Source organism: Pseudoflavonifractor phocaeensis, assembly GCF_016901735.1.
In the GTDB taxonomy this organism is placed as follows: domain Bacteria; phylum Bacillota; class Clostridia; order Oscillospirales; family Oscillospiraceae; genus Pseudoflavonifractor_A.
In genome coordinates this window covers 1-57,671 of the sequence record NZ_JACLZC010000008.1, presented here as the reverse complement: position 1 = coordinate 57,671, position 57,671 = coordinate 1, and the positions used below count along the sequence as shown (strand labels likewise).

General features: G+C 62.9%; 51 protein-coding genes (1 of these 51 running past the window's edge). 18 read left to right on the top strand and 33 right to left on the bottom strand.

Features of this window, described 5'->3' with window-relative positions; all coding sequences use genetic code 11:
- The 8 genes from H7U37_RS03245 to H7U37_RS03210 all read right to left on the bottom strand — a co-directional run.
- Positions 1-3,030: the 5' portion of a DNA polymerase III subunit alpha gene (locus H7U37_RS03245; RefSeq protein WP_204873559.1), read on the bottom strand. 459 nt of this gene lie to the left of the window's left edge; the window shows 3,030 of its 3,489 coding nt (coding positions 1-3,030); it begins with the start codon at positions 3,028-3,030; its stop codon lies off the left edge, out of view.
- 65 nt (positions 3,031-3,095) lie between these two features.
- A complete protein-coding gene (locus tag H7U37_RS03240) occupies positions 3,096-3,386 on the bottom strand; it encodes an MFS transporter (protein WP_204873558.1) in 291 nt (96 codons plus the stop codon).
- 12 nt (positions 3,387-3,398) lie between these two features.
- Positions 3,399-3,842 carry a hypothetical protein gene (locus H7U37_RS03235; protein ID WP_204873557.1) on the bottom strand — a complete coding sequence of 148 codons (444 nt, stop codon included), beginning with the start codon at positions 3,840-3,842 and terminating at the stop codon, positions 3,399-3,401.
- Positions 3,843-3,874: 32 nt separating this feature from the next.
- Complete coding sequence (whiA, locus tag H7U37_RS03230; protein WP_204873555.1) at positions 3,875-4,771, bottom strand: DNA-binding protein WhiA; 897 nt, start codon at positions 4,769-4,771, stop codon at positions 3,875-3,877.
- Positions 4,772-4,798: 27 nt separating this feature from the next.
- Positions 4,799-5,821 (bottom strand): gluconeogenesis factor YvcK family protein, encoded by a 1,023-nt coding sequence (locus H7U37_RS03225; RefSeq protein WP_204873553.1) that lies wholly within the window; start codon positions 5,819-5,821, stop codon positions 4,799-4,801.
- Between the two features lie 37 nt (positions 5,822-5,858).
- Complete coding sequence (gene rapZ / locus H7U37_RS03220) at positions 5,859-6,719, bottom strand: RNase adapter RapZ (RefSeq protein ID WP_204873551.1); 861 nt, start codon at positions 6,717-6,719, stop codon at positions 5,859-5,861.
- A 22-nt stretch (positions 6,720-6,741) separates the two neighbouring features.
- Positions 6,742-7,659, bottom strand: a complete 918-nt coding sequence (gene murB / locus H7U37_RS03215) for a UDP-N-acetylmuramate dehydrogenase (protein ID WP_204873549.1) — start codon at positions 7,657-7,659, stop codon at positions 6,742-6,744.
- 73 nt (positions 7,660-7,732) lie between these two features.
- The gene (locus H7U37_RS03210) at positions 7,733-8,485 is read right to left on the bottom strand and encodes a glycoside hydrolase family 25 protein (RefSeq protein WP_243414212.1); all 753 of its coding nucleotides are present in this window, start codon (positions 8,483-8,485) and stop codon (positions 7,733-7,735) included.
- Between the two features lie 152 nt (positions 8,486-8,637).
- Between H7U37_RS03210 and H7U37_RS03205 the strand changes: the two genes are divergently transcribed.
- The 4 genes from H7U37_RS03205 to H7U37_RS03190 all read left to right on the top strand — a co-directional run bounded on the left by H7U37_RS03205 (position 8,638) and on the right by H7U37_RS03190 (position 14,532).
- Positions 8,638-9,297 (top strand): chloramphenicol acetyltransferase, encoded by a 660-nt coding sequence (locus H7U37_RS03205; protein ID WP_204873547.1) that lies wholly within the window; start codon positions 8,638-8,640, stop codon positions 9,295-9,297.
- Positions 9,298-9,676: 379 nt separating this feature from the next.
- Positions 9,677-12,619 carry an acyl-CoA dehydratase activase gene (locus tag H7U37_RS03200; protein WP_204873545.1) on the top strand — a complete coding sequence of 981 codons (2,943 nt, stop codon included), beginning with the start codon at positions 9,677-9,679 and terminating at the stop codon, positions 12,617-12,619.
- 42 nt (positions 12,620-12,661) lie between these two features.
- The gene (locus H7U37_RS03195) at positions 12,662-13,969 is read left to right on the top strand and encodes a 2-hydroxyacyl-CoA dehydratase (RefSeq protein ID WP_204873543.1); all 1,308 of its coding nucleotides are present in this window, start codon (positions 12,662-12,664) and stop codon (positions 13,967-13,969) included.
- 2 nt (positions 13,970-13,971) lie between these two features.
- Positions 13,972-14,532, top strand: a complete 561-nt coding sequence (locus tag H7U37_RS03190; protein WP_204873589.1) for a GNAT family N-acetyltransferase — start codon at positions 13,972-13,974, stop codon at positions 14,530-14,532.
- Between the two features lie 60 nt (positions 14,533-14,592).
- Here the strand turns inward: H7U37_RS03190 and mreB are convergent, their stop codons facing one another.
- The 8 genes from mreB to trhA form a co-directional block, all read right to left on the bottom strand.
- Positions 14,593-15,615, bottom strand: a complete 1,023-nt coding sequence (gene mreB, locus H7U37_RS03185; RefSeq protein ID WP_204873541.1) for a rod shape-determining protein — start codon at positions 15,613-15,615, stop codon at positions 14,593-14,595.
- Positions 15,616-15,774: 159 nt separating this feature from the next.
- Positions 15,775-16,431 carry a ComF family protein gene (locus H7U37_RS03180; RefSeq protein ID WP_204873539.1) on the bottom strand — a complete coding sequence of 219 codons (657 nt, stop codon included), beginning with the start codon at positions 16,429-16,431 and terminating at the stop codon, positions 15,775-15,777.
- Complete coding sequence (locus H7U37_RS03175) at positions 16,428-16,607, bottom strand: type II toxin-antitoxin system antitoxin (RefSeq protein ID WP_204873537.1); 180 nt, start codon at positions 16,605-16,607, stop codon at positions 16,428-16,430. Before H7U37_RS03175 ends, H7U37_RS03180 begins: the two co-directional genes overlap by 4 nt.
- A gap of 96 nt (positions 16,608-16,703) precedes the next feature.
- Positions 16,704-18,914 carry an SF1B family DNA helicase RecD2 gene (gene recD2 / locus H7U37_RS03170; RefSeq protein WP_204873535.1) on the bottom strand — a complete coding sequence of 737 codons (2,211 nt, stop codon included), beginning with the start codon at positions 18,912-18,914 and terminating at the stop codon, positions 16,704-16,706.
- 18 nt (positions 18,915-18,932) lie between these two features.
- Entirely contained in the window at positions 18,933-19,268 is a 336-nt protein-coding gene (locus tag H7U37_RS03165) for a hypothetical protein (RefSeq protein ID WP_204873533.1), read from the bottom strand.
- Positions 19,269-19,317: 49 nt separating this feature from the next.
- Positions 19,318-19,806 (bottom strand): COG2426 family protein, encoded by a 489-nt coding sequence (locus tag H7U37_RS03160; RefSeq protein WP_338049762.1) that lies wholly within the window; start codon positions 19,804-19,806, stop codon positions 19,318-19,320.
- A gap of 168 nt (positions 19,807-19,974) precedes the next feature.
- Positions 19,975-21,348, bottom strand: a complete 1,374-nt coding sequence (locus H7U37_RS03155; RefSeq protein ID WP_204873531.1) for a copper amine oxidase N-terminal domain-containing protein — start codon at positions 21,346-21,348, stop codon at positions 19,975-19,977.
- Positions 21,349-21,506: 158 nt separating this feature from the next.
- On the bottom strand, positions 21,507-22,259 hold the full coding sequence (gene trhA / locus H7U37_RS03150) for a PAQR family membrane homeostasis protein TrhA (protein ID WP_204873529.1): 753 nt from the start codon (positions 22,257-22,259) through the stop codon (positions 21,507-21,509).
- A 279-nt stretch (positions 22,260-22,538) separates the two neighbouring features.
- Between trhA and H7U37_RS03145 the strand changes: the two genes are divergently transcribed.
- Entirely contained in the window at positions 22,539-23,795 is a 1,257-nt protein-coding gene (locus tag H7U37_RS03145; RefSeq protein ID WP_204873585.1) for a diaminopimelate decarboxylase, read from the top strand.
- A gap of 105 nt (positions 23,796-23,900) precedes the next feature.
- On the opposite strand, the gene H7U37_RS03140 is transcribed toward H7U37_RS03145, so the two are convergent.
- The 11 genes from H7U37_RS03140 to H7U37_RS03090 all read right to left on the bottom strand — a co-directional run bounded on the left by H7U37_RS03140 (position 23,901) and on the right by H7U37_RS03090 (position 39,569).
- On the bottom strand, positions 23,901-25,178 hold the full coding sequence (locus tag H7U37_RS03140; protein WP_207751935.1) for a glycosyltransferase family 2 protein: 1,278 nt from the start codon (positions 25,176-25,178) through the stop codon (positions 23,901-23,903).
- A gap of 275 nt (positions 25,179-25,453) precedes the next feature.
- On the bottom strand, positions 25,454-26,272 hold the full coding sequence (locus H7U37_RS03135) for an alpha/beta hydrolase (RefSeq protein ID WP_204873527.1): 819 nt from the start codon (positions 26,270-26,272) through the stop codon (positions 25,454-25,456).
- Positions 26,273-26,288: 16 nt separating this feature from the next.
- Entirely contained in the window at positions 26,289-29,486 is a 3,198-nt protein-coding gene (locus H7U37_RS16010; protein ID WP_338049760.1) for a UvrD-helicase domain-containing protein, read from the bottom strand.
- Positions 29,487-29,627: 141 nt separating this feature from the next.
- Positions 29,628-30,203: a GtrA family protein gene (locus H7U37_RS03125; protein ID WP_338049759.1), complete on the bottom strand. Its 576-nt coding sequence runs from the start codon at positions 30,201-30,203 to the stop codon at positions 29,628-29,630.
- 26 nt (positions 30,204-30,229) lie between these two features.
- Positions 30,230-32,659 carry a glycoside hydrolase family 3 C-terminal domain-containing protein gene (locus tag H7U37_RS03120; RefSeq protein WP_338049757.1) on the bottom strand — a complete coding sequence of 810 codons (2,430 nt, stop codon included), beginning with the start codon at positions 32,657-32,659 and terminating at the stop codon, positions 30,230-30,232.
- A 305-nt stretch (positions 32,660-32,964) separates the two neighbouring features.
- A complete protein-coding gene (locus tag H7U37_RS03115) occupies positions 32,965-34,011 on the bottom strand; it encodes a LacI family DNA-binding transcriptional regulator (RefSeq protein WP_338049763.1) in 1,047 nt (348 codons plus the stop codon).
- A 46-nt stretch (positions 34,012-34,057) separates the two neighbouring features.
- Positions 34,058-34,732 carry a 3'-5' exonuclease gene (locus tag H7U37_RS03110; RefSeq protein ID WP_204873525.1) on the bottom strand — a complete coding sequence of 225 codons (675 nt, stop codon included), beginning with the start codon at positions 34,730-34,732 and terminating at the stop codon, positions 34,058-34,060.
- Positions 34,733-34,768: 36 nt separating this feature from the next.
- On the bottom strand, positions 34,769-36,163 hold the full coding sequence (gene asnS / locus H7U37_RS03105) for an asparagine--tRNA ligase (RefSeq protein ID WP_204873524.1): 1,395 nt from the start codon (positions 36,161-36,163) through the stop codon (positions 34,769-34,771).
- Between the two features lie 103 nt (positions 36,164-36,266).
- Complete coding sequence (locus H7U37_RS03100) at positions 36,267-38,120, bottom strand: LTA synthase family protein (RefSeq protein WP_243414211.1); 1,854 nt, start codon at positions 38,118-38,120, stop codon at positions 36,267-36,269.
- A gap of 139 nt (positions 38,121-38,259) precedes the next feature.
- Positions 38,260-39,267: an LCP family protein gene (locus H7U37_RS03095; RefSeq protein ID WP_207751934.1), complete on the bottom strand. Its 1,008-nt coding sequence runs from the start codon at positions 39,265-39,267 to the stop codon at positions 38,260-38,262.
- A 98-nt stretch (positions 39,268-39,365) separates the two neighbouring features.
- Complete coding sequence (locus tag H7U37_RS03090; protein ID WP_204873523.1) at positions 39,366-39,569, bottom strand: hypothetical protein; 204 nt, start codon at positions 39,567-39,569, stop codon at positions 39,366-39,368.
- 145 nt (positions 39,570-39,714) lie between these two features.
- Between H7U37_RS03090 and H7U37_RS03085 the strand changes: the two genes are divergently transcribed.
- From H7U37_RS03085 to H7U37_RS03070, 4 genes are all read left to right on the top strand, one after another.
- Positions 39,715-40,413, top strand: a complete 699-nt coding sequence (locus H7U37_RS03085; protein ID WP_204873521.1) for a Crp/Fnr family transcriptional regulator — start codon at positions 39,715-39,717, stop codon at positions 40,411-40,413.
- A 21-nt stretch (positions 40,414-40,434) separates the two neighbouring features.
- Positions 40,435-41,487, top strand: a complete 1,053-nt coding sequence (locus tag H7U37_RS03080; RefSeq protein WP_204873519.1) for an ABC transporter substrate-binding protein — start codon at positions 40,435-40,437, stop codon at positions 41,485-41,487.
- Between the two features lie 319 nt (positions 41,488-41,806).
- Positions 41,807-42,553 (top strand): ABC transporter permease, encoded by a 747-nt coding sequence (locus H7U37_RS03075; RefSeq protein ID WP_204873517.1) that lies wholly within the window; start codon positions 41,807-41,809, stop codon positions 42,551-42,553.
- The gene (locus H7U37_RS03070; RefSeq protein ID WP_204873515.1) at positions 42,550-43,140 is read left to right on the top strand and encodes an ATP-binding cassette domain-containing protein; all 591 of its coding nucleotides are present in this window, start codon (positions 42,550-42,552) and stop codon (positions 43,138-43,140) included. Before H7U37_RS03075 ends, H7U37_RS03070 begins: the two co-directional genes overlap by 4 nt.
- 64 nt (positions 43,141-43,204) lie before the next feature.
- Here H7U37_RS03070 and H7U37_RS03065 read toward each other — a convergent pair whose 3' ends face one another.
- Together H7U37_RS03065 and H7U37_RS03060 are read right to left on the bottom strand one after the other, a co-directional pair.
- The gene (locus tag H7U37_RS03065) at positions 43,205-44,497 is read right to left on the bottom strand and encodes a sensor histidine kinase (protein ID WP_204873513.1); all 1,293 of its coding nucleotides are present in this window, start codon (positions 44,495-44,497) and stop codon (positions 43,205-43,207) included.
- 13 nt (positions 44,498-44,510) lie between these two features.
- Positions 44,511-45,188, bottom strand: a complete 678-nt coding sequence (locus tag H7U37_RS03060; protein WP_204873511.1) for a response regulator transcription factor — start codon at positions 45,186-45,188, stop codon at positions 44,511-44,513.
- Positions 45,189-45,425: 237 nt separating this feature from the next.
- On the opposite strand from H7U37_RS03060, the gene H7U37_RS03055 reads away from it, so the two are divergent.
- The 3 genes from H7U37_RS03055 (at position 45,426) to H7U37_RS03045 (ending at position 48,648) form a co-directional block, all read left to right on the top strand.
- Positions 45,426-46,511: an MGDG synthase family glycosyltransferase gene (locus H7U37_RS03055; RefSeq protein WP_204873509.1), complete on the top strand. Its 1,086-nt coding sequence runs from the start codon at positions 45,426-45,428 to the stop codon at positions 46,509-46,511.
- Entirely contained in the window at positions 46,511-47,575 is a 1,065-nt protein-coding gene (locus tag H7U37_RS03050; protein WP_204873508.1) for a lysylphosphatidylglycerol synthase transmembrane domain-containing protein, read from the top strand. The genes H7U37_RS03055 and H7U37_RS03050 overlap by 1 nt, the downstream gene beginning before the upstream one ends.
- 116 nt (positions 47,576-47,691) lie before the next feature.
- Positions 47,692-48,648 (top strand): ROK family protein, encoded by a 957-nt coding sequence (locus H7U37_RS03045; protein WP_204873507.1) that lies wholly within the window; start codon positions 47,692-47,694, stop codon positions 48,646-48,648.
- Between the two features lie 262 nt (positions 48,649-48,910).
- On the opposite strand, the gene H7U37_RS03040 is transcribed toward H7U37_RS03045, so the two are convergent.
- From H7U37_RS03040 to H7U37_RS03025, 4 genes are all read right to left on the bottom strand, one after another.
- Entirely contained in the window at positions 48,911-49,204 is a 294-nt protein-coding gene (locus tag H7U37_RS03040) for a hypothetical protein (RefSeq protein WP_204873506.1), read from the bottom strand.
- Between the two features lie 38 nt (positions 49,205-49,242).
- On the bottom strand, positions 49,243-49,923 hold the full coding sequence (locus tag H7U37_RS03035; protein WP_204873505.1) for a response regulator transcription factor: 681 nt from the start codon (positions 49,921-49,923) through the stop codon (positions 49,243-49,245).
- Entirely contained in the window at positions 49,924-51,528 is a 1,605-nt protein-coding gene (locus H7U37_RS03030) for a sensor histidine kinase (RefSeq protein ID WP_204873504.1), read from the bottom strand.
- Between the two features lie 68 nt (positions 51,529-51,596).
- Entirely contained in the window at positions 51,597-52,091 is a 495-nt protein-coding gene (locus H7U37_RS03025) for a DUF2798 domain-containing protein (protein WP_204873503.1), read from the bottom strand.
- A 239-nt stretch (positions 52,092-52,330) separates the two neighbouring features.
- Here H7U37_RS03025 and H7U37_RS03020 point away from each other — a divergent pair, with 239 nt between their 5' ends.
- The 6 genes from H7U37_RS03020 to atpD all read left to right on the top strand — a co-directional run.
- Complete coding sequence (locus tag H7U37_RS03020) at positions 52,331-53,026, top strand: F0F1 ATP synthase subunit A (RefSeq protein ID WP_243413516.1); 696 nt, start codon at positions 52,331-52,333, stop codon at positions 53,024-53,026.
- A 41-nt stretch (positions 53,027-53,067) separates the two neighbouring features.
- On the top strand, positions 53,068-53,286 hold the full coding sequence (gene atpE / locus H7U37_RS03015; protein WP_204873499.1) for an ATP synthase F0 subunit C: 219 nt from the start codon (positions 53,068-53,070) through the stop codon (positions 53,284-53,286).
- 15 nt (positions 53,287-53,301) lie between these two features.
- Positions 53,302-53,790, top strand: a complete 489-nt coding sequence (gene atpF, locus H7U37_RS03010; RefSeq protein ID WP_204873497.1) for a F0F1 ATP synthase subunit B — start codon at positions 53,302-53,304, stop codon at positions 53,788-53,790.
- Entirely contained in the window at positions 53,787-55,832 is a 2,046-nt protein-coding gene (gene atpA, locus H7U37_RS03005) for a F0F1 ATP synthase subunit alpha (protein WP_204873495.1), read from the top strand. The genes atpF and atpA overlap by 4 nt, the downstream gene beginning before the upstream one ends.
- Complete coding sequence (gene atpG, locus H7U37_RS03000; RefSeq protein WP_204873493.1) at positions 55,820-56,698, top strand: ATP synthase F1 subunit gamma; 879 nt, start codon at positions 55,820-55,822, stop codon at positions 56,696-56,698. Before atpA ends, atpG begins: the two co-directional genes overlap by 13 nt.
- A 39-nt stretch (positions 56,699-56,737) precedes the next feature.
- Positions 56,738-57,671 (top strand): F0F1 ATP synthase subunit beta (gene atpD / locus H7U37_RS02995; protein WP_204873491.1); only part of this gene is annotated, 934 nt, incomplete at its 3' end.

Here is a 57,671-nt window from a genome sequence, read left to right as displayed (position 1 = left end):
GGTCTTGGTTTTCATACTGGTGATGATGCCGGCGAGGATCACCTTCTGCCCGTCGGCAAAACGCTGGGGTCCCCCCTCGCCTGAAAAATCCGCCAAAATACCGCCGATGGGCGACGCGCCCACAGACCGGGCGGCGGTCCGGTACTCGTCCATGGGATGGCCCGAGAGGTAGAGGCCGGTGGTCTCCTTCTCCATGTTCATCTTTTCCCGCTGGGAAAATTCGGGGATGTCCTTCAGGCGGAGCTCCGGCGGGGTGTCCTGCCCGCCGCTGGACCCGCCAAAAAGGTCGAACTGTCCCTCCAGATTCTTGCGCCGGTTTTGGGCGATGGCGTCCACCAGACCCTCATAGGCGTCCAGCAGCTGGCTGCGCCGGTGGCCCATACAGTCAAAGGCCCCGCAGCGGATGAGGCTCTCCAGCACCCGCTTGTTGAGGTCGTGGTCAAACATCCGCTGGCAGAAGTCGGGGAAGGAGCGGAAGGGACCGTTTTTCTGCCGCTCGGCCACCACGTCCCCCACAAAGCCCCAGCCGATGCCCTTTACCGCCGCCAGACCGAAGCGGATGGACCCGTCCCGGGCCACCGAGAAGCCGCCCTCCGACTGGTTGATGTCCGGCGGCAGGACGGGAATGTCCCGCTCCCGGCACTCGCCGATGTATTCCGCCACCTTGTCGGTGGAGTCCAGCACCGAGGTGAGGAGGGCCGCCATATACGCCCGGGTATGGTGGTACTTGAACCAGGCCGTCTGATAGGCCACCACCGCGTAGCTCACCGCGTGGGCCTTGTTGAAGGCGTAGTTGGCAAAGTCGTAGATTTCGTCGTACACGTCCTGGCCTACCTGCTCGGGGATGCCCCGGGCGATGCAGCCGGGGATGTTCCGCTCCGGGTCGCCATAGACAAAGGTCTTGCGCTCCTTCTCGATCTGGTCCTTTTTCTTCTTGGAAATGGCCCGGCGCACCATGTCGGCCTGGCCCAGAGAATAGCCGCCCAGGTCCTGGAAAATACGGATCACCTGCTCCTGATAGACGATACACCCATAGGTCACCTCCAGGATGGGCTGGAGCATGGGATGCTTATAGGTGATCTTCTCCGGGTTCTGCTTGCAGGCGATGAACCGGGGGATGGACTCCATGGGGCCCGGGCGGTAGAGGGCGATGATGGCGGTGATGTCCTCGATGTTCTGGGGCTTCAAACCCACACACACGCCGGTCATGCCCGCCGACTCCATCTGGAACACGCCGGAGGTCTTGCCGTCGGAGAGCATCTTGAATACCTCCGGGTCGTCGTCCGGGATGTCCGCCAGGGTGAAGCCGGGCTGCTCTCTGGCCACCAGTTTTACCGCGTCGTCCAGCACCGTCAGGTTGCGCAGGCCCAAAAAGTCCATTTTCAAAAGGCCCAGCTCTTCCAGGGTGGTCATGGTGTACTGGGTGACCACCGACTCGTCGTTCTTGGCCAGGGGCACATAGTCGTAGACCGGCCGGCGGGTGATGACCACCCCGGCGGCGTGGGTGGAGGCGTGGCGGGGCATACCCTCGATGGCCTTGGCGGTGTCGATGAGCCGCCGGACCATGGGGTCATTTTCATAGCTCTCCCGCAGCGTCTTGACCAGGCGCAGGGACTCGTCCAGGGTGATATGGAGATTCTGAGGCCCGCTGGGCACCTGCTTGGCCACCGCGTCCACCTCGGCGTAGGGCACGTTCAGCGCCCGGCCCACGTCCCGGATGGCGCCCCGGGCCGCCATGGTGCCGAAGGTGACGATTTGGGCCACATGGTCCACCCCGTATTTCCGCTGGACGTATTCGATGACCTCCTGCCGGCGGCGGATGCAGAAATCCACGTCGATATCGGGCATGGTAACACGTTCCGGATTCAAAAACCGTTCAAAATACAGATCGTATTTCATGGGGTCGATCTCCGTGATGCGCAGGCAGTAGGCCACCATGGACCCCGCCGCCGATCCGCGGCCCGGACCTACGGGTATCTCCTTCCCTTTGGCGTAGCCGATAAAGTCGGAAACGATGAGGAAGTATTCCACAAACCCCATCTGACGGATGACCCCCATCTCGTACTCCAGCCGCTGGAGATAGCCCTCCGGAGCGTCCGGATAGCGGCGGGCAAAGCCCTCCCGGCAGAGCTGCTCAAAATAGGCGTCGGCGTCGGTGCAGCCCTGGGGCAGCTTGAACTCAGGCAGGTGATAGCGCCCGAATTCAAATTCCACATTGCACCGGTCCGCAATTTTTCCGGCGTTTTCCACCGCCTGTGGATATTGGGGGAAGAGGGCCGCCATTTCTTCCTCGGACTTGAGATAAAATTCCTCGGTCTCAAAGCGCATCCGGTCCGGGTCGTCCACCGTCCGGCCCATCTGGATGCACATAAGGGTATCCTGGGCGGCGGCGTCGGTGCGGGTGAGGTAGTGGGCGTCGTTGGTCACCACCAGGGGGATACCGGTCTCCTCATGGAGCCGGATGAGCCCGTCGGCGGCCCGACGCTGGGCGGGAATGCCGTGGTCCTGGAGCTCCAGGTAGTAATTCCCCTCCCCAAAGATGTCCAGCATCTCCAGGGCGTGGGCCTTGGCGCCCTCATAGTTGTCCCCCAGAATGAGCCTGGGCACCCGTCCGGCCAGACAGGCAGAGAGGGCAATGAGCCCCTTGTGGTGTGCCCGCAGCAGGTCCATATCCACCCGGGGCTTGACATAAAAGCCCTCCACAAAGGACTGGGACACCATATAGGATAAATTCCGATACCCCTCCTCGTTTTCGCACAGGAGGACCAGATGGCTGGAAGCGGCGTCGTACTCGTGGACCCGGTCAAAGCGGGTGCGGGCGGCCAGATAGACCTCGCAGCCGATGATGGGTTTTACCCCTTCCGCCTTGCAGGCCCGGTAAAAATCCACCGCGCCGTACATGACGCCGTGGTCGGTGACCGCGACGGCCTCCTGTCCCAGGGCCTTCACCCGTTTGGCCAGCGCCTTAATCCGGCAGCAGCCGTCCAGCAGGGAATATTCGGTATGTACATGTAAATGGGCAAAGGACATAAAGCACCCCTTGTGTGAGATAAGAGATAAGAGATAAAAGATAAGAGATAGAAAAGGGCGGCGGTTTATCGGACCTGGATCTTCTGGCCGCACTCGGCGCAGTAGATTTCCCGCTTATGCTCAACGACATAACGATAGTTCACGGCGTAAAGGGGCGCCCCGCAGGCCGGACAGTTCAGCTTGGTTCTGCAATACAGGATGCACCCATACACAGGGAACAGGCTGATGAGAAATATCACCAGAGTCCAGGGTTTGTTTATCAAAAACGTTGGAAGGAAAAAGAAAATCAGCCACACCACCAGTACGATACCGGGAATGAGAATCCATTTCCGGTCAATGTATCTGATCTCATCCATAAAATAACCTCCCTAATCCGTGCCGCAGACGGTTTTGAGCAGGTCCAGCAGTCTGGGGCTTCCTTTCCGGATACCGTACCGCAGACAGAAAAACAGGATGGCCAGCGCCAGGAAAAGGAGGCCGGAAACCAGACCCAGCATCCCGTCCCCAGACGCCGCCATCATCAGAAAAAAGGCCGTAAAAAGCGCCAGATAGATGCAAAGGCCGGTGAGCCACGGCCACAGTCCCAGCCGGGCCGTAATTTTGCTGCCCGTCCCCTCCTGCTCCAGCCGGCCGAACAGGGCGCACACCGAGACCTTTCCCCAAGTGGTGGTGGCAACCAGGACAAACTCCCCGTTCTTTTTCCACCGGCAGTAAAAAGCGTTTCCCTTCAGACTCCGTTCCGGCGCGGTGTGGGCGTTCAGCCTGGCCCGCACCGTACCGGGCAGAAAAGGACTATGGAGAAGGACTGTCATGGGTGTTCACCTTCCTTGTACGGTGGAAGCGGTCAGCTGCGGGACAGCTCCACCAGCTTGCGCAGCCGGTGGTTGAGGCAGGATTTCGTCACCGGCGGGTCACAGAGGGCCGCCAGCTGGGTGAGGGTGAGATCCGGGTTTTCCACCCGCAGCGCCGCCGTGGTGCGCAGTTTTTCGGGCAGCTCGGCCAGAATCCCCCGCCGCTCCAGGGCGCGGATGGCCATTACCTGGTCCATGGCGGCGTCCACCGCCTTGTCCAGATTGGCCGCCTCGCAGTTCACCCGCCGGTTGACGCTCCCCACCAGCGCCTTTTCCGCCTTGGCGTTCATCAGTCCCATGGCGGCCAGCGGCGCGCCCATTTGAATCAAAAAGCCCTCTATGGCCTCGCTCTGCTTGAAGTAAGTAATGTAATTGGATTTCCGGGTGGTCTCTTTGGGCGAAAAGCCCGCCTCCTGCAAAAGGGCGGTCATCTCCCGGCTCACGTTATAGTGAGAGGTGGCCAGCTCCAGATGGTAGCGCTTGGCCGGGTCGGTCACCGCGCCGCCGGCCAGAAAGGCCCCCCGGAAAAAGGCCGAGCGGCAGTGCTCCTCCTCCAAAACGGCGAAGTTGATGTGGTGGGCCACGCTCTCCCGGGGGTCGTACCCGAAGGTCTGGAACAGCCGGGACAGCTTCTCCCGGTCCTCCAGCAAAAAGACCCGCTTTCCCCGCTCCCCCTCCGCCGGGCTCCGGTCAAAGCGCACCTTGAACGCCTTCTGAAAGAGCTGGGGCAGCCGGGCGGCAAAGGCCTCCGACTCGGTGACGATGCGCACCCCGCCGGCGGAAAAAGAATTGCAGTAGAGCAGCGCCCCGTAGGCCTCCGCCTGGGCGCAGCACCGCCGGGACAGCTCACCGCGGCACAGCTCCTCTTTGGTCTCCGACGCAAAGGACACAGCGTCCCCTCTCCTTTCCGTTAGTCCTCAAAAAATACGGGTGCTGGCCCGCTCCCGGTAGATGTCCAAAATGGCCTGGGCCAGACGGGCGGCGGAATGACGGGCATAGTCGGAGGTCTCGGAGGACACCGGCCGGGTAATGACCTCCACCCCCATGGCCTCGATCTGCTCTTTGTCCACCACGATGGGCGCCGCGTCCTCCTCCTTGTAGCGCTCCAGCAGCCCCGGGCGTACCGGCGCCGAGTTGCAAAGGCACATCTGGATGAGCCCCGGCCCGGAGTGCCGCAGCAGCGCCTCCACGTGTTCCGAGGCCGTCATGCCCTCCGTCTCGCCGTCCTGGGTCATGATGTTGCAGATGTACATTTTCACCGCCTTAGAAGCGCATACCGCGTCCGAGATGCCCTCCACCAGCAAATTGGGGATCACGCTGGTGTAGAGACTGCCCGGCCCCAGCAAAATGAGGTCCGCCTTGGCGATGGCGTCCAGCGCCGCCGGGAGGGCAGCGGGGCGCTCGGGCAGCAGCCGCACCGAACGGATGCGGCAGTCCTGCTCCTTTTTGAACTGAAAGATTTTTGATTCCCCCACCACCGACGTGCCGTTCTCAAAGGTGGCCTCCAGCTGCACGTCCGCGTTGGTCACCGGCAGCACCCGGCCGGTAATGGCCAGAACCTGGCTCATCCGGGCCACGGCCTGGTCAAAGGAGGGGGAAATGCCATTTAAGGCGGCCAAGATCAGATTGCCGAAGGACTGGCCGGACAGACGGCCGGAGTCGGCGGGAAAGCGGTAGGAGAGCAGCTCCTCCATCACCGGCTCGGCGTTGGCCAGGGCCTCCATGCAGTGGCGGATGTCGCCCGGAGGCGGCATCCCCAGATCCTCCCGCAGGGCGCCGGAGCCGCCGCCGTCGTCGGCCACGGTCACGATGGCGGTGAGATTGCGGGTGTGGTACTTGAGGCCGCGCAGCATGGTGGAAAGACCGGTGCCGCCGCCGATGGCCACGATGCGCACATCGCGGTCCCACCGGAGGTCGGACGGACTGTAAGGCAGGCTCATAAAGGTACCTCCATTGTCAATATTTGGTATCTGACCCTCACGCCCGGGTCATATCCCGGTGGTTTTCGCTGGCGTGATAGCCCTTGCGCCGTACAAATTCGGCCAGGGCCCGGGTGATGGCCACGGACCGGTGCTGACCGCCGGTGCAGCCCACCGCGATGACCAGCATGGTCTTGCCCTCCTGCACGTACTGGGGCAGAAGGAAGCCCAGCAAATTTTCCATATGGGTCATAAATTCCTGGGTCTGCTGGTAGCGGAACACAAAGTCCCGCACCGGCTCGTCCAGGCCGGTCTGATGGCGCAGCTCGGCAATATAAAAGGGGTTGGGCAGAAAGCGCACGTCAAAAACCAGATCCGCCTCAATGGGAATCCCGTACTTGAAGCCAAAGGAGATCACGTTGACGTTCATGGCCTGGTCGTTCTTCCCGTCGCCGAAGAGGCGGAGCATCTCCCCCCTCAGCTTGGCGGTGGAGAGGGCGGTGGTGTCCACGATATATTGGGCTCGCTTGCGGACCGGCGCCATGGCGGTCCGCTCCCGGTTGACCGCCTGGTCCAGGCTCTCCCCGTCCTTCATCAGGGGCGGCATCCGCCGGGTCTCCTTATACCGCTTGATGATGGTCTCGGTGCTGGCCTCCACAAACAGAATCTGATAGGCCACGCCCAGCTCCTCCAGATTTTCCAGCGCCTGGAAAAACCCTTCAAAGCTCTGACCGCCCCGGATGTCGCTCACCAGCGCCACCCGCTGGTAACGCCCCGGACTGGCCATGCACAGCTCGCCGAATTTGGGGATCAGGGGAACAGGCATATTGTCCACCACATAAAATCCCATATCCTCCAAAAAGGAGGCCGCTTTACTCTTGCCCGCGCCGGACAGGCCGGAAACCACCAAAAACTCCATGAAAACCTCTCCTTTTCCTCACTTACACGCCCAGCGTGCGCACCTCCAGCTCCAGGGTCACCCCGGTCTCCCGCAGCACCGTCTCGCGCACCCGCTCCACCAGCGCCAGCACATCGGCGCAGGTGGCGTTCCCCTGGTTGACCACGAAGCCCGCGTGGCGGATGGACACCTGGGCCCCGCCCACGGAAACGCCCTTTAAGCCGCACTCGTCGATGAGGGCGGCGGCGTAGTACCCCTCGGGACGCTTAAAGGTGCTGCCCGCGCTGGGTACGTCCAGGGGCTGCTTGAACCGGCGGCGCTGGCCCAGCGCGTCCATCTGGGCCTGGATGGCCCCGGGATCGCCGGGCTGAAGCTGAAGTTCCGCCGACAAAATGAGCCGCTTTTCATCGGAAAAGGCGCTGTGCCGGTAGGAAAAATCCTGGGCCTCGCCCGCGACCGTCTCCACGCGGCCGTCCCGGTCTAGCACCCGGGTGGAAACCACCACGTCCTTCATCTCGCCGCCGTAGGCCCCGGCGTTCATGGTCACCGCGCCGCCCACGCTGCCCGGGATGCCGTGGGCAAATTCCAGACCGGTGAGGGCGTTCTCCCGGGCAAACACCGCCAGCCGCGAGAGAAGCACGCCGCTTCCCACCCGGATGCCGGTCTCGCCCACCCGCTCCAGGGTGTCCAGTCCGCCCACCGCCTTGACGATGAAGCCGTCGTAACCCTCGTCGGAGACCAGCAGGTTGGAGCCGTTGCCCATAAAAAAGGGTTCTATCCCCAGTTGGGCGGCGCACTCCACCGCGGCAATGGCCTCCTCCTCCGACTTCGGGAGGGCCATCAGACGGGCGGGACCGCCGATGCGGAAGGAGGTATGGCGGAACATGGGTTCCTCTGCCCGCACCTCCAGCGCCGGACAGCGGGCCGACAGCTTCTCCTGCAAGGTTGTATAAAGATTCATAGCGTTTCCTCCTGAAACAAGTTGTATTTTCCCATTGGATTATAACATATTTTTATCTTTATTAGAATCCCCCTCACGGCAGCCCGAAGGCGTCGAACTGCTGCCGGGAACCGCGGTAGACGTTGAAATCGATCCGCTGCTGGTGGCCGTCGTAGCCCTCCAGATGGCCGGCATGGCTGTACTGCCAGAAATCCCAGTCCCACAGCAGAGGGCTGACCATGGGGCTGCTCATCCAGAGGGGGTAGTCGTCATACTTTCCGCCGGACAGATAGAGCTGATAGGAGCGGTAAGTGGCATAGAGGATGGGCTTTACCCCATAGCGTTCCTCCAGCGCCGCCAGAAGGGGGTCCAGAATGGCCTGGGCGCTCTCCCGGTCGGCGGGCTCCTCCAGATAGTCGCCGTAAAATTCAATATCGATCACCGGCGGCAGCGCCCCGTCGGTCACCGGCACGGCGGCAATGAAATTTTCCGCCTGCTGCTCCCCCGGGGTATCGTAGCTGAAAAAATGATAGGCGCCCGGCCGTACCCCGGCCGCCAGCGCTCCCGCCCAGTTCTCGGCAAAGCGTACATCCTGGAGGGAGCTGCCCTCGGTGGCCTTGATGAAGGCAAAATCCACCCCCTGGGCCGCCAGTGCTCCCCAGTCCACTCTGCCCTGATAGGTGGATACGTCCACCCCAAATACCTCCCACTCCTGGGGATGGCTCTCCTCCGGCAGAAGGATGTGGCCCCGCCAGCGCAGCAGCGCCACCGTACCGGCACACACCGCCGCCAATACCGCACAAAGTAAGATCAGCCGCAGCAGCAGCCTGCATATCTTTCTCAACATAGGGACATCTCCGTGTACTTTCCTGATATTCTTATACTATAATGCCCCCGGCTCCCTTTGGCAAGCCCCACCTTGTCCCATGGGACGAGCTGTGATAAACTAGGGAGGAAACCATTCTCTTTTTGCATTTTTTCAGAATTGGAGGGATTTTTATGTGTCCTGACCTCCCGCCCTTCCGTCCCATCGACCTCTCCGCCTGGCCCCGCCGGGACCATTTCGCCTACTACCGGGACACCCTGCCCTGCGGCTATTCCCTCACCTGCGCGCTGGATGTGACCCCTCTGCTGGACTTTGCCCATCAAAACGCTCTGCGCTTTTACGGCTGCCTTCTCTACGCCGTCTCCCGGACCGTCAACGAGATGGACGAGATGAAGCTGATGCTCACACCCCAGGGTATGCCCGGCATCTGGGAGACGGTCCATCCCAATTTTACCGTGTTCCATGAGGACGACCACACCTTCAGCGACCTGTGGTGTGCGTACGACGGGGATTTTTCCACCTTCTACCGGCACTTTACCGCCGCCGTGGAGCGGTACGGCGGCAACCACGGCGTCAAGGCCCGGCCCGGACAGCCGGCCAACTTCTTCTGCGTGAGCTGCGCTCCCTGGCTGGATTTTACCGGCTTTTCCACCTTCTCCGCCGGCGGGACCCCCAACCTCTTCCCCATCGTCACCTGCGGAAGGTACGCCCGGCAGGATGGACGCTATACCATGCCCGCCGCCCTCACCATCTCCCATGCCGCCGCGGATGGTTACCACGCCGGACAGTTCTTCCGGCGCCTTCAGGAAAACTGCCGCGCTTTCCCCCGATAAGCCCACCGGCAGCAGCGCTGCGGGACCCCTCCCGCAGCGCTCTTTCCCGCCGTTTTCACCGAAGCCGTCCGCAGCCGGCTGTTCCGGCCTGTTCTTTTCCAACCCTGTCCCCTTGTTTCCGTGCGGCGTTACCGCGGTCCGCCCTTTTGTCCTTCTGCCTGAAAAACGCTCCAATTTCCCCTGAAAATAAGGCACTTTTTCCTGCTCCATTCCTTCTGAAACGGAAATATCCCCTCATTTTTTGTCTGCCACTTGTAAAAAGCTGAAAAATGTACTATCATGTAGGATACAGCCAAATTTGCTGTTTTCTTTTTTATAATGTATTTGGGCACTGTGCCCGGTCACATCGTTCCATTTCTGGAAAGGGAATCAAACGACTATGAGTTTACGTATCGGCATCGACATCGGCTCCACTACCGTCAAGGTGGTGGTGCTGGACGAGGACAACAAGCTCCTCTTCCGCTCCTACGAGCGGCACTACTCCAAGACCCGGGAACGGGCCTGCGAGACCCTCCACTCCATCGAGGACATGCTAAAGGGCCAAAAGGTCCGGCTGGTCATCACCGGCTCCGCCGGTCTGGGCGTGGCCAAGGCCTCCGACATCGACTTTGTCCAGGAGGTCTATGCCACCGCCGCCGCCGTGCGGGAGTACTACCCCGACACCGACGCCGTCATCGAGCTGGGCGGCGAGGACGCCAAAATCATCTTCTTCGGCGGCGCCCTGGAGGAGCGGATGAACGGCTCCTGTGCCGGCGGTACCGGCGCGTTCATCGACCAGATGGCCACCCTGATGAACGTCAGCGTGGACGATCTGGACGCCCTCTCCCTCAAGCATGAGAAAATTTACCCCATCGCCTCCCGCTGCGGCGTCTTTGCCAAGAGCGACATCCAGCCCATCCTCAACCAGGGCGGGCGGAAGGAGGACGTGGCCGCCTCCATCTTCCAAGCCGTGGTGGACCAGACCGTGGCCGGCCTCACCCAGGGCCGGGAGTTAAAGGGCAAGATCGTCTTTTTGGGCGGCCCCCTTCACTTCCTCCAGGGCCTCCGCCAGCGCTTTGTGGAGACCCTCCACCTGGACGAGGAGCACGCCATCTTCCCCGAGGACGGCGACTGCTTCGCCGGCATCGGCGCGGCCCTCTGCGCCACCGATTATGAGGAGCGCCCCTTTGAGGAGGTCCTCAAGCTGCTGGAGGAGAGCGTGGACGCCCGCACCAGCGTGGACACCATGCCCCCCCTCTTCACCGACCAGAAGGATTACGACGCCTTCCTGGCCCGCCACAACGCCAACCATCCCCCCGAGGTGGATGTGAACACCTACGCCGGGCCCGCCTGGCTGGGCATCGACGCCGGCTCCACCACCACCAAAATGGCCCTCATCACGGCGGACGGCGGCCTGCTCTACACCTATTACCACTCCAACCAGGGCAACCCCGTGGCCATCGTGCTGGAGCAGCTGAAGAAAATCTACGCCCTGTGCGGCGACCGCATCCAGCTCAAGGGCGCCGCCGTCACCGGCTATGGCGAGGACCTCATCAAAAACGCCTTCTCCTGCGACCTGGGTCTGGTGGAGACGGTGGCCCACTACAACGCCGCCGCCCACTTCAACCCCGACGTGGATTTCATCATCGACATCGGCGGCCAGGATATGAAGTGCTTTAAGATTCGCAACGGCGCGGTGGACTCCATCATGCTCAATGAGGCCTGCTCCTCCGGCTGCGGCTCCTTTATCGAGACCTTCGCCAAGGCCCTGGGCTATGACATCGCCTCCTTCTCCAAGCTGGGCCTCTTCTCCCCCCATCCGGTGAATCTGGGCTCCCGCTGCACCGTGTTTATGAACTCCTCCGTCAAGCAGGCCCAGAAGGACGGCGCCAGTGTGGAGGACATTTCCGCCGGTCTCTCCATTTCCATCGTGAAAAACGCCGTCTATAAGGTCATCCGCGCCGCCAACGCCGACGATTTGGGCAAGCATATCGTGGTCCAGGGCGGCACCTTCCTCAACGACGCCGTCCTCCGCGCCTTTGAGCAGGAGCTGGACCGCAACGTCACCCGGCCCACCATCGCCGGCCTGATGGGCGCCTTCGGCGCGGCCCTGGCCGCCCGCAACCTCCATCTGGAAAAGAGCGCCATCCTGGACGCCAAGGCCCTGGAAACCTTCACCCACAGCGCAAAGCCGGTGACCTGCGGCCTGTGCACCAACCACTGCTCCCTCACCGTCAACCAGTTCGACGGCGGCCGGCGCTTTATCTCGGGCAACCGCTGCTCCCGCCCCCTGGGCAAGGAAAAGGTGGAAAACCCCGACCTGATGCGCTATAAATACCAAAAGCTCCGCGCCATGGCCGGCAAAGGGACCGGCACCGGCGCCCGGGGCCGGATCGGCATCCCCTTCGGCCTCAATATGTACGAAAACCTCCCCTATTGGTTCACCTTCTTCACCAAGCTCAACTTTGAGGTGGTCCTCTCCCCCGAGTCCTCCCGCAAGCTGTACATCAAGGGCCAGCATACCATCCCCTCCGATACGGTCTGCTATCCCGCCAAGCTCCTTCACGGCCACGTGGAGGCCCTGGTGGAGGAGGGGGTGGACGCCATCTGGTACCCCTGTATGTCCTACAACAACGACGAGGGCATCGGCGACAACCACTATAACTGTCCTGTGGTGGCCTACTACCCCGAGCTGCTGGCCGCTAACGTCCCCGCCCTGAAGGAAACCAAATTCCTCGACCCCTATGTGGGCCTGTGGCGGCACAAGGACTTTGCCAAGCGCATCTCCAAGCTCATGTCCGCCGAGTTCGGCATCCCGGAAAAGGAGACCAAGGCCGCCGTCAAGGCCGCCTATGAGGCCTATGACGCCTACGTGCAGGACGTGCGGGAGACCGGCCGGCAGTATGTGGAGTACGCCAGAGGGCACAACATGCCGGTGGTGGTCATCTGCGGCCGTCCCTACCACATCGACCCGGAGATCAACCACGGCATCAACGACCTTATCACCTCCTTCGGCTTTGTGCTGGTCACCGAGGACGCCCTCTCCTACCTGGAGGGCTACGCCCCCCGGAAGGTGCTCAACCAGTGGACCTTCCAGAGCCGCATGTACAACGCCGCCCGCTATGTCTGCACCCAGCCCGACATGCAGGTGGTGCAGCTGGTGAGCTTCGGCTGCGGCACCGACGCCATCACCACCGACGAGCTCCGCTCCATCCTGGAAGAGGGCGGCAAGCTCTACACCCAGCTGAAGATCGACGACATCAGCAATCTGGGTGCCGTCACCATCCGCATCCGCTCCCTCATGGCCGCCATGGAGGCCCGCAAGGACGCCGCGGAACACTAAGCCATCCTATTTTTCATTTTTGCCGAAAGGAACTTTGGTTTTATGGCAGAACTTGTTTACGATCAGACCGGCCGGCTTCTCTTCACCAAGGAGATGAAAAAAGAATATACCCTCCTGGTCCCCCAGATGCTGCCCGACCACTTCGCCATGCTGGTGCGCATCATGCAGAACGAGGGGTATAAAGTGGAGATGCTCAACACCACCGGCAAGGCCATCATTGACGCGGGCCAGAAGTACGTCCACAACGACGCCTGCTTCCCCGCCATCCTGGTCATCGGTCAGCTCATCTCCGCCGTGCAGAGCGGCAACTACGACCCCCACAAGGTGGCGCTGGTCATCACCCAGACCGGCGGCGGCTGCCGCGCCTCCAACTACATCCATATGCTCCGCAAGGCCCTGGAAAAGGCCGGTCTGGGCTTTGTGCCCGTCATCTCGGTGAATCTGTCCGGCCTGGAGCATAACCCCGGCTTCAAGCTCACCATCGGCTTTCTGCGCAAGGCCCTTTTCGCCGTCTACTACGGCGACGTTATCATGGCCGCCGCCAACCAGGTCCGGCCCTATGAGATCAACCCGGGCGACACCGACAAGGCCGTGGAGCACTGCCTGGACTTCCTCCTGGAGGACATGGCCCAGGGTAAGGGCATGACCTACAAGAGTATGCAGCGCAACTTCGACCGCATCCTCACCCACCTGAAAACCGTCCCCGTCACCGGCGAGCAGAAGGTCCGCGTGGGCGTGGTGGGCGAAATTTATGTGAAATATTCCCCCCTGGGCAACAACAACCTCAACGACTTCCTCCTGGCCGAGGGGGCCGAGCCGGTGGTACCCGGCCTGGTGGACTTCCTCATCTTCAAGATCTACAACCGGGATGTGGACGTGGACCTCTACGGCGGCAAGTGGATCAAGCAGGCGGTCTGCCGCTTTATGATGGACTACTGCAAAAAGTACCAGCACGCCATGATCGACGCCCTCAAGCGCAACGGCTTCCGGGCCCCCGGCGACTTTGACGACCTCCACCGCCTCATCAAGGGCTACCTGGGGGACGGCAACAAGATGGGCGAGGGCTGGCTCCTCACCGCCGAGATGCTGGAGCTCATCCACTCCGGCACCCCCAACATCGTCTGCACCCAGCCCTTCGGCTGCCTGCCCAACCACATCGTGGGCAAGGGTATGATCCGCCGGCTGAAGGACGACTATCCCAACTCCAACATCGTGGCCATCGACTACGACCCCGGCGCCACCAAAATCAACCAGGAAAACCGCATCAAGCTCATGCTGGCCAACGCCCGCGCTCTGGCCAAGGAGGCCGAAGAGACCCGCTCCGCGCCCCGCGAGACGGTGCAGGCGTGACCATGGAAGGCCTGCGCTTTGTTGACGCCGCCACGGAGGAACAGTTTCGGGCCATGAGCGCCATTCATGCCCGGGGCTGGCGCAAGACCTACCCCGGCCATGTGCCCGACGATTACCTCCGGGACGTGATTACCGAGGACCACTGGGTCCCCTATTTTCGGCAGGACTACGAGACGGGCCGGTGCCACGGCCTGCTGCTCTATCGGGCGGAAACACCGGTGGCCTGCTGCAATTACGGACCCATCCGGAGCGGTCCCAGCCCCCGGCAGAGCGAGGGGCTGGTGATCGACGCCGCCGGTTATGAGGGCTGGGGGGAGCTCATCTCCTTCTACACCGAACCGTCAGAAACCGGCCGGGGCTACGGCTCTCTCCTGATGACCGAGGCCCTGGCCCGGCTGAAGCGGGCCGGATATCCGGGCTGCGCCGTCTTTGTCCTGCGGGAAAACGACGGCGCCCGCCGGTTTTATGCCCGCCACGGCTTTGCCTGGGACGGCACTCACCAGGATATCCCCTTTCCCCATGATATGACCTGTGTGGACCTGCGCTACGTCCGCACACTATAAAAAATGCCCCGGACCGTTTTATGGAAAACGGTCCGGGGCTTCTTTGCCCTTTTGAGGGATTTAGTTCATCTGCTTGCGGCGGGAGAGGTTGATGGTGCCGTCCTGCATCTCGTTGACCCACTCCAGGCTCTTGCCGGTGCCCAGCGCCACGCAGGAGATGGCGTCGTCGGCCACATGGGTCTCGATGCCGGTGTGAGACTCGATGAGCTTGTCAAAGCCCCACAGCAGGGAGCCGCCGCCGGTCATCACGATGCCGTTGGTGGCGATGTCGGCCACCAGCTCGGGGGGCGTACGCTCCAGCACGCCGTGGATGGCCTCCAGAATGCGGGTAGCGGGCTCCTCGAAGGCCTCGATCATCTCGCTGGAGGTGACGGTAAAGACACGGGGCAGGCCGGTCATCAGACAGCGGCCGCGGATCTCCATGCTGGTCTCCTCGGGACGGGGGAACACGCAGCCGATCTTCATCTTCAGCTCCTCGGCGGTGCGGTCGCCGATGAGCACATTATGCTTGCGGCGGATATACTTCACAATGGCCTCGTCAAACTGGTCGCCGGCAATCTTGATGGAAGTGGACTCCACGATGCCGGAGAGAGAGATGACGGCGATGTCGCTGGTGCCGCCGCCGATGTCCACGATCATGTGGCCGTCAGGCTTGGCGATGTCGATGCCGGCGCCGATGGCGGCGGCCACGGGCTCCTCGATGAGGTAGACCCGGCGGGCGCCGGCCTGGATACCGGCGTCGATGACGGCGCGCTCCTCCACCTCGGTGATGCCGGAGGGAACGCAGATGATGATGCGGGGCTTGAAGAGCCGGAAGGAGGTCACCTTGCGGATGAACTCCTTGAGCATCTTCTCGGTCATGTCATAGTCGGAGATGACGCCCTCCCGCAGGGGACGAATGGCCACGATGTTGCCCGGGGTCTTTCCCAGCATCTCGCTGGCCTCGGTGCCCACCTTCAAAAGCTTGCCCGTATCCTTATGGAGGGCCACCACCGACGGCTCCTGGAGGACGATACCCTTCCCGGCCACATAGACCAGGATGGAGGCGGTGCCCAGATCGATTCCGATATCCTTGCTGAACATAGTTACACCTCAACGTAAAAATTCACATTTTCCCTGTATACAAACCCGATTTGGTGAAAGTGCATGGTAAATAGCTCCCTGCAATCTCTTATCATTATAAAGAGAACGCCTCCACATTTCAACCGTGTTTTTTCACAATTTTAGTCCTGTTTACCACCCTTAACGGGCACGCGCCAGCGTAGCGCCCACCACTTCCAGCGCACCCGCCGCCAGCAGGGTGCGGGCGCATTCCGAAAGGGTGGAGCCGGTGGTCACCACGTCGTCGATGAGGAGCACCCGGCGGCCCTCCACCAGCTCCGGGTCCACCGCCGCGTAGGCGTTTTTCACATTGGCCGCTCTGGCCGCGTCGGCCACCAGACCGGACTGGGCGTCCACATGGCGCACCTTCCGCAGGGTCTCCACCGCCACGTCGCCCAGCTCCAGCGCCGTGGCCGTAGCCAGCAGAAAGGCCTGATCGTAGCCCCGCTCCTTCCGGCGCTTGTCCGACAGGGGCACCCAGGAGATCACGTCATACCGGCCCGTCAGGTGGGTGCGCACCGCCCCCGCCACCAGCTTGCCGTAGGCGCCCGAATAGCCCCGCCGGCCGCCGAATTTGTACCGCCGGATGGAGTCGCGGACCGGGCCCTCATACCGCAGGGGGGAGACCACCTGGGAACAGTCGCCCGCCGTCCGCACGGCCTTCTCGCCGGCCAGCCACGGCAGATGGCCCGCGCAGTGGACGCACACCTCCCGCTCGCCGGGTCGGAGAGGCTTTGCGCAGAAAACACATTTTGGGGGAAAGAAAAGGTCCAGCAGGACCCGCACCGGCCCGCTCATAACAGCTCCTCCTCATGGATGGCGCCATGCTCCTGTTCAAACTCCCGCACACACTTCTGGATGAGATAGTAAACCTGTCCATTCAAGGTACGGCCCTCATACTCGGCGATGTAGTGGAGCTTCCGGTGTACTTGGGGACTGATCCGAAGACCCAGATGCTTGATCTCTCTGTTCATCCTATCATGCCCTTCATCGCGTGCAATCGCACGCATTTTATGTATATCCTATGGAATCTTTTTTCCGCTTGGGGAGAAAAGCGTGCAATCGCACGCTTAAAATTCCTGTCCCAGCCGCCAGCGCAGCCCGGAATAGCGCCGCTGCTGCCGGTCGTTGGCCGTCATCCGCGCCACCACCTGGTCCTCCCCCACCAGGATGAGCAGCTCCCGGGCACGGGTGATGGCGGTATAGAGCACCCCCCGGGTGAGCAGCATGGGGGGGCCGTCGCACACCGACAGAATCACCGCCCGGTATTCGCTGCCCTGGGACTTGTGCACTGTGATGGCGTAGGCCGGCTCCAGCTCCAGGAGCATATCGGGGCTATACTCCACCAGACGGCCGTCAAAGTCCACGGTGATGACCTCGTTCCGGTTGTCGATGGAGGTAATCCGGCCAATATCCCCATTAAAAATCCCCATGCCTACGGCGGAACCGTCCTTTTCCTGCCACATCACGTCGTAGTTGTTGCGCACCTGCATGACCCGGTCGCCCTCCCGGAAGATATACTCCCCGAAGCGGCGCTCCGCCCGGTCCGCCGAGGGGGGATTCACCGCCGCCTGGAGGGCCCGGTTCAGCGCGGCGGTGCCGGCGGTGCCCCGCCGGGTGGGCGAGAGGACCTGGATCTGGTCGGGCGGGATGCCCAGATTGCGGGGCAGACGCCGTTCCACCAGCTCCACGATGGTCTCCGCCGTGCGGACGCTGTCCCGCCGCCGGAGAAAGAAGAAGTCGCTGCTGGTATTGTCCAGCGGCGGACAGATCCCCCGGTTGACGCTGTGGGCGTTGCGCACGATGGCGCTCTGGGCCGCCTGACGGAAGATCTCGGTCAGGCGCACCATGGGCAGCACCCCGCTGCGGATCAGATCGGCAAAGAGGCTCCCCGGTCCCACCGACGGCAGCTGATCCGGGTCGCCCACCAGCACCAGCCGGCAGTCCAGCCGCAGGGCCGAGAGAAGGGCCCGCATCAGGGGCACGTCCACCATGGAGGTCTCGTCCACGATGACCGCGTCCACTTTTAAGGGGTCCTGCTCGTCGTGGGCAAAGACCAGCCTGCCGGTATGGGGGTCGAACTGGGTCTCCAGCAGGCGGTGAATGGTGGCCCCCTCCACGCCGCACAGCTCGCCCAGACGCTTGGCAGCCCGGCCGGTGGGCGCCGCCAGGGCGGTCTCCAGCCCCAAAACGTCGAAAAGCGCCAGCACCCCTCTGAGAGAGGTGGTCTTGCCGGTGCCCGGTCCGCCGGTGAGGAGCATCACCTGCCGCCGGGCGGCCAGGGCCACCGCCTCCCGCTGCTGGGGCGCGTAGACGATGCCCTGGGCGTTCTGGATGCCTTCTATGATGTCGTCCAGGCCGTCGGGCGGCAGCAGCTCCCGGCGGCTCATCTCCCCCAGCACGTCGGCCACATAGGTCTCCGCCTCCTGGAGCTCCGCCAGATAGCAGGCGTCCTCCCCCGCTACCCGCTCCTCCACCACTTCTCCCCGCTCCGTCAGGGCGTCCAGACCGTCGGACAGGCGCTCCGGCTCCACCCCCAGCAGCTGGGCCGTGGCGGGCAGAAGCTTGCGGCGGGGCAAAAAGGTGTGGCCGTTGTTCAGGTTGTGCTGGAGCTCAAAGAGCAGGCCCGCCTCGATGCGCTGGGGGTCCTCCCCGTCCAGTCCCGCCGCCAGCGCCAGGGTATCGGCGGTGGAAAAATCCACGCCAAACTCCGGGTCCACCAGGAGATAGGGATTTTCCCTTAACGTCTCCAGGGCCCGGTCGCCGTAGCGGCGGTAAAGGGGGATGGCCAGCTTGAGCTCTACCCCGTTTTCCCCCAAAAATTCCAGCAGCCGGCGCATCCCCATCTGGAGGCGGAATGCCTCCCCCATGGCCAGGGCTTTTTTCCGGGTGATGCCCCGGATGCGCGTCAGCCGCTCCGGCTCCTCCTCCAGCACATGGAGGGCGTCGGCGCCGAATTCCTCCACCATCCGCCGGGCGGTGGCCGCTCCAATGCCCTTCACCGCCCCGGAGGCCAGGTATTCATAGACCGCCTTCTCGCCGGCGGGCATCCGGCGCTCCACCACCTCGGCCTTGAACTGCTCCCCGTAGGAGGCGTGGCGCATCCACTGGCCGGTGACCGCGATTTCCTCGCCCGGGGCGATGCCGGGCATACAGCCCACCACCGTGAGGCCGCCTTCTCCCGCGTCCACCCGCAGCACTGTATAGCCGTTTTCCTCGTTTTGATAGATCACGGCCTCTACCGTACCCTCGATGCGGTTTTGTCCTTCCCCCTGCTCCAAGCCATTCCCTTCCTTTTCTCAGACTCCGTTCCGCAGCCGCTCGCCCAGCTCGCCCAGCGGGCATACCTCCACGCCGTACCGGCGTTCCAGACCCGCGGCGATCTCCCGGCCCCGCAGATCCAGGCCCATGTCCGCGATGTAAATGCGGGGCCGTACGCCCCCCAGCCCCTCCAGCCACAGCAGCGCCTTGACCTGCTGCTCCAGCATACCGCCGCCGCCCTTTCCGGGCAAAACCGCGTAAACCGCGCCCGTCCACGGGCCGGGCAGCAGCAGCCGTCCAAAGCACAGCCACGCCAGCGCCAGCAGTCCGGCCGCCGCCAGCAGCGCCAGCGCCGCCTGGGCAATGGTCTCCATATGCCCTCACCTCCGGACCATCCTATGCCGACCGGGCAAAAACGGTCCCTTACAGGATGGTCACCTGGACCACATAGGTCAAAAAGGTGACCACGCAGCCGGCAATGGCCACCCCGCTGAACAGGGCGGGCACCGCCTTGCGCAAAGGCATATCCAAAAAGGCCGCCACCAGCGCGCCGGTCCATCCGCCGGTGCCGGGCAGCGGGATGGCCACGAAAATGGTCAGGCCCAAATATTTATAGCGGGTCACCTTCGCCCCCTTCAGGTGGGCCTTTTTCTCCATCTTATCCACCAGGGAATTGAGCTTAGGCAGACGGCGGCGCATCCACAGAAAAATGCGCCGGATATAGACCACGATAAAGGGCAGCGGGATCACGTTGCCCAAAATACTGGCCAGCATGGCCGTGCCCGGCGACAGCCCCAGCGCCACGCCGAAGGGGATGGCGCCGCGCAGCTCGATGATGGGCACCATGGCCACCAGCATGGTAAAAACAAACTCGCCGCCCTGATTGGCGGTGAGCCACTCCAAAAGTTCCAAAATGGTTTCTCTCCTTCACGATGCAATGTCCACATATGGCAGAGATTATTGTATCATATTCTCCCGCCATATCCTATTAAAATATTTCTTAAAATTGGGGCTTTTTCCGTGCAAAAAGCCGCCGGAGGCGGTTTCCTCCGGCGGCTGGGGCAAAAGCGCGGACTGAGATCAGAGATCCGCCGACATGGCCTGGGCCATCAGCGCCTCCAGGGATACCTCCTGGGCGCCGGCGGGCAGGCCGGTCTCCGGGGCCTTGGTGGTGGCGGATACGGACATGGCAAAGTCCATCTTCATCTCCATCCCGGTGGTGGGCTCGGACATGGTCATGGTCATGTCCACCTTGGTGGTGGAGGCGGTGATGTCATACGTCACGGCAGTCCCCGCCGCGGACATGGTCATGTCCATGGAGATGTCCCGAAGCTTGTCTCCGTCCATGCGGATCACGGTTTTGGTTTCCATGGCCATCCCCATCTGGGCGCCCTCGTAGACGGCGGTATAGGTGTCCCCCGAACGGGTGAACGCCGCATCCTGGAAGAGGCACGCATACATCCGCACCGTGGACGCCAGGCTCTGAGCCACGGCGGCGTTGTCCAGGGTGCCGGTGAGCATCTGGTCCAGCAGATCCTCCATGGTGACGGTCTGGGCGGCGGTCAGGCCGGTGAGGCCCAGGCCGCTCAGGTCCAGGCTATACCAGGTGTTTTCCGTCACTCCCTGCTCGGCCAGGAACTCGGCCAGGATGGGCACATTAAAATAGCAGCTGCCCTGATCCAAATCCATCCGCATGGCAAAGGAGGCGTCCTTCAGGATATCCTCCATATAATCCCGGACGGCGTCGGCCTGGGCCTCGGTGACGCCCAGGTCCTCGGCGGTCATCTCCTGGGCCAGGGCGGAGAGATCCATGGACATGGCCAGATCCATGGCGGTCTGGCTGGCCACGCCGGAGACTTCGCCGGTCATGTCGTAGGTCCCGTCCGCGCCCATGTTCATGCTGATGCGAAAGTCACCGTCCAGAGCCTGATTGCCTTGGGGCTTTTCCTGGCCGGCGATGGCGGCGTTCATGATCTCAAAGGTGGCGTCGCCGATGAGTCCCTCCGGGTCCAGAATGAGGACAGTCTGGGCCGCCTGATCCCAGCCCACGTTGCAGCCGAAGGCCTCGGCGGCAAAACGGATGGGGACATAAGTACGGTTGTTCTTCACATAGGGAGCCACGTCCATGGAGACGGTGCGGGTGGAGGTCCCCTCCTGCACGGTGACGGCGGTGCTGCCCAGCTGCATGGTAATCGTGGTGTCGCCCCGGACGGCGGTAACGGTGGTGTCATGCCAATCCACCGTGGCGCCCATGGCCTCAAAGACCGCCCGGAAGGGCAGGAAGGTCCGCTGATCCTTGACCTCCGGCACCGCGTCGATAAAGGTCACATTGGACCCGTCCAGCTGCACGGCGATGCCGGCGGTCTCACCGGCCGCCAGAGCGGGGGCGGACAGGGACAGGCTCAGCACCAGGGCCGTTCCCACGGCCAGCAGGCGTTTCCATCCAAACTTCATACCGATTCCTCCTTGTTTCTTCGCCGCGCACGGAGCACGGCTGGTTGTCCACCATGTTAACACGGCAACGTAAAAAATACAATGGAGCCAAGCTACTTTTAAGAAATTTTTTATGAGAAAGGGCGGACCGCCCCAGACGGTCCGCCCTTCACCGGCCATCAAAGCACGGCGATTACGTTGTACATCAGGAAAAAGTGGCAGATGCTGCCCAAAACGATAAACACATGGAAAATCTCGTGGCAGCCGAAGCGGGGATTGTTCCGGCCCGGCCACTTGACCGCGTAGAGCACGCCGCCGATGGAGTAGAGCACGCCGCCGGCCAGCAGCCAGAGAAAGCCCTCCAGGGGCAGCACCTGCAAAAGGGGATAAATGGCCAGCACCGACAGCCAGCCCATGAAGAGGGCCAGACCGGCGGTGACCCACCGGGGGGCGTTGATCCACAGCAGGGCCGCCGCCAGGCCCAGAACGGTCAGCGCCCAGATGACGGCGATGATCCCCCAGCCCCAGGCGCCAAAGGTGCGCAGCGGCACCATGCAGATGGGGGTATAGGACCCGGCAATCAGGAGGAAAATAGAACAGTGGTCGTATTTCCGCAGCGCCACCCGGCCCTTTACGCTGGTGTTGACGCAGTGATAGAGGGTACTGGCCGTATAAAGTCCGATCATGGACAGACCGTAAATCAAAAAGGACGCCCAGTGCCACACATCCAGCCCCAGCAGGGCGCTGCGCACCAGAAGCGCCGCCGTACCCACCACCGCCAGCGCGGCTCCTACCCCGTGGGTAATGGCCGACCAGGGCCGCAGTCCGTCATAGGGGTCCCGGCCCTTCTCCTCGGGCCGGCGCCGGCGGGTCCCTTCCCCCGCCAAATGGCGATACCAGAAAGTACCGCGCAATGCCTGTTCATGATTCATATGACTCACCAGATTCTTTCAGATTATAGGATTGTATGCCTTTCCTGTGGTGACAGTATAACACCAACCTTATAATCTAGTCAAGATAAATTTATAATATAATATTAAAAATTAGATTACAGGATACAGTCCACTTCCCCCTCAGTATCTCTCCTCCCTTCCTTCTTTATGCCCCAGGCCGTCAAACGGTGATTGACAAAATTCTGTCCGGCTTATATGATAAGAACGTCAAAAAATGTCGGCTCCGCCGGCCTATCCTCAAGAAATCAGGTGATTCCCATGAAAACGCCCTTTGTCACCCTGGAGCAGCTCCAGGCCATTACCGCCCAATATCCCACCCCCTTCCACCTCTATGACGAGAAGGGAATCCGGGAAAACGCCCGGCGCCTCAGGGCCGCCTTTGCCTGGAACCCCGGCTTCAAGGAATACTTTGCCGTCAAGGCCACCCCCAACCCCGCCATTTTGAAGATCCTCCGGGAGGAGGGCTGCGGCACCGACTGCTCCTCCCTCACCGAGCTGATGATGAGCGACCGCTGCGGCTTCCAGGGCAGTGAGATCATGTTCTCCTCCAACGACACCCCCGCCGAGGAATTCGTCCTGGCCGACCGGCTGGGCGCCACCATCAACCTGGACGACTTCACCCACATCGACTTTCTGCAGGAGACCATCGGCCACATTCCCCAGAAAATCTCCTGCCGCTACAATCCCGGCGGCACCTTCTCCATCGGCGCTTCCAAGGAGGGCTTCCAGGTCATGGACAACCCCGGCGAGGCCAAGTACGGCTTTACCCGCGCCCAGCTCACCGAGGGCTTCCGCAAGCTCAAGGCCATGGGCGCCAAGTGCTTCGGCATCCACGCCTTCCTGGCCTCCAACACCCTGTCCAACGAGTACTATCCCACCCTGGCCGGCATCCTCTTCCAGACCGCCGTGGAGCTCAAGGAAGAGACCGGCTGTGAGATCACCTTTATCAACCTGTCCGGCGGTGTGGGCGTGCCCTACAAGCCCGACCAGCCCGCCAACGACATCGCCGCCATCGGCGAGGGGGTGCGCCGCAAGTTCGAGGAGATTTTGGTCCCCGCCGGCATGGGCAATGTGGCCATCTTCACCGAGCTGGGCCGCTTCATGCTGGCCCCCTACGGCTGTCTGGTGACCAGAGCCACCCACGAAAAGCACACCTATAAGGAGTATATCGGGGTGGACGCCTGCGCCGCCAATCTGATGCGCCCCGCCATGTACGGCGCGTATCACCACATCACCGTCATGGGCAAGGAAAACGCCCCCTGCGACCACAAGTACGACGTCACCGGCTCCCTGTGCGAAAATAACGACAAGTTCGCCATCGACCGGATGCTTCCCAAAATCGACAAGGGCGACTTGCTGGTCATCCACGACACCGGCGCCCACGGCTTCTCCATGGGCTACAACTATAACGGCCGGCTCCGCTCGGCGGAGGTCCTCCTCCAGTCCGACGGCTCCACCCGCCTCATCCGCCGGGCCGAGACGCCGGACGATTACTTCGCCACCCTCATCTGGTAATTGGCAATCCGTTCCGTAAGAACGGCCGGGCGACCCCTGTGACCGCCCGCATGACTGTGAAAAGCTCCGCCTCCCGTTTCAGCCGCGGGAGGCGGAGCTTTTTCATTACGTACCGGATTTCAGACCCTTGCTGGCCACACCGTGGTAGATGGGCTTCCACTCCACCTTGCGCACCAGCGCGGAGAGGGAGATGGGCACATAGGTCAGCATGAAGATGGGGAAGGTGAAGAGATAGAGCACCTTGTGTCTGGCGGGGATCTGGATCTGCTTCCACTCGGTGATGAGGGTGGCCGCGCCGAACACAAAGAGGCCCAGATAGAAGTTCACCACCGCCATGACCAGGAAATTCACCGTCTCGTCGATGATGAGGGCGGCGATGTAGGGGGGCTCGCTGAGGCAGGCCACCAGGATGATGGCGTTGAACACAATGCCCAGCAGGGTGAGCAGCATACCGGGGGCCACCGTCATGAGCATGTCGTAGCAGGCAAAGCCCTTGCGGCCGCCCTTGAAGCAGCCCTTCACCAGACCGGCGGTGTACTTGGCGTCCACCTGGTAGAACCCCTTGGACCAGCGCAGCCGCTGATCCCAGGACTGGCGGAAGGTGGTAGGCTGCTCGTCGTAGATGACCGCCTTGTCGCAGTAGCCGATGGTCTTGCCCTCCAGGGCGCAGTTGACGGAGAACTCGATGTCCTCGGTGAGCAGGTGATAGGGCCAGCCGCCCTTCTCCCGGATCACGTCGCCGGAGATGAGGAAGCCGGTGCCGGACACGGCGCAGCTGCCGCCCACCTGCATCCGGGCGAAGTTGAGGAAACGGGCTTCCCGCAAAAACCACAGGCCGTAGCCGGCGGAGATCCAGTTCTCGCCAAAGTTCTTGGAGTTGCGGTAGCAGGTGATGGCCGCGTATTTGCCCGAATCAAAGGTCCGGTTCATCTCGGCCACAAAGTTGGGGTCCACATGGTTATCCGCGTCAAAGATGAAATAGCCCTCATAGTCGTCCCGTCCCTCGGCGTGGAGGCGGCGGAAGAGGTAGTCCATGGCGTAGCCCTTGCCCACCTGGACCTTGTTGAACCGCTCGTAGACGAAGGCGCCGGCGGCCCGGGACACGGCGGCGGTGTTGTCGGTGCAGTTGTCGGCCACCACATAGATGTCCAGCAGCTCCGACGGGTAGCGCTGTTCTTTCAGACTGCGGATCAGTCCGCCGATGACGTTGGCCTCATTGCGGGCCGAGATGACCACCGCGAAGCGGTGCTGGGTGCTGGCGATGGTGTGGTCGGGCCGGTTGCGGCGGATGAACCCGATGAACAGGTAGACCAGCTGATAGGCGTAGGCCGCCGTCAGCACCACCGCAATGGTCAGATTGAAATATTCGATGAAACGAAGCATATACACTCCTCGATTCCAACATACGGGACCTTACGGCCCGTATCCTAGCTTGTGTGTCTGCCGCATGGGGCACCCCCATGCTCGGAATGTAATGATACCATCTTCCGAAAATATTACAAGTGTTTTACTCAACAATTAATGAAATGTTAATCAAATCTTTTTAATTCATTTACACCAAAACAATGAAAGGGAGTATCTTAACAAAAACAGGCGGTTTTCTCTGAAACCAAACCGAATCAGAAAAAACCGCCTGTTTTTGAATTGTTAAGAAATTGTTACATACCCGCTGGACGCCGCCACAGGTCCTCCAGCCATTCCCCGGCCAGGTCCATCCAGCCGGCGCACCGGGGCTGTAAGCCGCGGCCATCCGCGCTCACGGTCAGCGGACCGGCGGTGCCCAGGCCGTGCTGGCCCACGGCGTAAAGATGGAGCTCCACCGATACCCCCGCCTTCCGCAGCGCCAGAGCCAGCAGCAGGCTGTTTTCCGGCGGGACGCTGGTGTCCTCCCCGCCGTGCCACAAAAAGGTGGGCGGAAAGGCGGACGTGATCCGCTGCTCCAGGGAAAATTCCCCCCGCCGGGCCGCATACGCCTCCCCCAGCAGGTTGCGGAAACTCTCGTCGTTGCGCAGCGGTCCGGCGGTCACCACCGGATAGCTGAGGATCAGGGCGTTGGGCCGCCGATCCTCCGCCCCCCGCCCCAGAAGCCGGGTGAGCCATTCCTCCTGCCAGAAGGCCCCCAGGCAGGCCGCCAGATGTCCGCCGGCCGAGGAGCCCTGCACCACGATCCGCGCCGGGTCCACGTACCACTCCGCCGCCCGGTCCCGCAGGAGGATCACCGCCCGGGCCAGCTCCAGCAGGGCGGCGGGAAAGCGGGCCGGCGCCACCGAGTAGCGCAGCACCGCCGCATGGCAGCCCATGGCCAGGAATTTGACCGCCATACCCTCCCCCTCCCGGTCGGAGGTCATGCGGTAGGCGCCGCCCGGACACAGCAGCACCACGGGCCGCAGCCGTCCGTCGTAGAGCTCCGTGGAATTGTCCCACAGGTAGAGGGTCAGGGACGCCTTTTCCCCCATTGTAATGGTCTCACAGCGCATAAAAATGCCTCCTATGTCAGAACAGGCTCATCTGGCCCGACTGCGGCGCCTTTCTCCGGGGCGGACGGGCCGCCTGACGCGCGATCCCCTCCGGCAGCTCCGCCAAAAAGGGAGAGGGCTCCCCGGAGGTGAGGAGGAGCAGCTCCTCCTTGGCACGGGTCATGCCCACGTAAAAAAGACGGCGCTCCTCCGCCCGGTCGGCGGGGCGGCGGTCCGATTCCAGGGGCAGCAGACCCTGCCGCAGGCCCGCCAGAAAGACCACCGGAAATTCCAGCCCCTTGGCGGCGTGCAGGGTGAGCAGCGTCACCGCCCCAGAGGCGTAGTCATGTCCCGCCCGGCGGCGCAGGTCGCCTTCGCCGCCCAGGGTCAGCCCCAGCAGAAAAGAGGGCATATCCCGGTAAAAAACCGCCATGTTGTGCAGCTCCTCCAGCTTTTCCGAGCCGGCACAGCCCGCGCTCTGTCCCCACTCCTCCAAAAGCTTCCAGGGCTTTTCCCGCTCCACCCGGGGGGCAAAGCGGTGGGACAGCTCCAGCCAGCGGCGCAGCTTCCCCACCTGGGCGTAGCTGTCCGCCACCGCCTGGACCCGCCGCAAAACCTCGCCGCCCGCCCGGCTCCAGGTGTCGGACACCGGGCGTATCAGATCCGCCGGGCACTCCCACACCAGGGACAGACAGCCCTCCAGGGCCAGCGTGTCCTCCGGCTCCAGCAGCAGCCGGAAAAAGCACAGCACGCCCCGTACGATGGGGTCGGAAAGGGCGTCGTCCTTGCCCACCACCAGGCAGGGGATGTCCTCCCGGCGGAGGCATTGCTCGATGTGCCGTCCCTGCCGGCGGGTGCGGCAGCACACCGCGATGTCGGAAAAGCCCCGTACCCGCTCCCGCGTCCCCGCCCGCTGGGCCGAGAGCATGTCGCCCCCTCCCACCATGTCCATGATCTCCTTGGCGATGAAAATTCCCTCGTCCCGCTCACTCTCTGCTGTGAGCAGCCGCACCGCCGGACCCGAGGGACGGGTGGCGGCGAGCTGCCGGGGGGTACCGCCGTTGTGGGCGATCACCGCCAGGGCGGCGGACAAAATTTCCGGCGTGGAGCGGTAGTTCTCCCGCAGAAGAATCTCCTCCATGCCGGGAAAGTCGGCCCGGAGCTTGTCAAAGCAGTTTTCCGCGCCGCGAAAACCGTAGATGGACTGGTCCGGGTCGCCGATGACGAAGAGGGACGCTCCGCCCCGGCTCCATGCCCGCACCAGCCGGTATTGCAGGTCGTTGCAGTCCTGGAACTCGTCCACCAGCAGGTGGCGGAACCGGCGCTGGGCCGGTCCCCGCATGGCCTCGGCCAGGGCCAGCGCCTGGAGCAGCAGATCGTCAAAGTCCATGAGGCCCGCCTCATGGAGCTGGCGGATATAGAAGGCGCAGGCCCCCTCCATGCCCTCCGGCTCCTCGCCGGCGGGCAGGCCGTTTTTCCGGCGGGATACCCCCTCCAGCAGGTCCGCCGGGCTGCATTTGACCCCCAAGGCCCGGATGGTCCGTCCGGCCAGCTCCAGGCACTCGTAGGTCCCGCCCAGGCGGGACCGCTCCCCCGCCTCCTCCAGCAGGGTGAGACACACCGCGTGGAAGGTGCCGATGGTCACCTCCCCCGCCTTCCGCTTGCCCAGACGGGCTTCCAGCCGCTCCCGCAGCTCCCCCGCCGCCCGGTTGGTAAAGGTCACCGCCGTAATCTCTCCCGCTTTGCTTCGTCCCGACCGGATCAGCGCCTCCACCCGGCCGGCCAGGGTCCCCGTCTTGCCGCTGCCCGGTCCGGCGATGACCGCCACCACCCGGCTCGCGCTGTCCATGGCCCGCTGCTGGTCCTCATTGGGCCGGAACTCCTGGGTCGGGACGGCGGCGGGCGTCTCCCTGGGCGCCGTCCGGCGGGCGGCGGAGCGCTTCTTTTTCACCGGCACCGGTTCCACCCCGAAGAGACTGGCCTGTCCCGTCAGCGCCTCCCGCTCCGACGGGGTCAGAAGGGTCATGGCGCCGTACGCCCCGTCATAGCCCGGCTGCCACTCCACCCGTCCGGCCCGAAGGCGGCGCACCCCCTCGGCCACGCAGGGACCCGCCACGGCGGCGATGTCCGCCTCCGGCACGTCCCGCAAAATGTGGAATTCCGACCCCAGCTGCCGCAGCAGGTCCTCATACCGGCGCTGATTGTCCTTGTGCTCCGGCTTTCCACCCAGAGAGGCGGCGATGACCTCCGGCAGAGGCGCCAGGCGCTCAAACACCGGAGCGTCCGGCTTTTGGTAGCCCTCCGGCCGGTCGGCCAGCTGCTCCACCCGGTGGAGCACGCCGGTGGTCAGCTTTTTGGCGCATACCGGACATATGCCCCCCAGCCCCTCCGCCTGGGCGGGCGACAGACACTGGTGGCAGTTCCGGTGGCCGTCATAGTGGTACTTCCCCTCCTCCGGGAAAAATTCCACCGTGCCCGTTAACCCCTCCCCCGTGGTCAGCGCCCGGGCCAAATCCGGATACGTGAGGGGGACGTCCAGCAGATCGGCCTCTCGCCCCAGCTTCTGGGGGGAGTGGGCGTCGGAGTGGGAGACCAGCTGGTAGCCGTCCAGGGCGGAAAGCCGCCAGTTCATGGGCGGATCGGAGGAGAGGCCCGTCTCCAGGGCGTGGATATGCTTGGTCAGATCGCCGAAGCACTCCTCCATGGTATCAAAGCCGGAAAAGGCCCCAAACAGAGAAAAATGGGGCGTCCAGATATGGGCCGGAATAAAGACCGCGTCGGGCGCCGCCTCCAGGGTGATCTCCAGCAGGTCCCGGCAGTCCAGCCCCAGAATGGGCCGTCCGTCGGAGCGGATGTTGCCGATGGCCTCCAGACGGCGGGAGAGCACCTCCGCCGCCTCCAATGAGGGGAGCAAAATGAGGGAGTGGACCTTCCGCACCCTGCCTCCCTTTTTGTAGATGGAGCTGATCTCTCCCGTCACCACAAAGCGGGGGGCTTCTCCCGCCGGACGGCAGCCGTCCGGCCGGACCAGGTCGGGCCGCAGGGTATAAAGCCCCTCCTCCGCCGGGACCAGGGCTTCGGCCAGCTCCGCCCGCCAGGCCGGATGGGTAAAGTCCCCCGTCCCCACCAGGTCGATCCCCTTCCGCCGGGCCCAGAAATCCAGCGCGTCGGGCACGCAGTCCCGGCTGGTGGCCCGGGAATATCTGGAATGAATGTGTAAATCGGCAATGCGCACAGGGCACGCCCCCCTCTCTCCGCTCTTTTTATCATTTAATTACATGATAAAACGATTTCACTCCCCGCGCAAGCATTTCCCGGCAAAAAAGCGGTACCGCCGGAAAAATCCGCCGATACCGCTTTTCACTCATGTGTCCGTTTACTTTTTGGCCTCTCCCTCGGGGAAGATCTTCTTGTTGACGAAGAAGAACACGATCATGGACACGCCGCCGTTGAGGACCGCCGTGCCGATGTTGTAGATATAGTCGGGTACCAGCAGGCCGGCCACCGCCACCCAGATGCAGTTGATGGAGTTGACGATGCAGGTGATGAAAAAGAAGGCTACGCAGTACCAGGCGATCTGGGGACCCAGCTTGCCCTTGCTGCGGAACACGAAGTTGCGCTGGATGGGGAAATTGATGACCTCGCCGATGATCATGGCCACCATGTAGGCGCAGAAATAGCCCAGTCCGCCGTGGGCCTGGTCATAGCCCAGGATGTTCCACTCAAAGGTCTCGCCGAACATGGTCAGCGGGATGCCCGGCCAGCCGAAGGACGCGTCCCCCAGCCAGGCAAAGGCGGCGGGCAGAAATTGCAGGATACAATATTTCATAACGGTGATCAGGTTGCTGACGATGACGAACAGACCGCCCTCCCGCACCCATTTGGACGCTTTCGGGTATTTCTTCTCAAACCGGGACCATGCCCCCATAACGCCGGTATTCTGATTGCTCATGATGTGACCTCCCACTCCGATTTTCCTTACTTGCCGGCGTTGGCCAGCGCTTCACGGTATGCTTTCATCCGCTTGTTCATCCGGCTCCGGGCGCCCAGCAGATGGCCCACGCCTTTGAAGAAATGGCCGTTGAAGATCTCCAGCAGGGCGTCGGCCATGGCCATATCGAACGCGCCGCCCATCATCTTTGCCACACCGCGGAAGGGCATGTTATAGATGAACAGGATGTTCAGATCCGGCTTGCCCGCCTCCTCGGCCTTTTTCTTCTTGCCGCTCAGAATCCGGTAGACCAGACGGCCCACCCAGCTCTTGGCGTAGCAGAGCTGGGCAAAGGTGTCGTTTCGGTCCAGCAGGCGGGTCCGGTCCCACTTGGTCTGGGGGATGGGCCGGCCCAGCAGGGCGGCAAACTCCGCGTCAGGCACGTCGGACACCTTGCCGCTCTCGTAGCTGGGGAGCTTGAGGCCCTCGTAGGGATTGGGCGCGCCGGTACCCGCCACCTCCACGCTGCCGGTAAGGCGGATATCCGCCGCCGAAGCGCCCACCAGGATGTCATATGTACCGCCTTCCACCTCAAACCGGTCGGTCTTGACGTTGAAGTAGCGGAACGCCTTGTCGTCCAGGGGGATGGTGACCGTCTGGGACTGGCCGGCCTCCAGATAAATCTTGGTAAAGCCCTTGAGCTCCTTGACCGGGTGGAACACCTGGCCGTGGCTGGAGACGTAGACCTGGGCAATCTCGGCGCCGGCCCGCTCGCCGGTGTTGGTGATGCGGAAACGGACCTGGGTGGGGCTCACCTCCAGCTGGTCGTAGGCAAAGGTGGTGTAGGAGAGGCCGAAGCCGAAGGGGAAGCGCACCGGCACGCCGGCGGTGTCATAGTACCGGTAGCCGATGAAGGGGCCCTCCCGGTATTCGGTGGTCCGCTCGGCGCCGGGGAAGTTGCGGTAAGCGGGGGTGTCCTCGTAGCGGATGGGGTAGGTCTCGGCCAGCTTGCCGGAGGGATTCACCTTGCCGGTGAGCAGGTCCACCACCGCGCCGGCGCCCGCCTGGCCGCTGAGGTAGCCGTGGAGCAGGGCCTTGCAGTCCTCCAGCCAGGGCATCTCCACCGGCGCGCCGCCGCTGAATACCACCACCACGTTGGAATTGACCTGGGCCACGGCGTGGAGGAGCTTGACCTGGTTGTCGTTCAGGCGCATCTGGGCCCGGTCCATGCCCTCCGACTCGGCAATCTCGTCCAGGCCCAGATAGAGGACCGCCACCTGGGCCTTCTTGGCCAGGGCCACCGCCTCGTCCAGCTTGGCCTGGTCCTCTCCGCCATGGCGGAGGAAGCCGGCGGCATAACCCACCACCTGAAGGCCGCTCTCCTGCATGGCGTCCATGGCACTGTCCAGCTTGGTGGTGTTGACCATGGAGGAGCCGGCGCCCTGGTAGCGGGGCGTCTGGGCAAAGTCGCCGATGACGGCCACGGCGGTCCCCGCCTTCAGGGGCAGGATGTTGTCCTCGTTGCGCAGCAGCACGGCGGAGGAGAGGGCCGCCTTCCGGGCCATGGCGTGGTGGTCCTCCACGTCAAACGCGGTGGCGGTGTCCTCGGGGATGACGGTGTCCATCAGCACGGTGAGGTATTCGTCCACCCGCCGGTCCAGCAGGGCCTCGTCCAGCTTGCCGGAGCGGACGGCGTCGATGAGCTCCAGATCGCTGGTGCCGCCGGTGGAGGGCATTTCCAGATGGTTGCCCGCCGCCACGCTCAGGGCGTGGTCGTTGGAGCCGCCCCAGTCGGTGACCACAAAGCCGTCAAAGCCCCACTCGTCCACCAGGATCTCCTGGAGCAGCTTGGCGTTTTCGCTGGCATAGACCCCGTTGATCCTGTTATAGGAGGACATGATGCACTTGGGCTTGGACTCCTTCACGGCAATCTCAAAGCCGGTGAGGTAAATTTCCCGCAGGGTGCGCTCGTCCACCACCGAGTCGCTGGCCATGCGCAGGTGCTCCTGGTTGTTGGCGGCGAAGTGCTTGGGGCAGGCGCTGATGCCCTTGCTCTGGATGCCCCGGATGTAGGAGGCGGCCATCTTGCCCGCCAGATAGGGGTCCTCGCTGAAATACTCAAAATTCCGGCCGCACAGGGGGGAGCGCTTCATGTTCAGGCCGGGCCCCAGCAGCACGTTCACCCGCTGGGCCAGGCACTCTTCGCCCAGATAGCGGCCGATCTCTTCCCCCAGCGCGGGGTCCCAGCTGTTGGCCACCGACGCGGCGGTGGGGAAGCAGGTGGCGGGCAGGCTGGCGTTCAGGCCCAGATGGTCGGCGGCCCCCGCCTGCTTGCGCACCCCGTGCGGTCCGTCGGAGAGGAACATGGGGGGCACATTCAGCCGTTTGACCCCCTTGGTGGTAAAATTGCCCTCGCCAGAGAGGAGAGAGCATTTTTCTTCCAGTGTCATCTTTTTGATCAGCGCTTCATGCTTCACGGTAAATTCTCCTTTTCCTCATTCCGGTCTCTTCCGGGAAAAAATGCCGCCTGCCGGCGGCTCTGTGTTGCTTTCCCGTACTCGTGCTCGGGCACGTTTCTTTGAGAACTTATGATACTGTTTTCCCCCTCCTGTGTCAATTGTATCTTACCATTTTTACTAAGGTTTTCCGTTTTGCATAAGAACGGCACAGACTTTTTGTATAAAAAAACGTCTCCCATTTCAAAAATGGGCAAAAAAGCACCGGAACGGGTCTTTACCCGTCCCGGCGCGGCGGCGCGGCCGCCTGTGGACCGGAAACACCGTCACATATTTTGGGCAATGCGGATGCTCAGGTCGGTATAAAATCGGTCCTTGCGGGGCAGCTCGTCAAAGAGGAGATAGTCTGACAGAATCTGAATGGGCAAAGCCCCCTGCACCTCCGGCTGCTGGGTCATGGTGGCCGAGATGACGCCCTCCCGCAGCATCTCCCGCTGGACCGGCACCAGGTCGCTGGTAATGATGGAGAGGGGCCGTCCCGCCCCCTCGTATACCGAACGGCAGATGGAGAAGTCGCCCAAATTCACGATGTACACCGCGTTGATCTCCGGATGGCGGCGCACCGTCTCCACCGCCTGGGTGCAGTCCTCGTTCTGGAACACCACGGCCTCCTCCTGGAACAGGCGCAGCTCCGGATAGCGGACCAGCTCCTGCCGAAAGCCCTGGCTCCGGGCCAGATAGGGGGGGCTCTCCAGGTCATGGTGGGTGAGAAAGAGCACCGTGCCCTTCCGGTCGGTACACAGGGCCGTCAGCCCCGCCGCCACCCGGCCGGCCTGGATATAGTCGCAGCCCACATAGCAAAGCCGCTTGGCCGCATAGTCGGCGTTATAAAAGACCATGGGTGTGCCCCGCTCCTCCATACGGGAAATAAAGCTCTGGACCGGCGGCACCGTCATGGGCAGAAGGGCCACCCCGTCCGGCCTGTCCGCCTCCAGGCGGGCCAGCACCTCTGTGATGGCTCCCTCGCTCATCTCCTGAAAGAGATAGAAATTCACCGTGATGCCAAAGGGCTCCAGAGAGGCGGCTTTTTCCCGGGCCGCCCGGAGCACATCCTGAAAGTAGACCGTATCCGGGGTATCGCAGCACACAAAGGCGATGCGCAGATCCCGCTTTCGGGCGGCCAGCAGCTGGCCGGCAATGTTCGGCTGATAGCCCACCTCCTCGGCGATGCGGCGCACCCGGGCGGCGGTTTCCGGATTGACTCCGGCCCGGTTGTTGAGCACCCGGTCCACTGTGCCCCGGGACACCCCCGCAAGCTGGGCAATCTGCCGTATGGTAAGCATAATTGGACACCTCCTTTTTCTTAGACCCATCCGATGGGAAAGCAAAGGCCGCCCATAACGGGCAGCCCTGCATTTTTTATTCCTGTTGTCTGGCCAAAAAAGCCTTCAGTTGATCGGCGCAGGCGTCGCCCAGGGAAAAGCCGCCCTGCCGTTTGGGGTGCATCAGGTCCATGACCACCTTGGCCTGCTCCGCCAGCCGCCCCGCCTTGACCAGCTGGAGCAGAGACGCGGAGTTCTCCGCGTCGTACACCGCCCGGTGGGCCGCGCCGGCAAACTGGTATTCCGCCGCCCCCAGCGCGTTTTGCAGCGACAGGGGATTGGCCCGGGACAGGCCGATCAGCCGGGTGTAGACCGCCTGAAAATCCAGCCACCGCTGGTTGAGCTGCCAGGGCAGCTCGTATTCCTTCAGCCAGCTCTCGTCATAGAGCTGGTATTGGTCGGTGCGGCTCCAGGAGTAGATCCGCCCCCGCCCCTCCCCGATCCAGGCGCCGAAGGCCTCCATGGCCGGACCGAAGGGCTGGGCGTTTTTCACCTTGTCCTGGGTGATGCCGGTGATCTCGGTGATGCGGGGGGTAATGGTGTTGTATTCCGGGCGCACATAGCAGGAAAACCGGTCCACCAGGGTGTAGTCCCGGTCCAGCTTCACCGCGCCGATCTCCACGATCTCCGCTCTGGCGATGGCCCGCGCCTCTTTGTACTGCCGGGGGATGGGATTCATCTCGAAATCCAGGAAAATATGGGTGTCGTACATGGTATCGCTTCCTTACTGCCCGGCGGCGGGGCTTTCTTAAAATTCCGCGTTGCCCACCGTACGGGGATGGAGCTCCACGTCCCGGATGTTGTTGATGCCCGTCAGATACATCACCATCCGCTCGAAGCCCAGGCCGTAGCCGGCGTGACGGCAGGAGCCGTAGCGCCGCAGGTCCAGATACCACCAGTAATCCTTGGGGTCCATCCCCAGCTCCTGGATGCGGCCCTCCAGCAGCTCCAGCCGCTCCTCGCGCTGGGAGCCGCCGATCAGCTCGCCGATGCCGGGTACCAGGCAGTCGGCGGCCGCCACCGTCTTGCCGTCGTCGTTGAGGCGCATATAGAACGCCTTGATCTCCTTGGGATAGTCGGTGACGAACACGGGGCGCTTGTACACCTGCTCGGTGAGGTAGCGCTCATGCTCGGTCTGAAGGTCGCAGCCCCAGTAGACCTTGAAGTCGAACTTGTCGTTGTTCTCCTCCAGGATCTGAATGGCCTCGGTGTAGCTCACCCGGGCGAAGTCGGAGGAGGCCACATGCTCCAGCCGCTCCTTGAGGCCCTTGTCCACAAAGGAGTTGAAGAAATTCATCTCGTCGGGGCACTTGTCCATGACATAGCGGATGACGTATTTGATCATGGCCTCGGCGTTGTCCATGTAGTCGCTCAGGTCGGCAAAGGCCATTTCCGGCTCAATCATCCAGAACTCGGCGGCGTGGCGCTGGGTGTTGGAGTTTTCGGCCCGGAAGGTGGGACCGAAGGTGTACACATTGCCGAAGGCCATGGCGAAGTTTTCACAGTTCAGCTGGCCGGAGACGGTGAGATTGGCCTTCTTGCCGAAAAAGTCCTTGCTGTAATCCACGGCGCCGTCGGCGGTCTTGGGGACGTTTTCCAGGTCCAGCGTGGTCACCTGGAACATCTCGCCGGCGCCCTCGCAGTCGCTGGCGGTGATGATGGGGGTGTGGACATAGACAAAGCCCTGGTCCTGGAAGAAGCAGTGGATGGCGTGGGCGGTGACGGAGCGCACCCGGAAGGCCGCGGAAAACAGGTTGGTTCTGGGGCGCAGGTGCTGAATGGTACGCAAAAATTCCACGCTGTGGCGCTTTTTCTGGAGGGGATAGTCGGGGGTGGAGGGACCCTCCACGGCGACGGAGGCGGCCCGCAGCTCCAGCGGCTGCTTGGCCCCGGGGGTGAGGATCACCGTACCGGTGATGACAAAGGCGGTACCCACGCTGCTCTTGGCGATCTCCTTGAAGTTCTCCACCTCGTTGTCGGCAAAGACGATCTGAAGATTACGGAAGCAGGAGCCGTCGTTGAGCTCGATAAATCCGAAGGTCTTCATATCCCGGATGGTACGGGCCCAGCCGCAGACCGTCACGGTCTGGCCGCCAAAAGCCCCCTGGTCGGCAAAGATCTGCGCCACAGTGGTTCGTTTCATGGTGGTTCAACTCCATCTCTTTAGTAAATATAAGGCAAAATCTAGTATATCATCTTTTTTGTACTTTGCAAGAGCGGCGCCCATTTTCCTCCGCTTTTTACGCCTAGGACAGGGTATAAAAATCCTCCGCCCAGCTCCGGGCGTCAAAGACCTGGTTATACACCAGCATATCATACTCCGAGTATCCCGCCAGGGCCTCCTGGGACAGGGCCTCCGGGTCGTCCGTCCAGACGCCCGCGGCGTCCCGGAGCCCCACCGCGTTGATCACCGGCAGCGCCGTCTCCAGCCGGCGCAGAAACTTCTGATACCCGGTCTGGGGCAGGTTGGCCGTCTCGGTCAGCAGGGCGGACAGATAGTTGATGGACAGCTCCATCCCCTCCGCCTCGGGAATATCATAGTTTGCCCAGATGAAAAAGGGGGTCATCTGCTTTTTTTGCAGTTCCTCCATGGCGGGCGCATTGCCCAGCACCACCTGATAAAAGGAGGTCTCCACCTGAGGCTGGTGGTCGCCAAAGACGCAGATCATGGTGGGCTCCTCCACGGAGGAAAAGTAATCAATCAGATATGCCAGCGCCTGATCGGTCTCATGGACCAGGTTGAGATACTGGTCCACGCCGTCTCCCGTGTAGCGGCTGTCGTCCGGCTGGGTGAGGGTGATCTCCCGCTCCAGGTTGGTCCACGCCTGATTGTAGCCGCTGTGGTTCTGCATGGTCACATTGAACACAAAGAGCCGTTCCCCCGCCTCCTTGGCCTCGTAGCGCCGGATCAGGTTTTCAAAATCGGTCTGGTCGGAGATGTACTCCCGGATGCGGTAAATCTGTGTAAAATCCTGCTGGAAATGGGTCTCGTCAAAGCCGAAGTAGGAATAGACCGCCGGGCGGTTCCATCCGGAGGAGTAATAGGGGTGCATGGCCACGCAGGTATAGCCCAGGTCCTTCATCTGACCCACCAGACTGGGGGTCTCGCCGTTGACGTACATCTGATAGGGCACCGTACCGGTGGGCAAAAGGGCGGTGGTGTTGCCGGTGAGAAACTCATATTCGGAGTTGGCGGTGGTGCCCCCAAAGACGGAGGAATAGACATAGCCCTTCACCGTATTTTCGGTGAGGCTGTGGAGGAAGGGCAGGGGGTCCTGGCTGGTCTCCACCCCGGGCAGCACCGAAAAGTCGGAGAAGGCCTCGTCCATGATGACGATGAGGTTGACCGGCGTGGTCTCCTCTCCCGACAGCACCGCCGGGTCGGAGGGATACTCCGCCATAAGGGCGGTCACCGTCTCCTGGCCGTAGTCCTCCGGCGGGCTCACCTGGCTGTATCGGAGACAGAGGGTAAAGTTGAGGGCCAGGCCGTTGCCCTGGGTCGCCCAGAGGGAGGGCTTGATGCCCGCGTTGGGCACCGCGTTGGTGGCGAAAAAGAGGAGCAGAAAGGCCGCCGAAAGGGACAGCCCCGGCACGCCGATCCGCCAGATCCCCTTGCGCCGGCCCTTGCGGGCGGGCAGCAGAAAAAGGGCCGCCAGCACCAGCAAAACCACCAGTCCCGTGCGGATCTGCACCTCGTCCAGGGTATAGCTGTAATTGCCCGCCACATTGGCCGCGGTTTTCAGGGTCAGCAGGTCCGCCGGAAAGATGATCCGCCCCCGAAAGCGCACCACATAGCGGTTGACCATGCCGATGAGCCAGGCCGACGCCAGCGAGAGCCGCGCCGCCATCAGCGGCCGTCCGGTGATCAGATACCAGAGCAGCAGCCCCATATAATACCAGGGCAAATTCAGCAGGATCTGAAGGCCGGAAAAGGTCCTCCAGGGCTGGTTATAGTTGAGCAGCTCCACCAGCGTAAAGGAGAGCAGCGGCATGAGGGCAAAGCTCGTCCATACCAGCACTTCGGTCAAACGTCCGGTGAGGGGCAGCTTCCGCCAAAGCAGCCGCGTCATGGAGGACGGTCGTTTTGTTTGGGTCGCCATAAGCATCTCTCTTTCTGCTGCAAGTGGTATTACTATAACACAAATTTCCCGTCTATAAAACACTTTTTTGCGGCAATCGCAAAAAATCGACGGACAGCTCCATCCGTGGAGGCTGTCCGCCGTTCTCTGCGGGAAGGCTTCAGCTCTGGGTAATGTTGGTCATCTCCATGGTGACGGGGGTGGTGTAGGGGTTGATCATCTCGTTGACGATCTCCAGGACCTCCTCGGGGTAGAGCTCATAGCAGTACGTATAGCCCTTGTAGGTGACCGTCCCGTCGCCGGGCAGCGTGGCGGTGGACAGCCCGCTGGACAGGTCAAATCCTGTGACCGGCTCCACAAACCAGAGGAAATTGCCTAAGGTCAAATCGGTATCCACATATTCGTAAAAAATCGCCGCGTATTCCCCCAGCTTCTGGGGGTTGGACAGCACCTTTTTGGCGATGGCCGAAAGCACTGCCTGCTGGGTCTGGGTGCGCTCCACGTCAGTATAGGCCACCTGCTCCTCCCAGGCGTTGTTGTGCCGGAAGCGGCAGACCTCCATGGCGGCCTGGCCGTCCAGATGGGTCATGCCGGCGGAAAAATGGATGTGCAGGTCCTGCATGGGGTCGTCATAGGACATATCCACGGGGACCTCAAAGTCAATCCCGTCCACCGCGTTCACCAGGGCCTTGAAGCCCTCGATATCCACCGTGATGTAGTGGTCGATGGGAATGCCCAGCAGATCGGAGACCGCCGCCATCATGGCCTCCGGCCCGCCGTGGTAGACCGAATTGATTTTATAGGGCTTTTCCGCCATCAGGGTGTCCCGGGGAATGGAGACCAGCCCGGCCTTCTGGTTGACGGTGTCATACATGCCCACCATAATGGTGTCGGCGTTGCCGCTGGCCTGGTCGCTGGCGGCCAGCAAAAAGGTCCAGGTCTTGTCCTTGCGGATGCGTCCGTTGATGTCGGCCACCTGCTCGCTGGCGCCGTTGGCCACGGGCAGCTCCGTACCGTTCTGGGCGGTGGTGGGCTGCTCACTGATGAAATGATACGCCACATAAAGGGTCACGATCACTGCCGATACCGCCACCAACAGGCGGTAGAGCAAACGGAACAGTCGCTTGAGCGGGGAACGCTTGGCGCTGCGGAGGATTCTTTTCGCCATGTTAAGGCCATACACCTTCCTTTTCTTTGGTCAAAAACGGGTCTGTGGGTTTCTTGAATAGTATACCGAATCCCAGCCCGTTCGGCAAGAGCCAAAATTCATTCCCGCCGCCGCTCCCGGGCCAAAAGCGCGGCGGTCAATCCGTTCATCGCCCCCAGAAGCTCCAGCAGGATCTGATTCTGCCGCAGCAGCGCCTCCAGCACCCGGCAGTCCTCCGCCGGGCGGGGCTGAGTGCGGGGCGGCGTGTGACGTTTCATGGGCTCCCCGTCGGGCGGACGGGGACAGATGGGACCAGCCTGCATAAAAAAGCCTCCTCTCACCGGTCATACCCCATCCTATGCCCCTACCTCCCTTCGCTCCACTGACACCCCCTTGACATTTCCGCCCCGGACGTGTAAAGTGTTGTCTGTCTCAAATGAGACAGATCAAGAGAAGGGAGCGACGGCCTTGGAGACGGCACATCTGACCCAGGCGGAGTGGGAGACGCTGCATCACGTTTTCCTGCTCCAAAATCTGTCCCGGCCGGCGCTGGAGGCCTTTTTGGCCGATCCCCGGTGTACCCGGCTGCGCTGCCCCCGGGGCACGGTGGTCTACTCCCCCACCGTCTACGCCCGCAGTCTGGGGGTGATCCTGGCCGGTCAGCTGGAGGTGCGCAAGGGACAGCTCATCGTCAACACCCTCCGGCCCGGCGAGCTCTTCGGCGCGGCGGCCCTCTTCCACACCAGCGGCAACTATGCCACCACCCTCACCGCCTGCACCCATGCGTCGGTGCTGCTCTTTCCCCAGGCCCTGGTGGAGGACCTGTTTGCCCAGGTACCGGAGGCAGCCATGGCCTATATCCGCTATCTGTCCGGCCGGGTCCGCTTTTTGAGCGACAAGCTGGACCAGCTGCTGGCCGGCGGCGCCGAAGAGCGGCTGGCCCGTTACCTGATGGACCGGCGGCAGGGCGCGGTGGTGACGCTGGACTGCTCCCTCACCGGCCTGGCGGCCCGGCTGAATGTGAGCCGCGCCTCCCTGTACCGGGCGTTCGATACCCTGGAAGCGGCGGGCGCGGTCAGCCGCCGGGGCCGAACGGTAGAGATCCTGGCGGAAGCCAGGCTGCACGCCCTCCAGGCGCACACACAGCCGGCTCCCGTTTCAGAATAAATGGAAAGGATTGATCTTTGTATGAATCGCACCCGTATGTCCGCCCTGCTCCTGGCGCTGGCCCTGCTGACCGGTCTGCTGGCCGGCTGCGCCCCTCAGAACGCCGATCCCACGTCCACCCCCTCCGCCGCGCCGGTGATTGAGAGCGCCCAGCCCTCCGCGGAACCCACCGTCTCCGCCGACCGGCCCGCCGTCAACCTGGCCATGCTCAGCGGTCCCACCGGTATGGGCGCCGCCAAGCTGATGGCGGACAACACCGACGGCCTTACCCTGAACGACTACACCGTCACCGTGGCCGCCCAGCCCACCGACCTCACCGGCAAGCTGACCAGCGGCGAGCTGGACATCGCCGCCCTCCCCACCAATGTGGCCGCCACCCTCTATAATAAGACCAACGGCGCCATCCAGATGCTGGCCCTCAACACCCTGGGCGTGCTCTACATCCTGGAAAACGGCGACAGCATCCAGTCCATCGCCGATCTGGCCGGCAAGACGGTCTATGCCACCGGCCAGGGCGCCAACCCCGAGTATGTGCTCAATTACCTGCTCCGCGCCAACGGTCTGGAGCCCGGCGTTGACGTGACCATCGAGTGGAAGGCCACCGGTGAGGAGGTCTCCGCCCTGATGCTCTCCGGCGACGCCGACGTGGCCATGCTGCCTGTGCCCGCCGCCACCTCGGTGCTCATGCAGAGCAGCGACATCCGCGCCGCCATCGACCTCAACGACGCCTGGACCCAGACGGGCGCGGAAGGCACCATGACCATGGGCTGCGTGGTGGTGCGCACCGAATTTGCCCAGGAAAATCCCCAGGCGGTGGAAAACTTCCTGGAGGAATACGCCGACTCCATCGCCTATGTCCGGGATAACCCCGATGAGGCCGCCGCCCTGGTGGTGGAGGCCGGCATCGTGCCCAAGGAGCCCATCGCCAAGGCCGCCATCCCCCAGGCCAATCTGGTCTGCATCACCGGTTCGGATATGCTCAGCATCCAGGAGTACTATCAGGTCCTGTGGGACGCTGATCCCTCCTCCATCGGCGGCAGCATCCCCGACGACGCCTTCTACTACATGCCCTAACTTACTTTCTTTCGCCCTACTTTCTTTCGAGAAAGAAAGTAGGCAAAGAAAGCTTTCATAAAGCGCTCGTCCGGTAAGTTTGCAAAACCGGACGGCAAAGAAAGCTTTCATAAAGCGCTCGTCCGGTAAGTTTCGCAAAAAACGTCTTATTTCTGTATGTAGGTGGCAACTGCGGGGGAACGGGTACCTGTCATCACCCGGCCTCGGCGCACCTGGGGGATTGACAAGGGGGGTATCCCCCCTTGTCCCCTTTTGGTCCAGGCCCTTTTCGGGAAAAGGGCCTGGCGCCCCGCGCGCAGCGGCTCGATCAGGAGGAATTATGAGGGATAAAACAATACGGGTCCTGGCGGCGCTGCTCTTTTGGCTGGCGGTATGGGCCTTTGCCGCCTGGCGGGTCAATGCCGAGTTCCTGCTGCCCGGACCGCGCAAGGTGGCGGAAACGCTGGCCGCTCTGGGCGCCACCGCCTCCTTCTGGCAGACCATTCTGGCTTCCCTGCTGCGTATTTTTGCCGGGATGCTGTTGGGTACCCTTCTGGGCGCCCTGCTGGCGGTGCTCACCACCGCCTGGGACTGGGCCGACGCCATTCTGACCCCGGCCATCCGGGTGATTCGCGCCATTCCGGTGGCCTCCTTCAGCCTGCTGGTCCTTTTGTGGGTCTACACTAACCGGGTGCCGGTGGCGGTCTCCGCCCTGATGGTCCTTCCGGTGGTGTGGGGCAACGTGTCCCAGGGCATCCGGCAGACGGACCCGCTGCTGCTGGAAGCCGCCAAGGTCTACCGCTTCGGCCGCTGGAAAACGGTAAAGCTGGTCTATATTCCCTCGGTGCTCCCCTACTTTGCCAGCGGCTGTCATACCGCCCTGGGCCTTGCCTGGAAGGCCGGTGTGGCCGCTGAGGTGCTGTGCATTCCAAAGCAGGCCATCGGCACCCAGGTCTACTACTCCAAATATTATCTGGAAACGCCGGAGCTCTTTGCCTGGACTCTGGTGGTGCTGGCCCTCAGCTTTCTCATGGAACGGGGTCTGGCGGCCCTGCTCCTCCGGCTGAAGGGTGGTGACAAAGGGTGATTTCCGTCCAAAATATTACCGTTCGTTTTGGCGAAAAGGAGGTCCTGCACCACTTTTCCCTCCAGCTTCCCGAGCGCGGCATCGTAGGCCTGTCCGGCCCCTCCGGATGCGGCAAGACCACGCTGCTGCGGGTCCTGGCCGGCTTGCAGCGCCCCGACGAGGGGACGGCTGTCCTTCCCGGCCCGGTGACCATGCTCTTCCAGGAGGACCGGCTGCTGCCCTGGCGCACGGCGGAGGAGCATTTGACCGACGTTCTTCCCCGCGGCAGACGGCAGGAGGCGGCCCATTGGCTGGCGCTGGTGGAGCTGACCGGCGAGGAGCACGCCCGTCCGGCCCAGCTCTCCGGCGGGATGCGCCGCCGTCTGGCCCTGGCCCGGGCGCTGGCCTGCGGCGGCGGCCTTTTCCTGCTGGACGAGCCTTTCACCGGCGTGGACCGGGACAGAGCAAAGCGCATCCTGACCCGGATGAGGGAACTGTCCGTCCCCATTCTCCTCTCCGGCCACGAGCCGGAACTTCTGGCCCTGTGCCAAAGCGTGGTCTGGCTGGACGGCCCGCCCCTGCGTCTCGTCCCGCCGCCCGCTCCATAAGGTCTGTACGCTATAAAAGACGGCTATGAAGCTTTTACGCCTCATAGCCGTCTTTTTTGTGCCGTCAGCAGAACAGATCCACCCAGTCTTTTTTCCTCTCCGTAGGTAAAACCGCGGTGAACACGGTCCCCTGGACGGCGTCGCTTTCGGCGGTGATCCGCCCTCTGTGGCTCTGCACGATGGCCTTTGCGATGGCCAGTCCCAGACCATATCCGCCCTGCTCCCGGGAGCGGGCGCTGTCCGCCCGGTAGAAGCGCTCAAAAATATGGGGCAGGTGCTCCGGTGGGATGGGATTGCCGCTGTTGCGCACCGACAGCGCCAGCCGGTCCTGGCTCTTGCGCAGCGTGACGCACACCTTTCCGCCCTTTCCGGCGTATTTGACCGCGTTGTCCAGCAAAATGAGTACCAGCCGCTTGAGCTGGCTCTCATCCCCGTCCAGACTCAACTCCGGCTCGATGTCGCTCTCCAGCGCCACCCCGGCCTCAAAGGCCACCGGCTCAAAGGGCAGCACGCAGCCGGTCACCAGCTCGCTCATGGACAGCCGGGTCATGGGCCCGTTTTGCCGGGCGGCGTCGTTTTTGGCCAGAAACAGCATATCCTCCACCAGCCCCCGCATCCGCGTGCCCTCTTCCTGGATAAAGGTGATCCATTTTTTCTGGTTGGCCATCGTGTCGTCCGGATGGGCCATCAGCAGCCCCGCGTTGGCCAGAATCACCGTAATGGGGGTCTTGAGCTCGTGAGAGGCGTCGGCCACAAACTGCCGCTGCTGCTCCCAGGCCTGACTCACCGGCCGGAGGGCCAGGGTGGAGAGGAAAAAACTCACCAGGAAAAAGCACAGCAGGGCTACGATCCCCACCGGCAGCGCCACCAGGATCAGCCCCAACGTGGTGGACCACTCCCAGCCCCGATCCAAAAAGGCCATGGATTTGCTCCCGTCCTGCCGCGTCCGCACCAGATAGCGCAGATGGAGGCTCTCCAGCGTGCCGCTGCTCTGTCCGTCGGCCAGCGCCGCCGAAACCGCCTGCTCCATCAGCTCCTCCGAGACGCTGACGCTGTCCAGACTGTGGCAGGACAGTATCTCTCCCGTCTCGTCCACCTCCACGGCAAAGACGGAGAGCATGGCCAGCTGCCGCTTTTCCAGGACGTCCTCCTGCTGCTCCCGGACGGGCGGGACGTCCAGCTCAAACCGGGCGGGGTCTCCCTCCTCCCATTCCATCGCCGCGCGCATGGTGGAGAGGCTCTCCTTCTCCAGCCATTTGGCGTTGTACCAAAGCAGGCCGCTGAACACCCCCAGCAGCACCAGACTCACCAGGAGCATATTGGTCAGGATAAACTTGTATCGCAGCTTGCGCAGCATGGCCGCTCCCCCCTCAGCTCAGCGGGAACTCCAGATGATAGCCCACCTTGCGCACCGTGCCGATGGTCACCCTGGAATTGAGAAAGCTCAGCTTTTTACGCAGAAAGGAGATGTAGACCTCCACGTTGTTGTCCTCGGCGTCGGACTCCATCCCCCACACCTTGGTGATGATGTCCTCCTTGGGAATGACGGCCTTTGGGGCCGACATGAGCAGGCGGAGCACGTCGAACTCCTTAAAGCCCAGGCGGACCGACCGGCCCGCGCAGGAGAGGCACCGGGTGGAGAGATTGAGGGTCAGATCGGACACCGTCAGGCACTGGGCCAGCACCTCCCCCTGGCGGCGGGTCAGGGCCCGCACTCTGGCCAGCAGCTCGCCGGAATCAAAGGGCTTGGTCATGTAATCGTCCGCCCCGCAGTCCAGCCCGCTGATCTTGTCCTCGATCTCGTCCCGGGCGGTGAGCATCAAAATGGGGGTGGAGATATGGGCCTCCCGCAGCCGCTTTGCCACCTCCAGGCCGTCCAGCTTGGGCAGCATCACATCCAGCAGCACCAGATCGTACTGTCCCGACAGGGCATAGTCCAACCCGTCCGCGCCGTTGTTGACGATCTCGGTCTGATAGCGCTGCTCCTCCATAATCTGGGCCAACGTCTCGGCCAGTCTTTTTTCGTCCTCTATAATCAGAATGTGCATAATCGTTCCTCCAAATTTACCGTCCGGGCGTGACGCCGTCCGGACGCTTTTTTCCCGCTATGCCGCTATGGTAACATCTCAACCTAAATTCTTCCTAAAAACCCGCCTCCTCTTCTCCAGGCCCGGGGTATGGGGAAATTTTACCGCAATTTAAGAAAGTCTTTAATTTTGTGCCAGTATATCCAAAAGATTTTTCTGTTATAGTAGAGGCATCCAGAGAACAAGGAGGGAGCGTTTATGACTATCCTCATCCTGACCGGCCGCTTCGGCGCGGGCCATTGCTCCGCCGCGCGGGCGCTGCGCCAGCAGCTTCTGGCCGCTTATCCCGCCATGCGGGTCCAGGTGGTGGATTTCTTCTCCTACGCCATGCCCGGCTCCAGTTCAGAGGCCATGTACCATGCCTTTCGCATGCTTGTGACCTACGGCGCGGGGATTTTTAATACTTATTACCGCATGTCCGACCTGCTGGCCGACGACCATCCCGCCCCGCTGGAGCGCCCCATGCGGGAGGCCATGTCCGCCCTGCTGCGGGAATTCCATCCCGACGCGGTGGTGGCCACCCATCCCCTCTGCGCCCGGCTGACCGCCCATTGCCGCCGTCAGGGCGGCGCCTCCGTCCCCCTCATTACCTGCGTCACCGACTTCTCCCAGCACGCCGAATGGATCTATCCGGAAACCGACGCCTATCTGGTGGGCAGCCCGGAGCTGCGCCGCCAGCTGGCCGGCCGTGGGGTGGACCCGGCGCGTATTTTCGTCACCGGCATCCCGGTCCGGCCCGAGTTCAAGCAGCTGGTCCGCCGGCCCGTCTCCGGTTCCCGGCAGCTGCTGGTGATGGGAGGAGGCCTGGGTCTGGTCCCCTGGGGAGAGGGATTTTACAAAAAGCTGGCCGCCCAGTCTGACATCCATGTGACCGTCCTCACCGGCGGCAATCAGCGGCTGCTGGAGCACCTGTCCGGCCGCTACCCCAACATTACGGCGGTGGGATACACCGAGCGGGTCTTTGACTACATGGCCCAGGCCGAGCTGCTCCTCTCCAAGCCGGGGGGCATCACCGTCTTTGAGAGCATCTCCGCCGAGCTGCCCATGCTGCTCTGGACGCCCACACTGGCCCAGGAGCGGGAAAACGCCCGGTTCCTCATTCAGGCCGGATTGGCACGGATGGCGGGGAGCTCTGACGGACAGTGTGTGGAGAGCGTGTGCCAGCTGATCCGCGACACCGTGTCTCTGGAGCGCATATCCCGCCGGATGCGCCGCCGGAAAGCCCAGCTGGAGGAGGAGAGCTTTGTGCATCTGGTCTCCTCCCTGGGCAGGCAGGTGAGCTGATGGGCCGCCGGGGACGCCGCTGGGGCGTCGTGCTTCTCCTGGTGCTCATGGGGCTTACCGCCTGGGCCCTCTTTCATGAGCAGTCCCCCGCCGGGATCTGGAAGGCCCTGCGGGGGGTGGATGGCTGGTACATCGCCGGCGCCTTCGGTCTCATGACCCTTTTCGTGGCCATGGAGGCCCTGGGCTCCCGCATCATCCTGGCCCGTCTGGGCCATGCCGTCCCCTACCGCCGCTGTCTGGGCTATTCCTTCACCGGCTTTTATGTCAGCTCGGTGACCCCTTCGGCGGCAGGCGGACAGCCCGCGCAGGTCTATGAAATGTCCCGGGACGGAATACCGCCCTCCCATGGGACCCTGGATATGCTCCTCCTCTCCCTCAGCTATCAGATCGCCACGCTGCTCTACGGCCTTTTGTCCTGGCTGCTCCTCCCCACAATCCGCCTGCGCATGGGCGGCGTACTGGGGGCGCTCCTGGTCTACGGCGGCGGCGTGCTGACGGCGCTGACGGCGGGGATGCTCTGCTGCCTCTTCTGGCCGGCGGTGGCCCGCCGGGTACTGGGGTGGGTCTCCGCCCTCCTCCGCCGGCTGGGTCTGGGCGACAAGCTCCACACAGAGGCCCTTTTGGAGGAATACGCCGCCGGGGCCCGCTGCCTGCGTACCGCGCCCCTGCTCTTCCCCGTTCTCCTCCTTCTGGCCCTGGTCCAGCTGACCGCTCTGTATGCCGTGCCCTATCTGGTCTACCGGTCCTTTGGCTGCTCCGGTCTCCCGCTGGCCCTTTTCCTGGGCACCCAGGCCCTGCTGACCGTGGCGGTCTCCGCTCTCCCCCTCCCCGGCGCGGTGGGACCCGCCGAGGGAGGCTTCGTCTCCGCCTTCTCCCCCCTGTTCGGCCAGGCCCTGGTCATGCCCGCCATGCTGGTCAGCCGAACGGTGAGCTTTTATGGCTTCCTCCTGGTCAGCGGCGGCGTTTTCCTGGCCCGCTGCCTGGTCCGCCGTCTCTGCCCGGCGGTAAAAAACGGAAAATTCCCCGGCAAACACAATAAGGACCTTTTGCATTTTACCATATGATATGGTATAATGCCTTTATCAGTTATTCTGTTTTTCAGGAGGCTGTGTTGATTTTTCTGATTCAGGCCCGCCCCCTGACCCACGGTGCGCGGGTCTGTCGAGAGTGAGGGCATAGTATGTATTATTTGGGCATTGATTTGGGCGGCACCAACATTGCCGCCGCCGCCGTGGATGAGGACGGCGTGATTCTGGGCCGTTCCAGCATTCCCACTCCCCGGGATGGCGAGGCGCTGGTGGCCGCCGCCATGGCGCAGGCCGCCACCCAGGCCGCCGAAAATGCCGGCCTGGCCCTGCGGGACGCCGCTTCCATCGGCATCGGCTCCCCCGGCACCATCGACCCCGTGTCCGGCGTGGTCCGCTTTTGGAGCAATCTGAACTTCCAGGACGTGCCTCTCTCCGATCTGGTGCGGCGCAATATGCCGATGGAGCTGCCTATCTATCTGGAAAATGACGCAAACGCCGCCGCTCTGGGCGAATACGCCAGCGGCGCCGGCAAGGGCAGTGTCTCCATGGTGGCCATCACCCTGGGCACCGGCATCGGCGGCGGCGCCGTCTTTAACGGCAAGCTCTACACCGGCTTCAACTACGCCGGCATGGAGGTTGGCCACTTCGTCATTGAAAAGGGCGGGCGTCCCTGCACCTGCGGCCGCCAGGGCTGCTTCGAGACCTATTGCTCCGCCACCGCCCTCATTCGCCGCACCCGTGAAATCATGTCCCAGTACCCCGACTCCCTCCTCTGGCAGCTGGCCGAGGGCGACCTCGCCAAGGTCAACGGCCGCGTCCCCTTCGACGCCGCCCAGCAGGGTGATCAGGCCGCCAACCTGGTGGTGGATGAGTTCATCGAGTACCTGGGCAACGGCGTGGCCAGCCTGGTCAACGTCCTCCAGCCGGAGGTGTTCTGCATCGGCGGCGGCCTGTCCAACCAGGGCGAAAATCTGCTGGGTCCGGTGCGCCACATCCTCAACCGGGAGGACTACGCCCGCAACAGCGCCCACCGCACCCGCCTGGTCCGGGCCGAGCTGGGCAACGACGCCGGCATCATCGGCGCCGCCCTCCTTCCCCGCTTCCGTTAACCTCCTTTCTTTCGCCCTCCTTTCTTTCGAGAAAGAAAGGAGGCAAAGAAAGCTTTTGCCCCTGGACCAACGGTCCAGGGGCTTCTTCTTTCTTCGCCGGATACAGAGCGTAGGGACGCCGTATATGGCGTCCTCAATCTGTCGAAGAAGTGAACCGCAGTGCAGGAAACGTCAACGTGCCTGCATGGAAGCGGGCGACCACAAGGGTCGCCCCTACGAGGTAGAAAAGGATACCATTCCCTCGCCGCGGGCGGTGCCGCCCCTAGGGGGAACATACCTTGTCTTCCTCGGGCCACGTTTGGCACGCCCCCTCCTCCGGTCCGGGCAGCTCCTTCGGCAGGGGAACGACCGCCAGAGAGGCCAAGAACAACACCCCCGCCGTGAGGGCGACGCCGCTCAGCCGGTTTTCCTCCACAAAGGTGCCGTACCGTTCCCAGACCTGCGGCATGGCCGCCGCGCACAGCCGCCGGCCGCCGTACCAGAGCACCCCCGCCGCCGCCGCGCACAGCACCAGCCGCTCGGTGGCCGCTTTGCGGGTCCCCTCAGAGATCTCCACACGCATCACCTCTCCACAGTATATGCCGGAACCGGGGATCATGTGTCTCCTTTGGGCAGAGAATAGAGCCGGCTGGGCCGGCCGCCGGTGTCGTAATCCACCGTGCTGACCACCTCGCCGCATTCGGTCAGATAATTGACATAGCGCCGCGCCGTGACGGCCGACAGCCCCGTCCGAGCGGCCACGGCCTCGCTGCTTAAGCTGGTCTCCGCTTCCCGCAGGCAGGCCCGCACCAGCTCCAGGGTCCTTTTCAGATAGCCCTTGGGCAGTACCCCGGCGGTCTGGGGATTGGACAGCAGCCGGTCCACTTCCGACTGACTCATCGACCCGCCTGCCGCCGCCATGGCCTCCCTGTGGGCGCAGAATTTGTCCAGCGCCTGCTGGAACCGCTCCAGCGTGAAGGGCTTGACCAGATAATCATTCACCCCCAGATGGAGCAGCGCGTCCACCGTCCCCGTATCGCTGGCGGCGGTAATCATGATGACCTCGATGGGGATGGCCCGGCCGCGCAGCTCCCGCAGCAGCTCCAGCCCGGAAAAGCGGGGCATGTATACGTCCAGCAGCGCCAGGTCCGCCTGGTGGTTCTCCAGCCAGTAAAGGGCAGACCGCCCGTCCCCAAAGCGATCCACCACCTGAAACCGGGGATCTTTTTCCACATAAACCCGGTTGAGCTGCGCCACCATGGGGTCGTCCTCCACAATGATGGTACGATACTGCATTCAACCCTCCTCCTTCTCCGCCTTCCTGCGGAAGGTGACAAAAAAGCTGGTCCCCATGCCCGGCTCCGACTCCACGCGGATTTGGCCGCGGTAGGCCTCCACCACCTCCCGGACCAGCGCCAGACCGGTCCCCCGGTCCTTGCCCTTGGTGGAGACCCCCGGCTGGAACATCTGGCTTTTCAAGTCGGGCGCGATGCCGGGTCCGTTGTCCTCCACGCACACCAGCAGGCTGTCGTCCTCCTCCAAAATGGCCACGGTGATCTCCTTTTCCTCCCGGGGCGACTGGTTGAGACAGTCCGCCGCGTTTTCGATCAGGTTGCCCAGCAGGGTGATACAGGCCTCCGGCGGCAGGCTTCCTCCGGCCGTCAGGCTGCTCCCTCCGTCCAGGGTAAACCGGATGCCCAGCTCGGCGCAGTGGCTGGCCTTGCCCACCAGCAGCGCCGCCACCGACGGGTCCCGGATGCAGCGGGTGATCCGGCCCACCGCCTCCTGCTGGATGCGGGTGGTATCCATAATGTACTGCTGGGCTTTTTGAGTCTCCCCCAGCTGGAGCAGTCCCAGAATCACATGGAGCTTGTTCATAAATTCGTGGGTATAGGCCCGCAGGGCGTCCACCATGTGGCGCACCCCCGTCAGATCCTCCGCCAGGCGGGTCACCTCGGTCCGGTTGCGGAAAATCCCCACCGCGCCCGCGATCTCCTTTCCCTCCCGGATGGGCACCCGGTCCGAAAGGACGCGTACATGCTTCAGGGATTCCAGGCTCACATTATATTCCGGCCGGCCAGTCTGCAAAATGCGGTCCATGGTGGAGCAGGGATAGACCTCCCGCAGCAGCTTTCCCACCGCCTGTTCCCGGCCGATGGACAGCATCCGGGCGGCGGCGGCGTTGAGGTAGATCACCCGGCTGTCCCGGTCGATGGCCAGAATCCCCTCCTCCAGCGCCTCCAGAATGTCCTGCCGCTGGAGAAACAGCCGGGCAAAGGCATCCGGCTCATGGCCCAGCAGGGCCTTTTTGATCCGTTTGGACCGCTGTACCGCCAGGCCGCCGGCCACCACCGCCGCCGCCGCCGCCACGCACAGAAATTGCAGCACCGTGCGCACCACCAGCTGCGCCACACTCCGGCGGTACATACCGGCAAATACCACCCCAATCAGCGTGCCATCCTCCTCCCGCACGGCGGCATACGCCCCCCGCTCGGTATCCGCCACCAGTCCGCCGGAGCGGATGCACACCTCTTCTCCCTCCCGGAGAACGGAGACGGCCTCTTCCGGGAGCTGCGCGCCCACCAGCGCGGCGTCGGGCGCATAGCGCACCGTCCCGCCGGCATCCGCCGCCGCCACCAGGTCCACCGACTCCACATCCTCCACCATCTCCACCAGCAGGGCGTTGAGCAAAGCCCCCTGCTCCTCGGAGCGCATCGCGCCCCGCACCACCGGCGTCCGGCTCAGAAGCATGGAGAGATCCGTCAGATTCTCCTCCATATGCCGGTATTCCTCCATCAGGGTGAGGCCCAGCGTCGCCCCCGTGGAGAGCAGAATGGCCACCAGTACCACCCGCATACTCAGACCCACCATCTGGTGACGGATGGAGGTGCGTTCTTCCATAAAAAATCCCTCCTTTTCCCACGGATACCTAAAGCAAGTATAAGTATAGGAGAAAGGAGGGGCCTTTGTCAAACGGCGGGCTGTGGAAGAACCGTACCCACGGGGAACGCCTTCCGGAAGAGGAACCGGACCAGCGGACCGGCCACGATCAGCTGAAAGGGCAGGGCCATAATGAAATTCCGGGGAATGTTGACCAGCCACTGCATCAGCAGACCGTCCCACGCGCCGGTGTGGACGCAGCCCTCCGCCGCGCCGTAGAGGGACATGATGACCACCATGCCCACCACCATGCAGGAGGAAATGGCCAGAATCTTATGGAGCGCCGGGCTCTCCGGCTTCACCAGGAACCGGAAGGCCACCCCCTTGGCCAGCTTGGACACCACGAACCAGTCGCAGCACATGGCGAATACATAGGCGATGGGGAAGCCCAGCCACCCCTCCTCTACGCTGACCAGCGACAGTCCGCCCATCTGGATGGACACGTTGTAAATACTCATCCAAAGCACCATACAAAAACACATCATAACGGTATAAATCAAACTTTCCCGCTGATTGGTCGGCATATTGCAACCTCCTTTTCTTATTCGCGTGTCATTATAGCAGGCTCCCTCCCCCCTTCGTAAGCGGAAATTTCACGCCTGCGGAAATTTTGTAAAAATCTCTGATTCCCCTTTCCCCGTTCCTCCGCTTCTCCCGTGAATGTGCCGAGGTTTTGCCGGCGGCGTTTTTTTTACTTTCGAAAGGATTCTCAAACCGGCGGCGGGGCGTTAAGATAAAACCGCTTATGGGAGGTGAAGTAAATTTGGAAGAATTCAAAGAAATGCTAATCTCTGAATTGGGAACGGAACAGGCCTTTACCATCCCCATATGCGGCGGTATCCCGGTCTATGAGTCGGTGGTGGTAAGCTGGATCATCATGGCGGTGCTGATCCTGGCCGTGCTGCTCCTCACCCACGACCTGAAGGTGCTCAACCCAGGCAAGCTCCAATGCGCCCTGGAATACGCGGTCAGCTTTCTCAACGACTTTACCCGCGACTCCATCGGCCCCCACTGGAAACCCTTCGCGCCCTATCTGGGCACGGTGGCCGTCTACATCGCCTGCGCCAACATCATCGGTATCTTCGGTCTCACACCGCCGACCAAGGATCTGAGCGTCACCACCGCCCTGGCTCTGATGAGCCTATGCGTGATCTACGGCGCGCAATTCCGCTACCGGGGCTTTCTGGGCGGCTGGAAACAGTTCGCAAAGCCCATGCCCCTGCTGCTCCCCATCAACCTGATGGAGATCGTCATCCGGCCCCTGGCCCTGTGTATGCGTCTGTTCGGCAACGTCCTGGGCGCCTTCATTATTATGGAGATGCTCAAATACCTGGTCCCGGTCATTCTGCCCGCCATTTTCAGCCTGTATTTCGATCTCTTCGACGGTCTCATCCAGACCGTGGTCTTTGTCTTTCTTACCGCGCTCTTTACCGGCGAGGGTATCCGGGACGAGGACTGATCCCTTTCCTTTATTGTGCTATTTTCTAGGAGGAATTTACTATGAACATTGGAATCATCGCCGCTGGCATCGCAGTTCTCACCGGTCTTGGCGCCGGTGTCGGCATCGGCTTCGCCACCGGAAAGGCCACCGAGGCCATCGCCCGTCAGCCGGAGGCCGCCGGCAAAATCAACAGCGCGCTGCTGCTGGGCTGCGCCCTGGCGGAAGGTACCGCCATCTTCGGCTTTATCACCGCGCTGCTGGTCATCTTCGTCGGTTAAAAGGGGGCGTCCCTCATGCTGGAATTCCATCTGAGCACCATCGTGTTCACCATCATCAATTTATTGGTGCTGTTTTTCTTCTTCCGTAAATTCCTCTTTGGCCGGGTGAACGCCGTGCTGGAGGAGCGGGCCAGACTGGTCCAGCAGGAGCTGGACGAGGCAAAGGCCAGCAACGATCAGGCCAAGCGGCTCCAGCAGTCCTGCCAGGAAAAGCTGGACCACGCCCATGAGGAGGCCGGCCGTATTCTGGCCCAGGCCCAGGCCCAAGGCAAGAAGGAGTACGAGGCCCTGTTGGCCGCCGCCCAGGAGGACGCCCACAAGGTGCAGCGGGACGCCCAGAACAAGCTGGCCGCCGAGCGGGAGACCATGCTCCGCGACGCCCGGCAGGAAATGGCCCAGCTGGCCCTGCTGGCCGCCTCTCAGGTGGCCCGTCAGCGGCTGGACAGCGAAAGCGACCGGGCCGTGGTACAGGACTTTTTGAAAGAGGCAGGTGAAGGGGTATGAAGGAAGAAATTCAGCGCTATGCCGCCGCCCTCTTCTCCCTGTCGGAGGGCGAGACCCAGGGCGTGGAGCAGGCCTGCTCCGCCCTGCTGGCCGACCATGAACTGTGGCAGACCCTCACCAGCCCCGCCGTCTCCCAGGCCCAAAAGGAGGAGCTGATCCGCAGCGCCCCCGTTCTGGAAGGCCGCCAGCCCCTCCAGGCCTTCCTGATTCTCCTGCTCCAGGAGGGAAAGATCTCCCAGTTCCCCAAGATCTGCGCCTCCATTCGGGAACTGGTCCTGGCCGCGCAGGGCGGCGCGGTGTGCGTGATGACCTGCGCCCGGGAGCCGGACGAGCAAATGCTGGCCGACGTGCGCCAGGCGGTTTGCAAAATGCGCCATCTGGACAAGGTGGTGCTGGATATTCAAATTGATCCGTCCATTCTGGGCGGTTTTATTCTGGATGTGGACGGGGTCACCTATGACCGCAGCGTCAAGGGCCGGCTGGAACGCCTGGCCCAGGGCCTGGACCGGAGCCCCGAGCACATCGGCGACAGCGTGGACGACCTGGTGGAAGAGCTGAAAGAGCAGATCCTGGGCTTCGACAGCCACTCCGAAACCAGCGAAACGGGCCGCATCCTGGAAATGGGCGACGGTATCGCCACCGTATCCGGTCTGGACCGGGCGGTGTACGGCGAGCTGGTGGAATTTGAGACCGGCGTTTCGGGCATGGTCATGGACCTGTCCCGGGATCACGTGGGCGTGGTGCTGCTGGGCGCCGAGGACGGCCTGGGCGAGGGCAGCGTGGTGAGACGCACCGGACGTCCCGCCGACGTGCCGGTGGGCGACGGGCTCATCGGCCGGGTGGTGGACGCGCTGGGCCATCCCATCGACGGCCTGGGCTCCATCCAGTATACCGAGCGCCGCCCCATCGAGCGGGAGGCCAGCGGCGTGGTCACCCGCGAACCGGTGACCCAGCCTCTGCAGACCGGTATCCTGGCCATCGACGCCATGGTCCCCATCGGACGGGGCCAGCGTGAGCTTATCATCGGCGACCGGCAGACCGGCAAAACCTCCATCGCGCTGGACACCATCCTCAATCAGAAGGGGCAGAACGTAATCTGCATCTATGTGGCCATCGGCCAAAAGGCCTCCACCGTGGCCCGCATCCGGGACACCCTGGTCAAGCACGGCGCCATGGATTACTCCATTGTGGTCTCCTCCACCGCCAGCGACCCGGCTCCCCTCCAGTATGTGGCCCCCTACGCCGGCGCCGCTATGGGCGAATACTTTATGAGCCAGGGCAGGGACGTGCTCATCGTCTACGACGACCTCTCCAAGCACGCCGTGGCCTACCGGGCCATTTCCCTCCTCCTCAAGCGCTCTCCCGGCCGCGAGGCCTACCCCGGCGACGTCTTTTACCTCCACTCCCGCCTGCTGGAGCGGGCCTGCCGCCTGACCAGGGAATACGGCGGCGGCTCCATGACCGCTCTGCCCATCATCGAGACCCAGGCCGGCGACGTGTCGGCCTACATCCCCACCAACGTCATCTCCATCACCGACGGCCAGATCTACCTGGAGAGCGACCTCTTCAACGCCGGCCAGCGGCCCGCCGTCAACGTGGGCCTCTCCGTTTCCCGTGTGGGCGGCTCCGCCCAGACCCGGGCGGTGAAAAAGACCGCCGGCACCCTGCGCATCGACCTGGCCCGCTTCCGGGAGCTGGAGGTGTTTACCCAGTTCTCCTCCGACCTGGACAAAGCCACCCAGCAGGCCCTGGGGCATGGCAAGCGGCTTTTGGAGCTGCTCAAGCAGCCCCTCTACCAGCCCTTTACCGTGGCGCGCCAGGCGGTGCTCCTCTATGCCGCCACCAACGGCCTTCTGGACGACGTGCCCCTGGAGCAGATCCGGCCCTTCGCCGGCGGACTGTGCCACGCCATGGAGGCCGAGCACGGCGATGTGATGGAGGAGATCCAATCCACAGGCAACCTGTCCGGCATGGCGGTGGAGACCATCCGCGCCTGCCTGGACGAGTATAAAAAGCGGGTGAGCGCCACATGGCAGGCATAAAAGAGATCCGCACCCACATCAAGAGCGTGGAGCAGACCTTAAAGATCACCAACGCCATGTATCTGATCTCCTCCTCCAGCCTGCGCAAGGCCCGCAAGCAGCTCAACGATGTGGAGCCCTATTTCCACAAGATCGAGACCACCATCGCCGATATCCTCCACCATTCCCCCGACATCCACCACCCCTTCTTCGACCCCCGCCGGACCATTCCCCCGGAGGAGCGGAAGCTCGGCTATGTGGTCATCACCGGCGACAAGGGCATGGCCGGCGCTTACAACCACAACGTCCTCAAGCTGGCCGAGGAGCACATGGCCGGCCGGACCAACACCAGCCTTTTCGTGGTGGGCCAGGCGGGCCGCAGCCACTTCCAGGAGCTGGGGATACGGGTGGACGGCGAATTCCTCTACACCGCCCAGGACCCCACCATGCCCCGGGCCCGGGACATCGCGGAATTTCTCATCCAGCTCTTTCTGGACAAAAAACTGGATGAGATCCATGTGGTCTTTACCCAGATGGTCAACCCCATCACCCTCCAGCCCACCATTTTGCAGCTTCTCCCCCTGAGCCGGGACATCTTCCCCTGGGAGGAGCAGCCCAGCAGCTATCAGGGCAGCGTGACCTACGTCCCCTCGGTGGGGGAGGTCATGGACCACCTGGTCCCCGGCTATCTGAAGGGCGTCCTCTTCGGCACGCTGGTGGAGTCCTTCTGCTCCGAACAGCACGCCCGCATGACCGCCATGAAGGCCGCCTCGGACAACGCCAGAGAGATGCTGCGCACCCTTTCCCTGGACTATAACCGCGCCCGGCAGAGCGCCATCACCCAGGAGATCACCGAGATCGTGGGCGGCGCCCAGGCCGCCCGCTGACCCTTTCCCTCAAACCCATCAAGCACAGGTGATTTGAATATGAATCAAACACAAGGAACCATTGTACAGGTCATGGGACCTGTGGTGGACGTGGCCTTTGCCCCCGGCCATCTGCCCGCCGTCAAAGACGCCCTGACCGTCCCCCTCAACGGCACCGAGCAGGTCATGGAGGTGGCCCAGCACGTGGGGAGCGACACCGTACGGTGCATCATGCTCTCCCCCAGCGAGGGCCTGGGCCGCGGGATGACGGTTACCGCCACCGGCGCCCCCATCTCGGTACCGGTGGGCCAGCAGGTCCTGGGGCGTATGTTCAACGTGCTGGGCCGGCCCATCGACGGCAAGCCGGCCCCGGAAGGCGCGGCGCGGTGGTCCATCCACCGCAGTCCCCCGCCCTTTGCATCCCAGCGCCCTGTGGTGGACCTCTTTGAGACCGGCATCAAGGTCATCGACCTGCTGGCCCCCTATGCCAGAGGCGGTAAGATCGGCCTCTTCGGCGGCGCCGGCGTGGGCAAGACCGTCCTCATCCAGGAGCTGATCCACAACATCGCCACCGAGCACGGCGGCTACTCCATCTTTACCGGCGTGGGCGAACGCACCCGCGAGGGCAACGACCTGTGGCGTGAGATGACCGATTCCGGCGTCATCGAAAAGACCGCCCTGGTTTTTGGACAGATGAACGAGCCCCCCGGAGCCCGGATGCGGGTGGCCCTCACGGGCCTGACCATGGCCGAATACTTCCGCGACCAGGAAAAGCAGGACGTGCTCCTCTTCATCGACAACATCTTCCGCTATGTCCAGGCCGGCAGCGAGGTCTCCGCCCTCATGGGCCGGATGCCCTCCGCCGTGGGCTACCAGCCCACCCTGGCCAATGAGATGGGCGCTTTGCAGGAGCGCATCACCTCCACCGACAGCGGCTCCATCACCTCGGTCCAGGCCGTCTACGTCCCCGCCGACGACCTGACCGACCCCGCCC

What these genes read in the sequence shown, in the direction of transcription:
- H7U37_RS03155 (WP_204873531.1), bottom strand. Translation starts at nt 21,348, where the DNA reads ATGAAGTTTGGATGGAAACGCCTGCTGGCCGTGGGAACGGCCCTGGTG.
- H7U37_RS03045 (WP_204873507.1), top strand. Translation starts at nt 47,692, where the DNA reads ATGTATTATTTGGGCATTGATTTGGGCGGCACCAACATTGCCGCCGCC.
- H7U37_RS03100 (WP_243414211.1), bottom strand. Translation starts at nt 38,120, where the DNA reads ATGGCGACCCAAACAAAACGACCGTCCTCCATGACGCGGCTGCTTTGG.
- H7U37_RS03175 (WP_204873537.1), bottom strand. Translation starts at nt 16,607, where the DNA reads ATGAACAGAGAGATCAAGCATCTGGGTCTTCGGATCAGTCCCCAAGTA.
- H7U37_RS03055 (WP_204873509.1), top strand. Translation starts at nt 45,426, where the DNA reads ATGACTATCCTCATCCTGACCGGCCGCTTCGGCGCGGGCCATTGCTCC.
- H7U37_RS03050 (WP_204873508.1), top strand. Translation starts at nt 46,511, where the DNA reads ATGGGCCGCCGGGGACGCCGCTGGGGCGTCGTGCTTCTCCTGGTGCTC.
- H7U37_RS03235 (WP_204873557.1), bottom strand. Translation starts at nt 3,842, where the DNA reads ATGACAGTCCTTCTCCATAGTCCTTTTCTGCCCGGTACGGTGCGGGCC.
- H7U37_RS03240 (WP_204873558.1), bottom strand. Translation starts at nt 3,386, where the DNA reads ATGGATGAGATCAGATACATTGACCGGAAATGGATTCTCATTCCCGGT.
- H7U37_RS03095 (WP_207751934.1), bottom strand. Translation starts at nt 39,267, where the DNA reads ATGGCGAAAAGAATCCTCCGCAGCGCCAAGCGTTCCCCGCTCAAGCGA.
- H7U37_RS03060 (WP_204873511.1), bottom strand. Translation starts at nt 45,188, where the DNA reads ATGCACATTCTGATTATAGAGGACGAAAAAAGACTGGCCGAGACGTTG.
- H7U37_RS03065 (WP_204873513.1), bottom strand. Translation starts at nt 44,497, where the DNA reads ATGCTGCGCAAGCTGCGATACAAGTTTATCCTGACCAATATGCTCCTG.
- H7U37_RS03125 (WP_338049759.1), bottom strand. Translation starts at nt 30,203, where the DNA reads ATGAGCAATCAGAATACCGGCGTTATGGGGGCATGGTCCCGGTTTGAG.
- H7U37_RS03165 (WP_204873533.1), bottom strand. Translation starts at nt 19,268, where the DNA reads ATGGAGACCATTGCCCAGGCGGCGCTGGCGCTGCTGGCGGCGGCCGGA.
- H7U37_RS03025 (WP_204873503.1), bottom strand. Translation starts at nt 52,091, where the DNA reads ATGCCGACCAATCAGCGGGAAAGTTTGATTTATACCGTTATGATGTGT.
- H7U37_RS03200 (WP_204873545.1), top strand. Translation starts at nt 9,677, where the DNA reads ATGAGTTTACGTATCGGCATCGACATCGGCTCCACTACCGTCAAGGTG.
- asnS (WP_204873524.1), bottom strand. Translation starts at nt 36,163, where the DNA reads ATGAAACGAACCACTGTGGCGCAGATCTTTGCCGACCAGGGGGCTTTT.
- H7U37_RS03090 (WP_204873523.1), bottom strand. Translation starts at nt 39,569, where the DNA reads ATGCAGGCTGGTCCCATCTGTCCCCGTCCGCCCGACGGGGAGCCCATG.
- murB (WP_204873549.1), bottom strand. Translation starts at nt 7,659, where the DNA reads ATGAATCTTTATACAACCTTGCAGGAGAAGCTGTCGGCCCGCTGTCCG.
- H7U37_RS03145 (WP_204873585.1), top strand. Translation starts at nt 22,539, where the DNA reads ATGAAAACGCCCTTTGTCACCCTGGAGCAGCTCCAGGCCATTACCGCC.
- H7U37_RS03190 (WP_204873589.1), top strand. Translation starts at nt 13,972, where the DNA reads ATGGAAGGCCTGCGCTTTGTTGACGCCGCCACGGAGGAACAGTTTCGG.
- H7U37_RS03135 (WP_204873527.1), bottom strand. Translation starts at nt 26,272, where the DNA reads ATGCGCTGTGAGACCATTACAATGGGGGAAAAGGCGTCCCTGACCCTC.
- H7U37_RS03205 (WP_204873547.1), top strand. Translation starts at nt 8,638, where the DNA reads ATGTGTCCTGACCTCCCGCCCTTCCGTCCCATCGACCTCTCCGCCTGG.
- trhA (WP_204873529.1), bottom strand. Translation starts at nt 22,259, where the DNA reads ATGAATCATGAACAGGCATTGCGCGGTACTTTCTGGTATCGCCATTTG.
- H7U37_RS03115 (WP_338049763.1), bottom strand. Translation starts at nt 34,011, where the DNA reads ATGGGTCTAAGAAAAAGGAGGTGTCCAATTATGCTTACCATACGGCAG.
- H7U37_RS03180 (WP_204873539.1), bottom strand. Translation starts at nt 16,431, where the DNA reads ATGAGCGGGCCGGTGCGGGTCCTGCTGGACCTTTTCTTTCCCCCAAAA.
- H7U37_RS03210 (WP_243414212.1), bottom strand. Translation starts at nt 8,485, where the DNA reads ATGTTGAGAAAGATATGCAGGCTGCTGCTGCGGCTGATCTTACTTTGT.
- H7U37_RS03225 (WP_204873553.1), bottom strand. Translation starts at nt 5,821, where the DNA reads ATGAGCCTGCCTTACAGTCCGTCCGACCTCCGGTGGGACCGCGATGTG.
- H7U37_RS03195 (WP_204873543.1), top strand. Translation starts at nt 12,662, where the DNA reads ATGGCAGAACTTGTTTACGATCAGACCGGCCGGCTTCTCTTCACCAAG.
- atpG (WP_204873493.1), top strand. Translation starts at nt 55,820, where the DNA reads ATGGCAGGCATAAAAGAGATCCGCACCCACATCAAGAGCGTGGAGCAG.
- H7U37_RS03030 (WP_204873504.1), bottom strand. Translation starts at nt 51,528, where the DNA reads ATGGAAGAACGCACCTCCATCCGTCACCAGATGGTGGGTCTGAGTATG.
- atpF (WP_204873497.1), top strand. Translation starts at nt 53,302, where the DNA reads ATGCTGGAATTCCATCTGAGCACCATCGTGTTCACCATCATCAATTTA.
- H7U37_RS03075 (WP_204873517.1), top strand. Translation starts at nt 41,807, where the DNA reads ATGAGGGATAAAACAATACGGGTCCTGGCGGCGCTGCTCTTTTGGCTG.
- rapZ (WP_204873551.1), bottom strand. Translation starts at nt 6,719, where the DNA reads ATGGAGTTTTTGGTGGTTTCCGGCCTGTCCGGCGCGGGCAAGAGTAAA.
- atpA (WP_204873495.1), top strand. Translation starts at nt 53,787, where the DNA reads ATGAAGGAAGAAATTCAGCGCTATGCCGCCGCCCTCTTCTCCCTGTCG.
- mreB (WP_204873541.1), bottom strand. Translation starts at nt 15,615, where the DNA reads ATGTTCAGCAAGGATATCGGAATCGATCTGGGCACCGCCTCCATCCTG.
- H7U37_RS03110 (WP_204873525.1), bottom strand. Translation starts at nt 34,732, where the DNA reads ATGTACGACACCCATATTTTCCTGGATTTCGAGATGAATCCCATCCCC.
- atpE (WP_204873499.1), top strand. Translation starts at nt 53,068, where the DNA reads ATGAACATTGGAATCATCGCCGCTGGCATCGCAGTTCTCACCGGTCTT.
- H7U37_RS03080 (WP_204873519.1), top strand. Translation starts at nt 40,435, where the DNA reads ATGAATCGCACCCGTATGTCCGCCCTGCTCCTGGCGCTGGCCCTGCTG.
- H7U37_RS03140 (WP_207751935.1), bottom strand. Translation starts at nt 25,178, where the DNA reads ATGCTTCGTTTCATCGAATATTTCAATCTGACCATTGCGGTGGTGCTG.
- H7U37_RS03035 (WP_204873505.1), bottom strand. Translation starts at nt 49,923, where the DNA reads ATGCAGTATCGTACCATCATTGTGGAGGACGACCCCATGGTGGCGCAG.